We start from the raw sequence: 50001 nt of genomic DNA, 5'->3' as shown, positions 1-50001 counted from the left end.
CTCGCGCCGTGTCACCTTCTTCTTCATCGCATCGCGCAGGCCGGGAAAGGCGGGTTGTTTCAGCATCGGCAAGCCTCCTCGTGGGGATGCCCAAGCCTATCAGATCAGGCGGAAAGTGGCAGGTTTTTCAGACGTTCCTTACCTTTTCTGCGCTACTGTTCAAATCGTTTCGTGGCCCCCCCGCCCGGTGCCCCTTGCACCGGGCAGCGCCCGACCCGCCCCCACGGGGCGGGCGCTTCTCGCCCACCCCTCGGTTCGGGCGCTGCCCTCTGTCACCCACCGCACCAGCCGAAAGCGCCCTCCATCCCGGCCCTCGGCTCGCGCCTCGGGCGTTCGGCGCTGACGATCTTCCACTGGAAGATCGTCCGGGCGCGCTTCACCCCCACGGGGCGGGCGCTTCACCCCCACCCCTCGGTTCGGGCGCTGCCCTCTGTTCCGCACCACAGCCACCGAGCCGACTGCCCCACGCCTGCCAAATTGCCCCCGCCCGATTTGCCCCTCGCAAATCGGGCCGCGCCTGCCTGCCGGATGGCAGGCGCGTTACCGCGCCCGCCCAGGCAGGCGCGCCCCGATTAACCGGCTCCTGAGCTAACCGATAGCCCCTTGCCTTCCGGCTCACGCCTCCAGGCAATCGGGCCGGGCGAGGCTCCACAGGAGCATCGCTTGTCCGCCCCTCGGGCCTGGCTCGCCCCGGTCAGGTCTTCTCCAATACCTTGCCAAACCCTTAACGCCGCAGCGAAAACCGGACAAAATCAATCACATGCCAAGCATAACACGGGTGTTACGCCGCCTCCGCCGCCCCGCTTGACCCCCGCCACCCGGCCTGCGAAACTGCGGGCCACCCGAAGCCCGGAGGCCCCGATGATCCTTTCCGTTCCCGACATGTCCTGCGGCCATTGCAAGGCCAGCATCGAGGCCGCCCTCGCCGCCGTCGGGGGCCGCGCCGAGGTCGATCTTCCGGCCCGCAAGGTCACCGTTTCCGGCCTGCCCGCCGCCACCGTTCTGGCCGCCCTCAAGGGAGCCGGCTACCCCGCCGAGGTGGTCGGCTGAGGCCCGCGCTGCCGCTTCTCGCCGCGCTCGCCCTCGCCTCCCCGGCGCGGGCGGGGTCGGTGGGCGATGCCTGCCTTGCCCTCACTTCCGCCCAGCCCGGCATCGTCCTTTGCGGCTGCCTGCAGTTCATCGCCGATCAGGAGCTTGGCCGCGCCGATCAACGCCGCGTTGCCGGTTTCTTCGCCGACCCGAACAAGGCCGAGGCGGCGCGCCGCTCCACCCGCCCCGACGACCGCGAATTCTGGGCGCGCTACAGCGCCTTCATCGTCAACGCCGAGGCGCTCTGCCGGAATTGAGACGGGCGAGGCTTTCGCCCCGCCCGCCGCATCCGTCTCGCGTGGCTAGGCTATTTCACCACGCCCGCCAGCACCAGAAGCTGGGCGAACTGTTCCGCGCTCAGAACCTCGCGCCAATGATCGACGCAGTCCGAGCGGAACATCACCAGCCGCGTTTCGTTCGCACCGATCTTTTCGGCCAGCGCCGCCCGCGCCTCGCGCGGCGCACCCGAAACGATCGCTGCGCGCAGCTCGGCCCGCAAGGCCACGGTCTCCTCCTCGACAACCGCGCGGGCGTTCGGCTTTTCAAGCCAGGCCTTGAGGTCGGCCCGCTGCGCTTCATTCAGGTTCAAGGCCTCCGCATTGTCGCGCACGAAGGGGGTGAGCAGGATGACCGGAGCCGAAAGCCCGTTGCCCGCCGCCGGTGCCGCCATGCCCATGCCGCCCATCATCGCGCCGTGGTCCATCTGGCCCATCATCGCGCCGTGGCCCATGCCGCCCATCGGGGTGCCGCCCATCATCGCGCCATGATCCATGCCTGCCATCGGGGTGCCACCCATCATCGCGCCGTGGTCCATGCCCGCCATCGGGGTGCCACCCATCATCGCGCCGTGGTCCATGCCCGCCATCGGGGCCGCCGCGCCCATGCCACCGGCCATGGTGCCGTGGTCCATCGCCGGGGCGGCGGTGCCGCCCATGACCATGCTGCTTGCCGGCGCGCCGCGTTGCAGGTCAACCGGGATCGAAACCACCACATCGCCCGCCTTGGCGAATTTCAGCGTGACCTCCACGATGTCGCCCTGCAAAAGCGGCTGCTTCAGCCCAAGGAACATCACATGGTCAGCGCCGCGCATGAGCGCGTGCGTGCCACCTGCCGGAATGTCCCAGCCTTCGGGCACTTCGACCATCTGCATCACGCCGTTCGCATCGGCGATGTGGGTATGCAGCTCAGTCCTCTCGGCGATCATCGAACTGGCAGACAGCAGGTGATCCGCCTCGGTGCCCTTGTTCTCGATGATGAAGAAAGCGGCACCAGAGGTGGCACCCATCGAGGACGAGCGCGCATAGGCATCGTCAATGGTTATGGTCTGCGCTGCTGCGGGCAGCGCGAATGCGACGGCAAGCGCCGTCAGTAGCGGTTTGAAATAGCTCATGTCCGGGGGTTCCCTTGTTGTGGATATCTGTCTGAGAAGGTCAGACAGCCACCGGCGGACCCCTTGCACGCACCGTAACGAACGAACGCGCATGCAACAGACGGGGTTCGACGAGGATCAGATCGCTAACCCGCCCGGCGGGGCGTTCGACGACAGGCGGCGTGTGCGCCAAAGCGGCCATCAGGCCCAGCGCCATGTCCGGGCATATCTGGACTTCGGTCACCTCGTTGCCGAACTCGTCGACAGAGATGGTGGTCAGCCCGTAGCCCGAACAGATGACAATCTCGCCCGCGACGCGTGTCTGACCACGGGCAACTGCCATGGTCATGCTGGTGGCTGCAAGCAGCAACGCCAGACAGATCGCAAACAGGCTGCGGGGTGAGCGGATCATCATGCAACCCTTGTAGCGCAACCAGCGACACAGCGGGCAGCGACAATTTGGCGCAAAGGTGCCCGATCACGCGAATGCTACCAAAGGTGATTTCAGTGCAAATGAAATAGGCGGGGCACGCGGCCCCGCCCTTTCCGGTGCGCCGTATCGGTGTGCTGCTTACCTGGCGACGGCCTCGACAGTAATGTCACCGGCCGTGGCGAAAGTCAGTGTCACCATCACCTTGTCGCCCGGTTTCAGCGGGCTCTTGAGGTCGAGCAGCGCGACCTGATAGCCGCCCGGTGCCAGGTTGAAACCACCCGCCGCCATTACCTGTTTGCCTTGGGGTTGCGGCACCAGTTGCGGAACGCCCTTGTTGTTGGAGATCGTCGCCATAAGCGCGGCCGAGCCAGCAATATCGGAGCTGGCACCCGTCAGCACGTCAAGCGCCTTGCCGTTGTTCTTGATGACCATGTAGAGACCGGCGGCATTGTCAACGCCTGCGAGCGGAAGCAGATAGGCATCGCTGATAACCAGATCTTGCGCAAACGCGGGAAGCGCGAAGGACATCGCGCCGACGGCCACAAGGTACTTGAGGGGTTTCATTTGGGAGCTCCTTTCAGGGTAGCGTTCAAATGGCGGGCGCGCGGCTCCTGTGGCTGCAGTGGCGCGCGCGGCCCGGCAGCTTTCCGATGACAGCGCCGATCCCCCGTGCCCCATCCCGAAGGCATAGGCGTACAGCACCAGACAATGCGACAAAGCCGCACCCGGTAGCGCTGAACATCAGTGCCGGGAGATGTTGGGCAGAGCCAGAGAGTAGCCCATACATCGTGTAGCGAACATACACCTTTGGTGTCGCGCCCAGCATGCGACAAACTGTGCAATCGGCGCGCCTCACGAAAACGGGATCGGCTGTAACGAAAAGGGCGGGGCCATGGCCCCGCCCAATTCTTGCGGCATTGCGTTGCGTTACGGCTTGACCGGGGGCGTCATCGGCATGTTGCCCATCGGCATCGCGTCCATCGGCATGGCGTCGACCGCAGGGGCTACGCCATAGGGTATTTCCACCACAATATCCCCCGCCGTTTCGAACTTCAGCGTCAACGCAACCATGTCGCCAACTTTCAGCGGCGCTTTCATGCCCATGAACATGACATGATGCGAGCCGCGCGCCAGCGCCAGCGTCGCTCCGGCGGGGATCACCCAGCCTTCGGGCACATGCACCATCTGCATCATACCGGCCGCGTTGGCGATATGGGTGTGCAATTGGGTCATGTCGGAGATGGTCGAGCTGGCATCGGCAAGGCGGTCATCGCCGGGGCCGGTATTTTCTACCACGAAGAAGGCCGCGCCCGAACCGCCGGTCACCGGTGAGGCGATCATGTATGGGTTGACGATGCGGATTTCGGCTGAGGCGGGCAGGGCGAAAGCGGCGGCGCTGACGACCAGAAGGGCTTTGAGAGCGAACATTTGAGCTATCCTTGCAAGGGTTGATCCGGGTGGAATTCAAGCCGGGCTCTGCACAGGAGGGCCGCGCGCGCGCAGATTGACCAGCGCCAGCGACTCGGGCAGGCGGGGTTCGACAAGGATCAGATCGGAAGCCCGCCCCTCGGGCCGATAAAGCGTCTGCAGCGCGGCCTCGGGCGCGACAAACATTGCCAGCGCCATATCGGGGCAGATGAGCACGCTTTCGACCGGGCTTCCCGCCGCATCGAGGTGGATCGTGGTCAGCCCGTAGCCCGAGCAGATCACCACCTCGCCCGCGGCGCGGGTCTGTCCGCGCGCAATCGCCATCGTCACGCTGCTGGCACCAAGCACCAGCACCATGAGGATCGCGAAATATCTGTGGGCAGACTTTTCGCCGATGGTGCACATCATGCCCGGAAGCTGGGCTTTCCCGCGCCACCGCAAAAGTGACAGCGTGTCGCAGAAGCCGCACAATGCCGTGATCCAGAGATCAAAAAGCCCCGCCGTATCGGGCGGGGCCTTGGGGTCAGCGATTCGCGCGGATCAGGCGGCGGCTTGCGCCTTGCTGATCGCCTTCTTGATCTTCAGCGCGTTGATCGAAAGCTCGTCGTCCTTGGCCTTGGCAAGAAAGGCGTCAAGCCCGCCGCGGTGGTCAACCGAGCGCAGCCCGGCGGCCGAAATGCGCAGCCTGAATGACTGGCCAAGCACGTCCGACATCAGCGTGACCTCGTTGAGGTTGGGCAGAAACCGGCGGCGCGAGCGGTTATTGGCGTGGCTTACGGTGTTGCCCGACATCGGGCCTTTGCCGGTCAATTCGCAGACGCGCGACATGGCGTATTCCTTCGTTTCATCGGGCCGCTGGCGCGGCGTCATACCATACATGGGCACCGCCTCGGCAGCACCCGAATTCCGTTGCGGCTGGATACGGGGTCCGGCAGGCGGCGTCAAGCGATTCATCGCCCCCCGACCACCCGCCCGCAGGTGATGCTTGCGGCGGCGCGAATGTGGCGGCGGCAGATCACATCGCCGTGCACTTGATCTGGCGCAAGGACGTGATTTGCCCCCGGCAGCGATGCCGCTGATACTGTGGTGCCCCGATACCGCACAGCACCGGCTCTGGCCGGCGGGAGGAGGGCATCAGGCCGCAGGCAACAAGAGGATCACAGGAATGCTGAGAAAACTGACATTCTATGCGGCGCTGGCCCTCGCCGCGCTTTGGGCGGCCCTTGCCCCCGCGCTGGCCCAAGACCTGCCCGGCCCGCTCGCCTCGACCGAATGGCTGCGCGCCAACCTCGCGCGCGCCGATCTGGTGGTGATCGATATTCGCGGCAAGACTGCCGGTGATGACTTCGCCGCGGCCCATGTGCCCGGCGCGGTCTGGAGCGCCTACCCCGGCGCTTGGCGCGGGCAGGGTGCAATTGCCGGGGCGGTGCCCGAAACGGCGGATCTTGCGGCCACCATCGCAGCACTTGGGGTCAATTCCGACAGCCTCGTGGTGATCGTGCCCGCTGGCAGCAACTCGACCGAATTCGGCGGCGCGGCGCGGCTTTACTGGAGTTTCAAATACGCTGGCCACGACGGGGTGGCAATTCTTGATGGCGGCTGGCAGGCTTGGGTGGCCGACGCGGCAAACCCGCTGGTCACGGGCCTTGCCGCGCCCGCGCCGGGCAATTTCACCGCAGCAATCCGCCCCGAACTGCTCGCCACCACCGAAGCCGTCGAAGCAGCGCTGTCTGCGGGCGTGCCGCTTCTCGATGCCCGTTCGGCGGCGCAATATGCGGGCTCCGAAAAGGCCGGGGCGGCGAAGCGCGCCGGGCATATCCCCGGTGCCATCAACCTTGATAACGACGGCTTCTATGATGCCGCCTCGAACCGCATCAAACCACTTGATGAACTGCGTGCGCTGGTGCCTGCGGCACTCGCCGACCCCGATGTGCAGGCGATTACCTATTGCAACGCCGGGCATTGGTCGGCCACCGAATGGTTCGTTCTGCACGAGCTTCTGGGTTACGCGAACCTGTCGATCTATGTCGATTCGATGATCGGCTGGACCCAGGATGACGCGCGCCCGGTGGCAACCAACTGAAGCACTCCCGCGCCAGGCCCTCAGGGTTTGGCTTCGGGCGCGGGCCCTTCGGTGATCGGATCGGAGCCGAACATTTCGCCCAGGCCCACGTCGATCAGCGCATCGATCAGTTCTTGCTGATCGGTCAGCAGGTCATCGTAAATCACCACAACCCATTGCTCGTCAAAAAACACCTCGACCGACAGCACACCCGGCTGGCGTTTGAGCACGAATTCGAAAAGCTGCGGGTCCGAGACCGGGCAGGTGAAGTCGATCGGTATGGTGACCTGACGCGGCGCAGCGATGGCCGCGCCCGCAACACCCGTCAGCGCCAAAGCGGCAATGGCCATGCGCAGTGCCTTCATCATCACCTCCCGGCAGACCGCGGCGGCTTTCGCGCGGGCATTCCCGAGAGATAGCGGCTGCGTGGCGCGCTGCCAAGGTCGGCAGGCAATTCCAGCGCGGGCAATTCGCCGCGCCGACCCAACTGCGGCGCGGGCGCGGTTGCGGGTGCGCAAGGAATGTGGCAAGAGTCCGCCAGGCTCACTCCAGACGAAGAGTTTTCCGATGCATGACTTCGCGACCCGCCGCACCATCATGGTTGACAGCCAGATCCGCCCCAACGATGTGACGAAATTCCCGATCATCGAGGCAATGTTGGCAGTGCCGCGCGAAGAATTCGTGCCCGCCGCGCGCCGCGAAACCGCCTATGTCGGCGACGATATCGTGCTTGCTCCGGGCCGGGTGATGCTGGAGCCGCGGACATTGGCGAAAATGCTTGACGTGCTCGACGTGCAGCCGGGCGATCTGGTGCTCGATGTCGGCTGCGGCACCGGCTACGGTGCCGCGCTGATCGCGCGCATGGCCGAGGCGGTGGTGGCGCTCGACAGCGCAGAGTTTGCCGAAAAGGCGCAGGCCGCACTTGCAGCGGTGGGTGCCGACAACGCGGTGGTGGTGGCCGGGGTGCTGACCGAGGGCGCGGCCAAGCTCGGCCCCTATGATGCAATTCTGGTGGAAGGCGCGGTCGAAGTGCTGCCTGCGGCATTAACCGCGCAATTGAGCGAGGGCGGGCGGATTGTTTGTCTGTTCAGCGCAGGCGCGCTTGGTGTGGTGCGGATCGGGCGCAAGATTGATGGCGTGGTCGCCTGGCGGCACGCTTTCAATGCAACGGCTCCGGTGCTGCCGGGCTTTGTGGCAGAGCGCGATTTTGCTCTCTGACACCCGGCTGCGACGGAAACACCGCAAGCGGGCGTTGAACGGCAGCGCTGCCCGAAGTGGTCGATGACGGCCCGCAGCGGGCAGGCGGCGAGGCGAGGGGATGGCAAGCATGAAGCGCGGCGCATTTGCAACATTCATTTTGGCGGGCGCGGTTGCCGCCGCGGTTCTTGCGGCACCGATGGCTTCGGCGCAGTCGCTGGCCGATGCGCTGGTTGCCGCTTACCGCAACTCCAACCTGCTCGAGCAGAACCGCGCCACGCTCCGCGCCGCCGATGAGGATGTGGCGCTGGCCGTTGCGGCGCTGCGCCCGGTTCTGAGCTGGACCGCATCGACCTCGTACCGCGCTTCCAATTCGGTCGAGTCGACTACCATCGCGCTCGAACTTGCGGCGCAGGTCACGCTTTATGACTTCGGCCGCTCCAAGATCGGCATCGAGATTGCCAAGGAATCCGTTCTGGCCACCCGCGAGGCGCTGGTGTCGGTCGAGCAGGAGGTGCTGCTGGCCGCCGTGCGCGCCTATACCGGGGTAAAGAGTGCCTCCGAGAACGTTGGCATCAACCAGAACTCGGTGCGGGTGATCAGCGAGGCGCTGCGCGCCGCAAATGACCGCTTTGCGGTAGGCGAGGTGACGCGCACCGATGTAGCCCTTGCCGAGGCGCGGCTGGCCGCAGCGCGCGCCGGGCTTGCCGCATCGCAGGGCAAGCTTGCCGCCGCGCGCGAAAGTTACAAAGTTGCTACCGGCAGTTACCCCGGCGGCATCAACGGCCTGCCGCCAGCCCCGGCGCTGCCCGGGTCGCTGGCCGAAGCCACTGCCACCGCGCAACGCCTGCATCCCGCCATCCGGCAGGCGCAGCGGCTGGTGACGGTTGCCGAACTTGCGGTGCAGGCCGCTGCCGCCGAACGGCTGCCGACCTTGCGCGGCTCGGCCTCGGTAAGCGCCTCGGACAATTCGCTGACCGGCGACAGCCAGAGCCTTTCGCTTGGGCTGAGCATGACGCAGACGCTGTATTCCGGCGGCAGGCTGCCTGCCGCCCATCGCAAGGCGCTTGCCAGCCGCGACAGGGCAACCGCCGCGCTGCTCCAGACGACCCGCGTCATCGGCCAGAACGTGGCGGTTTCCTGGGCCAATATCGAGGTCGCCCGGGCCCAGATCCGCGCTATCGACCAGCAGATCGCCGCCGCCACGGTCGCCTATAACGGCGTGCGCGAAGAGGCGACGCTGGGCGCGCGCACCACGCTTGATGTGCTCAACGCCGAGCAGGAGCTCTTGAGCGCGCAGGCCGACAAGATCGACGCCGAGGCCAATTTTCAGGTAGCACTCTATTCACTTTTGTCGTCTATGGGTCTCTTGACGGTTGAACATCTGAACCTCGGGATCCCGACCTACGATCCCGCCGCCTATTACAACGCCGTGCAGAACGCGCCGCATACTTCCGTGCAGGGCGAAAGCCTTGACCGCGTGCTGCGCGCCATCGGCAAGAACTGAGCCGGGCAGGGTTTCGTTGTGTTGCCCGTTCCGCGCGGGTAGACTCGCGCAGGCAATTGGAATGTGGCGGAGGCCCGGATGTCTGAATCGCGCACCCATGTCGAAATCGAGGATGTCCTGTCGTCGATCCGGCGTCTGGTTTCGCAAGACGGGCAGTTGCCGCGCCGCACCGGCCTGTTTCGCGCCGCCGAATCCTCCTTGCCCACGGCAGACCCGGCCGCGCCGCAATCCCAGCCCGAATGTCTGGTGCTGACCCCGGCGCTGCGCGTGGTCGAGCCGGAACCGGAGTCACCAATTGCCGGGGCTGCCGAAGCGCCGCCGACATCGGCGCAAGGCTACGAAGACCCGCAGGGCGACCCCGCCCCGTCGCCGCCGGAAACCACGGCAGAAGATAGCTGGCCGTCCGACGCGCTGGCCGATTGGCAAGCGGCAGATGCAACGCTGTCGCTTGAGGTCGCCAAGGTCGGCCCGCAACCCACCACGACGGGGGAGGACGATCCCACCGATGCCGCCGTGGTGTTTGATCCCGGCTGGCGGATGCCGCCCCCCGCGCCCGATCTGCAAGACGAAATTTCCCGCCTTGAAAGCACGATCGCCGAGCTTGAGGCCGCTGTTGCGGCAAGCGATGAAGCGTTTGAGCCCGAACAGGGCGATGTCTTCGCCGATGCCGCCGCGGCACCCGCCCTCGCCGCGGCTTTCGTGCCTGCGGAGCCACGCGACACCGCGCCGCGGCCGGAAACTTCGGCTGCCACGGCACCCGCGCCTGAGCCTGCGCAGATACCCGAACCAGAGCCCGAGCCCGCGCACGAGTTTTCGGCAGCGGCCGGGCCAGAGCTGACCCCCGAGCCTGCGGCGATGCCCGAAACCCTCGCCGGGCCTGCGGCGGTGCCCGAGCCCGCGGCGGAGCCTGAAGCCCCCGCTGAATCCGTGCCCGATCTTGCGACATTGCCCTATGCTGCCGATGAGCCTGCGTCTGAACCGCTTGCCGCCGCAGTTGAATGGGTCGATCCGATCAATCCTTCGGAAGCCGAACTGACCGCCTCGGACTGGGCCGAAGAAATGACCGAGGCAGAGGCAAACATCGCAGCACTTGAAGCGGCCTCGCCCCGCCGCTTGCATCTGGCCGATGCAGCGCCCGAATCCAAGGCACCCGAAGCGCCGACCTCAAGCTATGCGCAAATGCAAAGCGAGGCCGAGGCAGACCTGATTGCCGCCGTGCATGACAGCCTGCTGCAAGACCCCGAAGATTCGCTGATCGACGAGGAAGCGCTGCGCGAACTGGTTTCCGAGATCATCCGGCAGGAATTGCAGGGCACCCTAGGCGAGCGCATCACCCGCAGTGTACGCAAACTGGTGCGCCGCGAGATTGCTCGGGCGCTTGCCGGGCGCGACCTCGAATAGGCCCTCGCGCTGCCTTTAGCCTGCCGCGAGCCGCGTCGGCGCGGTCAGGTCGGAGGGGCAATTGCGACCTCTCAGCCCCCCGAAACGCCAGTTGCCATGGGCAAAGCCGGTTCGGCATTTGCGCCCCCCGCGGCCTGCCGGCAGACCTGCAGCGCGGCGAAGGCGGTCGGGAGCTTGCGAACCCGCAGCCTTCCGTGTTGCCTGTTGCGTGCGGGTGAACCCGGTCGGGCACGCGCGCAGTCGGCGGCCTGCCGCCAGGCCAACGGTGCGGCTGCTCGCCCCATGCAGGGTGTCGCGCCCAGCGGATCAGGTGCCGCGTGCGCCCGCAAGCCCGGCCTCAAAAGAAAACCGCGCCCGGGGGGCGCGGCAAAAGCGGTTGCAGGAAATGCAGGGCTCAGGCGGCCTCTGCCTCTTCGGCGGCCATGCGCCGTTCGCTTTCCTCGCGCGACAGGGCAACGGAGGTGCGCACGCCCTTGCCGACAAACGCCATCAACCCCTTGACCACCCGCTCATTGGGGTCGATCCCGGCGCAGGAAAGCACCTCGCGGCCATCGCGCGACCGCGCCCAGCGGGCGATCTGCTCGGGGCCGTTGCCATATTTCTTGTCGTCCGAGATCGCATCATCCAACGCCGCCAGCACTACAGCGGCAAAAAGTTTGCGAGACCGCTGACCTTGTTCGTAGTTGAATGCGGAGCCATCAACAAAGTCGCGCATTATGCCGTCCTTTTTTATTGCTCTTGTGTTTCCCGGAGTACCGGCAATACGGCCTTTCAGCCGCGATTCGATATGGCCCACATAGCATGGCAGCCATGCACATGGCGCATACCGCGTTGAGCAGGGCCACAGCATCTGGTCGGGTTGCCAGCGGGCAGTGCGCCCTATATAGGTGCCCGGCAGCGGCAATCAACCTTTTCATGCGAGCGCAGTCATGGCCAAGATCAACGGCAACGAAATCCGCCCCGGCAACATTCTGGAGCACGACGGCGGGCTTTGGGCGGCCGTCAAGGTCAACCATGTCAAGCCCGGCAAGGGCGGTGCCTTCGCCCAGGTCGAACTGAAGAACCTGCGTGACGGGCGCAAGCTCAACGAACGCTTCCGTTCCGAAGACAAGGTCGATCAGGTCTCGCTCGATTTCAAGGACCAGCAGTTTCTCTATGAAACCGATGGCAAACTGGTGTTCATGGACAATGAGACCTATGAACAGATCGAGCTTGATGCCGACCTTCTGGGCGACCGCCGCCCGTTCTTGCAAGACGGCATGACCGCTTCGATCCAGTATTACGGCGACGAGGCGCTGACCGTTTCGCTGCCGCAAAAGGTCAAGTGCCGCGTGGTCGAGACCGAACCGGTGCAAAAAGGCCAGACCGCCGCAAACAGCTTCAAGCCCGCCATTCTCGACAACGGTGTGCGGATCATGATCCCGCCGTTCATCGGGCCGGACGAGGTCATCATCGTGCACACCGAGTTGATGGAATATTCCGAACGCGCCTGAGATATCGGGGGCGGCTGGGGGTGCGCCCGCAGGGGGGATGGACCCGCGCCAGGTTCGGCCTAGCCGTTCCAGCGCACCGTTGCCGCGCCCGCCTGCATCGCCGCACCTGCCCGGTCGAACCGCAGCCAGGCCAGCGCCCGGTTCCCGGATCGGGTGAGCAAGGTTCCGGCTTCCTTTCCGCCCGCCAGTATCGGCGTGCCGGGCACCGCCTCGCCCTCGACCCCAACTTGCGCCAAGCCCTTTTTCAGCTCGGTCTTGTGTTTCATCCGCGCCGTCACCTCCTGCCCGACATAGCAGCCCTTGCGGAAATCGACGCCGTGGAGCCGCTCGAACCCGGCCTCCAGAATATAGGTCTCGTTGGGGATCAGCTCGATGCCCGCCTCCGGGATCAGATGCGCAACCCGCAGCGCCGCCCAATCGGTGCCGTCATCGCCCGCGCGCGCGCCATAAAGCCGCCAGCCCATGCCGGGGTGGCGCGGGTCGGGCAGGGCAGCTGCGGGGGCGGGGCCGGTGCCGCAAAAGACCTGCAGCGGCGACTGGCCGATGCGCACATCGGCGCGCAGCCGATAGAGCGAAAGGCGGCGGGCAAGGTCATCGGCCTGAGATGCAGCGACATCAAGCAAGATCGCCTCGCCCGCCTCGATCAGAAAGAAATCGGCCAGATACTTGCCTTGCGGGGTCAATAACGCCGCATAAACCGGGCCCTTGCCGAGTCCGCGCAGGTCATTGCTGACCAGACCTTGCAGAAAATGCACCCGGTCGGCACCGGCGATTTCCAGAACCTGACGCGCGCCCATGCTGCCCCCCCGCTGCCTTGCCCGAGCATCGCACAACCCGCGCCCGCCGCCAATTGACCTATGTCGGGGCGCGGCTTACGCAAGGGGGCCGACCAACAGGAGACAAAGATGAGCTTAGCCCAGGGCCGCCCCTACCTCGCCATTCCCGGCCCCTCGACCATCCCCGACAGGGTGCTTGCAGCGATGCACCGCCCGGCACCGAATATCTATGCGGGCGACCTGGTCGACATGGTGGCAACGATCTGGCCCGACCTCAGGCGGCTGGCGCTCAGCTCTGGCCATGTGGCGCTTTACATCGCCAATGGCCACGGTGCCTGGGAAGCGGCGAACGCCAACCTGTTTTCGCGCGGCGACAAGGCGCTGGTGCTGGCAACCGGGCGGTTCGGGCTTGGTTGGGCCGAACACGCGCGCGCAATGGGGGTCGCAGTCGAGATGATCGACTTTGGCAAATCCGCCGCCGCCGATCCGGCGCGGCTGGAGGCGGCGTTGCGCGCCGACCGCGACCACCAGATCAAGGCGGTGCTGGTGACGCATGTCGATACCTCAAGTTCGGTCAGGAACGACATTCCGGCGATGCGCGCAGCGATTGATGCTGCCGGGCACCCGGCGCTGCTCGCGGTCGATTGCATTGCCTCGCTCGGCTGTGATGAGTTCCGCATGGATGATTGGGGCGTCGATGTGATGGTGGCAGCAAGCCAGAAAGGGGTGATGGTGCCGCCCGGCCTTGGGTTCGTGTTCTTCAACGACCGTGCCTTGCACGAAAGCCGGGCGAGCGATCTTGCCACGCCCTACTGGCGCTGGGAGTCGCGGGCACTTGGCACCGAATTCTACCAGCATTTTGCCGGCACGGCACCGACGCATCACCTGTTTGGCCTGCGCACATCGCTGACGATGATTCTTGAGGAGGAGGGGCTGGCGCATGTCTGGGCGCGCCATGCGACCCTGGCGCGCGCGGTCTGGTCGGCGTTCGATGCCTGGGGGCAGGGCGGCGACATCGCGCTCAACATTGCCGATGCGGCGCGGCGCGGCAATTCGGTGACCGCGGCGCGGATCGGCGGCGGCGGTGCCACGCGGCTCCGCGCCTGGTGCGAGCAGGAGGCGGGGGTGACGCTTGGCATCGGGCTTGGCATGGCCGCTCCCTCGGACGCCGATTATGGGGATTTTCTGCGGGTGGCGCACATGGGCCATGTGAACGCGCATATGACGCTGGGGGTGCTGGCAGTGATGGAAGCGGGTATGCAAGCCCTTGGGGTTGACCACGGGCGGGGCGCGCTGGCAGCGGCAACGGCGGTGGTGGCCGGGGCGTGAAAGGGGGGCGCTGCCCCCCTCGGCCCGTGCCGGGCCTCACCCCCCGGGGTATTTGGGCATTGAAGATGCTATTTCAGGCGCGGGCGGCGGCCAGCGCATGGGGAAGCGCCTCGGCAAAGGCCAGCATCTCTGCCTCGGGTCCGCAGCTGACACGGATGCAGCGGTCATGGGGGGCGACAAAGGGCATCCGCACGAAGATGCCTGCGTCAACCAGATGGCCAAGCACGCGGCGGGCAAAGGTGCCATCGGCACCGCAATCGATTGCCAGGAAATTGGTGGCCGATGGCAGCGGGGTGAGGCCATTGGTGCGGGCGATCCGGGCCAGCGTTTCGCGCGCGGCGGCGACTTCGGTCCGGATATGCGCGAGCCAGTTCTGATCGGCCAGCGCGGCCAGCGCGCCAGCCTGACTGATCCGGCTCATGCCGAAATGGTTGCGGATCTTGTTGAAAGCCGAAATCAGCTCAGGCGCGCCGATGGCGTAGCCGACGCGGCCCCCCGCCATGCCGTAGCCCTTGGAAAAGGTGCGCAGCCGGATAACCCGCGGGTCGGCGGGGTCGATCTGCGCGGCAGTGCCTGCCGGGGCGAGGTCGATATAGGCCTCGTCGAGCAGCATCAGGCAGCCGTCGGGCACCGCCTCGACCATTTGCGCGATGCGCGCGCCGCTCAGGTGGCTGCCCATCGGGTTGTCCGGGTTGGAGATGTAAAGCAGCTTCGCGCCGCAGCCCGCAGCCTGCACCACCAGCGCCCAGGGGTCTTCATGGTCGCCCGCGTAGGGCACCTTGTGCAGCACGCCGCCAAAACCCGCGACGTGGAAATTGAACGTAGGGTAGGCACCATCGGAGGTGACCACCGGATCACCGGGGCCGACGGTGAGCCGCACCAGATAGCCCAGAAGCCCGTCGATCCCCTCGCCCACCACGACGTTCTCGATGCCGCAGCCATGGTGCGCCGCGAGCGCGCTGCGCAGATCGTGGTTTTCCGGGTCGCCATACATCCAGGTCTCGGCGGCGGCGGCGCGCATTGCCTCGATCGCACGGGGTGAGGGGCCGAAGCCGTTTTCGTTGGCCCCGAGGCGGGCGGTGAAGGCGCGGCCGCGGGCACGTTCCTGGGTTTCGGGGCCGACGAAGGGCACCGAGGCGGGAAGGCTGGCAGCAAGTGGCGTATAGCGGGGTCCGGTCATGGCTCAAGGGGTAGCACAATTCGCCCGCCCCGCAAGGGGCTGGGGGTGCCATGGCGTCGCGGGGGCGCGGGCAGGCTGGTGCGCCCGCGCGGCCGGGGGCATACTTGACGCGAACTCGCAGGAGGTGCCGATGACCCGTGTAACGCTGACCATGCAGGGCAAGATCGCCCATGTGCAACTGAACCGCCCGGAAAAGCTGAACGCCGTCGATATGGAGATGATCGACGAGGTTGTGGCGGTAGGCGAGCTGCTTTCGGGCCAGTCCGATCTGCGCGCGGTGGTGCTTTCGGGGGCGGGCAAGGCGTTTTCGGCGGGGCTTGATGTGGCAAGCTTCGCGTCGCTTGCGGGGGGCGATGCGGGCAAGTTCATCTTGCCGCGCACCCATGGGGTGGCGAACCGGTTTCAGCAGTTCGCGCTGGTCTGGCAGCAGGTGCCGGTGCCGGTGATCGCGGCACTGCACGGGCCGGTCTTCGGTGCCGGGCTGCAACTGGCGCTGGGTGCCGACATTCGGCTGGCGCATCCGCACACGCGGCTGGCGGTGATGGAGATGAAATGGGGCCTGGTGCCCGACATGGGCGGCATGGTGCTGATGCCGAAGTTGATGCGCGCCGATGTGATGGCGCGGCTGATCTATAGCGCCGAGCCGGTGCTGGTGGAACAGGCGCTGGCCTGGGGGCTGGTGACCGAGGCGGCGGAAGAGCTGATGCCGCGCGCCTTCGCCCTGGCCGAGGCGATCGCGGCGCAAAGCCCGAGTGCGGTGCGCGCCGCCAAGCGGCTGATCGGCAAGGCGTTTGAAGCGCCCCCAGCCGAGGTTCTCGCGGCGGAATCGCGTGAACAGGTGGCGCTGATCGGCAAGCCCGATTTCCACGAGGCGGTGGCGGCGAACATTGCCGGCCGGGTGCCGAGGTTCGGCTGACGGTCACCCTAGCCGCGCAGAAATTTGCGCCGCGCCTCTTCGGCAATGGCGCGGCGCATCTCGATATTGGCGAGTTCCGCCATCGCGGCTTTGCGCGCTTCCGGGTCGGTCAACGTGGCAAGGCGGGCGCGCAAAACTTCGGCCTGCTTTTTCAGCAAGATCTCTTCGGGCAGTACGCCCGCCTCCGCCATGATGCGAAACCCCACCGCGTCGCCCGCAGAAATGAAGGCGTCGCCGGGGTGGTCGGGCAGGGGCTTGCCCTCGCCCGCAAGGCCGGTGAGCTTGCCCTCGGCGAGGGCCTTCAGCATCCGGCGTTCGGCCATGCGGTCGCTGCCCATCGCCTCATCCCAGATCGGCCAGCCGCGCCAATGCCGCGCGGATTTTTGCACCTTCTGCCTCGCCCGCCGCCAGCAGTTCGCGGTTTTCCCCGACCACCTCTTCGGGGGCGGATGCGACGAATTTGGGGTTGTTCAATCGCCCGCGCAGGCCGTTCATATCCTTTTCCAGCTTCTCAAAGGCCTTGGTCAGCCGCGCCTTTTCGCCTGCCACGTCAATAATACCCGCCAGCGGCAGCGCGAAGGCCGCCCCCGGCAACGCCAGCGAAATCGCGCCCTTGGGGGTGGTGCCGTCGGCGATGTGGTCAAGCCGCCCGAGCCGCAGGATCAGCGCCTCGTTGTGGGCAAGGGCGGCGCGGGCGGCATCATCGGCCTCGGTGGTCAGCATCTCGATTTTTGCCGCTACCGGCACGCCCATCTGGCTGCGGGCCGAGCGGATTTCCTCGATAAGCTGGATCACCCAGTTCATCTCGCGGTCGGCCTGCGCGTCGATCAGGTCGGCGCCGTATTCGGGCCAGTCGCCGTGCACCAGCATTTTTGCGCGCGCGCCGGTCATTGCCCAGAGGTCTTCGGTGATGAAGGGCATGAAGGGGTGCAGCAGCGTGAAGCACTGGTCAAGCACCCAGCGCACGGTCTGGCGCGTCTCGGCGGCGTGGTCGCCATCGAACAGCGGCTTGGCGAATTCCACATACCAATCACAGACCTTGCCCCAGACAAAGGCGTAAAGCGTGCCCGCGGCGTCGTTGAAGCGGAAGTTGGTCAGCGCGTCGTCCACCGCCTCGCGGGTGCGGGCGACCTCGCCGATGATCCAGCGGTTGACGGTATGGGCGGGGGCGGGGCGGCCAAGGGGGGCGTCGAACACCCCGTTCATTTCGGCAAAGCGGGTGGCGTTCCAGAGCTTGGTGCCAAAGTTGCGATAGCCCGCGATGCGCTGCGTATCAAGCTTCAGCACGCCGCCGAGGCTGGCCATCGCGGCATTGGTGAAGCGCAGGGCGTCGGCGCCGAATTCGTCGATCAGGTCGAGCGGGTCCACGACGTTGCCGAGCGACTTCGACATCTTCTTGCCCTTGGCGTCGCGCACCAGGCCGTGCAGGTAAACGGTGTGGAAGGGCACCTCGCCCACCACCGCAAGCTGCATCATCATCATCCGCGCGACCCAGAAAAACAGGATGTCTGACCCGGTGATGAGGACATCGGTGGGGAAGTATTTCTGCAGCTCCGGCGTGGGTTCCGGCCAGCCGAGGGTGCCAATGGGCCAGAGGCCGGAGGAAAACCAGGTGTCGAGCACGTCGGGGTCGCGACCTAGATGAACGCCTTCGCCAGGTTCGTAAACGAGTTCACCCGAAAGCCCCAATTCGCGGAAACCCCGGTATGAATCCTCATCCGCAAAATAGTAGAACTGCTCATCTCCGTAATAGGCCTTCAACTGTTCAGTCAGTTGGCTTTTGTCGGCCGCGCAGAAACCTTTGACCGTTAACCCAAAGGCTTCGATGGTGTCCGTATCCCCAGCCTTAACTGGCCCATACCAAACCGGAATCTGGTGCCCCCACCAAAGCTGGCGGCTGATGCACCAGGGCTCGATGTTTTCCAGCCAGTGGAAATAGGTCTTTTCACCGCTCGGCGGCATGATCTTGGTGCGGCCGTCGCGCACCGCGTCCAGCGCGGGTTGCACTATTCGTGCGGTATCGACGAACCACTGGTCGGTCAGCATCGGTTCGATGACAGTTTTCGAACGATCGCCGAAGGGCTGCATGATCGGCTTTGCCTCGACATAGGGCACCGGTTCGCCGTCCGCGCCCGGCAGCATCACCGCCAGCCCCTCGGCGGTGATCTGCGCCACCACGCGCTTCCTAGCCTCGAACCGGTCAAGCCCGCGCAGATCGTCGGGCACAAGGTTGATCGCGTCCACCTCGGCCTCGGAAAGTTCGCGCTCGCCGCGCGCCACGGCCAGCGCAATTTCGGCGGCCTCGGCGTAGGGCGCGCCATCGGTGCGCATCTGGGCGCGGGTGTCCATCAGCCGGTAGCAGGGGATGCCTCCGCGCTTGGCCACGGCGTAGTCGTTGAAATCATGCGCGCCGGTGATCTTCACCGCGCCCGAACCAAAATTCGGGTCGGGGTATTCGTCGGTGATGATCGGGATCAGGCGGCGGTGTTCCTTTGGCCCCACCGGAATTTCGCAAAGCTTGCCGACGATTGGGGCATAGCGCGCGTCTGACGGATGCACCGCCACCGCGCCATCGCCCAGCATCGTCTCGGGCCGCGTGGTGGCGATGGAAATGTAATCGCGCGTCTCGCGCAGGGTCACGCGGCCTTCGGCGTCTTTCTCAACATATTCATAGGTTTCGCTACCCGCTAGCGGGTATTTGAAGTGCCACATATGGCCCGCGACCTCGATGTTTTCCACCTCGAGATCGGAAATGGCGGTTTCAAAATGCGGGTCCCAGTTCACCAAGCGCTTGCCGCGATAGATCAGGCCCTTGTTGTAGAGATCGACGAAAACCTTGATGACCGCATCGTGAAAATTGCCCTCCTCGCCCTTGGGCGCGCCCGGTGCCCCCGACATGGTGAAGGCATTGCGCGACCAGTCGAGCGAGCAACCGAGGCGCTTCAATTGCCCGACAATGGTGCCGCCAGATTCCGCCTTCCATTCCCAGACTTTGGCGACAAAGGCCTCGCGCCCCATGTCGCGCCGCCCGGGCTGCTGGCTTTTTGCCAGGTCGCGTTCCACCACCATCTGCGTGGCGATCCCGGCATGGTCCTGCCCCGGCTGCCAAAGCACATCATGCCCGCGCATCCGGTGCCAGCGCACCAGAATGTCTTGCAGGGTGTTGTTGAAGGCGTGGCCCATGTGCAGGCTGCCGGTGACGTTTGGCGGCGGGATCATGATGCAGAAGGTTTCGGCACCCGGGCGCGCATTGGCCCCTGCGGCAAAGGCGTTTTCCGCCTCCCATCTGGCGGCGATACGGGCCTCGGCCTCGGCGGGCGAGAAGGTCTTTTCCATCGGCATCGGGGCAACTTTCCTTGGGTTGCCCCGATTTAGCGCCCCCATCCGCAAAGGCCAAGGGCCGATGTTTCGCCGCCTACTTCGGCCCGACCAGCGCGAACATGGCACCCTGCGGGTCGGTGGCCACCACGATGAAGGCACCGCCCGGCACGTCATGCGGGCCGTTCACCACCTTGCCGCCTGCCTTCGTGATCCGCGCCACCGCAGCATCAATCCCGTCTGCCCCGAAATAGGGCAGCCAGAAAGGCATTTGCGGCCCCGGCATGTTTGGCGAAAGCCGCATCATGCCGCCGATGTCGGTGCCGTTATGGCCGAACAGGTCGTAGCTGCCCATTTCGCCCATATCCATGCTGGTGCTGGCCTTCCAACCGAACTGCCTGCCATAGAACGCCATTGCGGCCTTAGGGTCGGTGGTCATCAACTCGTGCCAATTACCGTGGCCCTGCTGCTTTTGGTCGAAGGCGTTGCCCTTGGCGTCGAGCGGTTGCAGCAGGCCGAACACCGCGCCCTGCGGGTCTGTGACCACGGCAAAGCGCCCGGTACCGGGAATATCGGCGGGTTGCTTGTGCACCGTGCCCCCGGCCTTGGCGATCGCCTTGGCGGCGGCATCGCAGTCATTGGTCGTGAAATAGACCATCCAGAAGGTCGGCATGCCCGGCTGGTCTGGCACCCAGAGCCCCGCCACCATATCGCCACCCGCAGATGCAAGGCGGTAATCCATGCCGGGCAGCCGGCATCGGCAATGGTCCAGCCCAGAACGGCGGTATAGAAGGCCTGCGCGCCATCGGGGTTGGAGGTGGTGAGTTCATACCAGCAGGGGGTGCCGTTCGGGGCGGTGGTCATGGCATGTCCTCCGAATCGAATATGGGTGCGAAGCCGCCGTAGATCATCCGGCTCGCGTCAAACGGCATCTCGCCCCTTGCCGCCAAATCCGGGTCGGTCATCATCTTTTCCCAGGCGGTCTCGCGGGTCGCCTTGTCGGGCCAGATGATCCAGCTGAATGCGACAATTTCGCCTGCTTCGGCCGCCACCGCACGCCGGAAATCGGTTTTTTTGCCATCGGGGATGTTGTCGGAAAGCGTTTCCACCATCTGCAATGCGCCGAATTTCTGAAATGCATTCCAGCCCTTGCGCGCAGCTTCAAGGTAGGCGTCGCGATTTCCGGCAGGCACCGGCACGACGAATCCATCTATGTAAGGCATCTGTTTTCTCCCTGTCACAGACCAGACAGAGCAAGGCTGCGCGCGACTCGGCGTTCTGGCAACGATTTGCACCCCGCGACGGCTCACGAAACCGTGAGCTAGACCGCGCGTTCCATCTTGGTGGAAAGGTGGATGAGGCTTTCCGACGATTTCACCCCGGTCAATTCGCCGATCTGGTCAAGCACCGCGTCAAGCTGCGCAGTCGAGGCCGCGGCGAGTTGCAACAGCAGGTCCACCCGGCCCGATGTGGTGTGAATGCGCTCAACCTCGGGCAGCGCCTTGAGCCGGGTGAGAATCGCCGCCTGACCGCGCGGCTCGATGGTCAAAAGCACGGTGGCGCGGATGCGGCCCTGGCGCGCAGCTTCACCCAGTTTCAGCGTGTAACCGGCTATGATGCCTGTGGTTTCCAGCCGCTCGAGCCGCGCCTGAATGGTCGAGCGCGCAACCTTCAGTCGTCGCGCAAGCGTGGCCACCGACATACGTGCGTCGGCCCCAAGCAGCGCCAACAGTGAGCGGTCGAGATCATCCATGAGCCGCACCCGCAGTTTGACCGGAGATTTCGTTGTTATAACGACTTCACGCTACAAATCTAGTCTTTTGATCGGTGAAAATGTGCCCCAGATAGCGACACATAGTTTCAGGAAAAGGGCGGCTCATACGCACCTGGCCTGGTTGGATGAAACGCGCAAGCGTCTCCCGACCCGTGAAGCCGGGGCAAGAGGTGGCTGCGTTCTGTTGGCAAAGGAAACGCCGATGGGACTGTCGAAGACTATCTGGAACGAACCCGCCGAACTTCTGCGCAGCCAGCAGCCCGACAACCCGGCGATGTTTTTCGCGCCGCAGGTGCTGCAAGCTACCGCGCGCCGGTTTCTGAAAGGATTCCCGGGGCTTGTGACCTATGCGGTGAAATCGAACCCGGACGAGATGGTGATCCAGAACCTGCTCGCCGCCGGGATCAAGGGCTTTGATGTGGCCTCGCCCGCCGAGATCGACATGGTGCGCCGCCTCGCGCCGACTGCAATGCTGCACTACAACAACCCGGTGCGCTCGCGCTCGGAAGTGCAGCATGCGGTGCGGGCGGGGGTGAAAAGCTGGTCGGTTGACAGCCGCAGCGAATTGGCCAAGCTGATCGAGCTGGTGCCCGCCGAGGGCTGCGAAATCTCGGTGCGCTACAAGCTTCCTGTGTCAGGTGCCGCCTACAACTTCGGTGCCAAATTCGGTGCCACGGTGGAACTGGCGGCGGAACTGCTGGCAACGGTGGCGCAGGCGGGGTTCATACCCTCGCTCACCTTCCACCCCGGCACGCAATGCACCGACCCGATGGCCTGGGACAGCTACATTCGTGCCGGTGCTGAAATCTGCCGTCTGGCGGGGGTGAAGGCGGTGCGGCTGAATGTCGGCGGCGGCTTTCCAAGCCACCGCGTCACCGATGTGGTGCCCGAGCTTGAGGCGATCTTTGCGCTGATCGACCGGGTGGCGACTGAGGCTTTCGGGGCCGACCGCCCGGCGCTGGTGTGCGAGCCGGGCCGTGGCCTGGTTGCCGAGGCCTTCACCCTTGCCACCCGCATCAAGGCGATCCGCGACGGGCAGCATGTGTTCATCAACGACGGCGTCTATGGCGGGCTGACCGAGTTGCCGATGGTGGGCAACATCACCCGTGTCGAGGCGATCTCGTCGGAAGGCCTGCGCCGCAGCGGAGCACCGGTGCCGCGTGTGGTCTTTGGCCCCACCTGCGATTCGGTTGACCGGCTGCCGGGCGAGCTGGAACTGCCGGGCGACATCGAGGAGGGCGACTACCTCGTGTTTCATGGCATGGGTGCCTATTCGATGGCGACCAACACCCGTTTCAACGGTTTTGGCGAAATGACCGTTTCCACCACCATGTCGCTCGCGCTCTGAGGCGTTTTGGCGCTGGCCTGAGATGAACCCTGCCCTATAGTTGGGCAGGGTTTTTTCAGGGAGTCGATGGGTGCGGAGCGGGTTTTTCAGACGGATCGCAGCGCTGGTGCGCCGGAGCGAGCCTGCAGACCCGGTCAGCGCCCCAGCGCACCCGCAGCGTGGCCGGGTAGATCATGTGGTCTTGCTTGACGGCACACAGGGCAGGCTTGGCGGCGGCGACGAAACCTCGATCGGGCGCGTCTATGAGCTTCTGCGCGAGGGCGCGCCGCGCGTTTCGATCTGTTACGGCAAGGGGCTGGAGTGGAACGAATGGGGGCAGTTTTCTGATGCGGTGCTGGGCTGGGGGGGCGAGCGGCAGATCCGCCGCGCTTATGGCTGGCTGGCCACGCGCTACCGCCCCGGCGACCGGATATTTCTGATCGGGTATTCGCGCGGGGCCTTTGCCGTGCGTTCGCTTGCAGGCATCATCGACCGTATTGGCCTGTTGCGCGCTGATGCCGCGACCGAACGCAACGTGCAGCTTGCGTGGCGCTACTACGAGGTCGCCGGGCAGCGGACGGGTGCCGAGGCCTTCCGGCGGCATTTCTGCCATGCGGCTCTCGAAATCGAGATGGTCGGCGTGTTCGACACCGTTATGGCGCTGGGCATGCAACTGCCGCTGATGTGGATGGTCTCGGAACCACGCACCCGCTTTCACGATTACTCGCTCGGCCGCATCGTGCGCCACGGGTATCAGGCACTGGCGCTCAATGAAACGCGCTCGGTGTTCGAGCCGCTGATCTGGGACACGCGCGAAACCGGCGCGGAGCGGGTCGAGCAGGTCTGGTTTCGCGGCTGCCACGGCGATATCGGCGGCCAGATCGGCAGGCGCGAGGCATCGCGCCCGCTTGCCAACATACCGCTGGTGTGGATGTTGGAGCGGGTGGAGCGCTGCGGCCTTGCGCTGCCCGAAGGCTGGCGCGGGCGCTTTCCCTGCGATCCGCAAGCGCCCTCGGTCGGCAGCTGGCGCGGCTGGGGCAAGGCCTTCATTCTGCGCGCGCCGCGCGTGGTCGGGCGCGATGCGTCGGAAAGCATCCACGAAAGCGCTGTGGGTGCAAGGCTTGGCTGGCGCGCGCTGATCCGACCCGGCATCTGGCGGCGGCGCGTGGCCGCGCCACCCGAGCCTTCAGCCGGTGGGGCTGCCCATGATGAGGCAAGTGGTGGAACCGGTGGCGTATAGCTTGCCGTCGGCCAGCCCCCGTATCTCGCCCCGCGCGATGCCGGTGGAACGGCCTGCGTGCTGCACCTCACCCAAGGCTTCGATTTCCATCCCGACAGGCAGCGCGCGGGCAATGTTGATGCGGTATTCAAGCGTGGTGTAATACTGTCCCTTCGGCACCATGGTCATCACCGCGCAGGCCATGCAGCTATCCAGAAGCGCGCCATACCAGCCGCCATGCACCCCGCCCATCGGGTTGGTGTGCTCGAAACGCGGCGTGCCGCGAAAGGCCACCCGCCCGGGTTCGACCAGATGCAGCGTGTAATTCAGCACACCGGCAATCGGCGGCCCCGACAGTTCGCCCTTGGCGACCGCCTGCATGAACTCCAACCCGGATCGCGAAAGCAGATCGTTGCGGGTCGGCATTTCGGCGGGATTTCGGGCGATGAAGGGGTTGCGCATGGGCGGGCTCCTGTAACCGGCGCAACCTTTTCGCCAGTATCGCCCCGACGCAAGCCCTCAGGCGACTTTTTCCAGCGCCGGGGTCGGGGTCACGCCAAGCGCGTGGCACACGTCACGGGTCAGGCCCGGGCGGTTCAATGTATAAAAGTGCAGATCTTCGACCCCGCCTTGCAGAAGGTCATCGCAAAGCTCGGTGCAAAGCGCGGTGGCAAGAAGCTCCTCGCGCCCGTCGCGGGTAGCGGCGGCAAAGGCTTCTTCAATCCAGGCGGGCACCGAGGTGCCGCAGCGCTGGGCAAACCGCTTTGCCCCCGCCCAGGACTGGATCGGCAGAATACCGGGAATGATTTTCGCCTTCACGCCTGCCTTTTCTGCCGCATCGCGAAAGCGGAAAAACGTTTCCGCCTCGAAAAAGAACTGGGTGATGGCGCTCGTCGCCCCCGCCTCGCATTTGCGCTTGAGCCAGCGCACATCGGCACCCGCGTCCGCCGCATCTGGGTGCGGCTCGGGGTAGGCCCCGCAGCGGATGGTAAAACGACCATCGTCGGCAAGCGCCTCGATCAACTCGACCGAACTCGCAAACCCCTCCGGGTGCGGGGTGAACCGCGTCGCGCCTTTTGGCGCGTCGCCCCGCAGCGCCACGATCTCGCGCACGCCTGCCTCGGCATAGGCCTCGACAATCTCCATCGTCTCGGCGCGGGTGGCATCGACACAGGTCAGGTGCGCCGCAACGTTCAGCCCGTAATTGCGCCCGATCGTGGTGACCGCCTCATGGGTCAGCTTGCGGGTGGTGCCGCCCGCCCCGTAGGTCACCGAAACGAAGCTGGGCTTCAGCGGTGCCAGCACCTGCGCCGTCTCCCACAGCCGAAACGACGCATCGAGCGTTTGCGGCGGAAAGAACTCGAAACTGACGCGGGGTGTGGTCATCGGGCTATCCTTCGGTTGCGCTCTTGTCGCACAGACGGAGATGTGAGACAAACTCATAGTGTTCAAGAACAACATGAGGGTGACCACATAATGCACCTCGAACTGCGCCACCTGCGCACGATCCGCGCCATTCATGCCGAGGGCGGGCTGGCGCGTGCCGCCGAGGTGCTGCACATCACCCAGTCGGCACTCAGCCATCAGATCAAGGGGTTGGAGGATCAGGCCGGGGTCGAATTGTTCGTGCGCGCCGCGCGGCCCATGCGACTGTCAGCCGCGGGAATGCGGCTGTTGCGGCTGGCCGAGCGGGTGCTGCCCGAGGTGGAGGCGGTGGCCGAGGAATTTGGCGCGCTGCGCCAGGGCCGCGCCGGGCGGCTGCATATTGCCATCGAATGTCACGCCTGTTTTGACTGGCTGTTTGGGGTGCTCGAGCAGTTCCGCCGCGCCTGGCCCGAGGTGGATGTGGATATCCGCCCCGGCCTCGCTTTCGGCGCGATGCCCGCGCTCATTCGGCAAGAGGTCGATCTGGTGATCTCCTCCGACCCGGAAAAGCTTGAGGGCGTCAGCTTCAACCCGCTTTTTGACTATGCGCCAATGTTCGTCGCCGCCGCCTCCAGCCCGCTCGCCGCAAAGCCCTTCATCGAGGCCGAGGATTTTGCCGATCAGGTGCTGCTGACTTACCCGGTGGAGCGCGGGCGACTTGATATTTTCACCGAACTGCTTAGCGCCGCGCGGGTAGAACCGCGCGCCATCCGGCAGGTGGAACTGACCGCCGTCATCCTCATGCTTGTGGCCTCCGGGCGCGGGGTTGCGGTGCTGCCCGATTGGGTGCTGCGCGAGGTCAGATACCGACCCGACTACATCACCCGGCCAATCACCGCGAAAGGCCTGACCAAGCGCCTCTACGCCGCCACCCGGAGCGAGGATGCGACCGAACCTTTCATGGCGCATTTTCTGCGACTTGGGCGCAGCGAACCGGTCAAGTTGCAAAGGGTCTGAAATGGCGGTCGAACTGCCCGTGCTGGGGTTTGCCGATGCCGAAGGTTTTGCCGCCTGGATCGCGGCGCAGCCCGAGGCACCCGGGCTATGGCTGAAGCTGGCCAAGAAGGGTGCAGCGGTTGCAAGCCTCGCCAAGCAGGATGCAATCGATGTGGCCTTGTGCTGGGGCTGGATCGACGGCCAGTTGAAGCCCTTTGACCAGAGCCATTGGCTGATCCGGTTCACGCCGCGCCGCGCCGCCTCGAAATGGTCCGAGATCAACCGAACGCGCGCCGAGGCGCTGATCGCCGCGGGGCAGATACGCCCGCGCGGACAGGCCGAAATCGACCGCGCCCGTGCCGATGGCCGCTGGGCCGCCGCCTATGCGCCGCAAAGTCGCGCCGAGGTGCCCGATGACCTTGCCGCCGCGCTTGCCAATGTGCCCGACGCGGCGGCGGTCTTTGCCACACTCGACAGCGTCAATCGCTACGCCGTGCTCTACCGCATCCAGACAACGAAGACCCCGTTGGCCCGCGCCCGCAAGATCGCGCGGTTCATCGACGATCTGGCGGCGGGGGTGCTGCCCTATCCGAAAAAACCGTGACTCACGCTGCGTCTTCTGCGCCAAAATACCCTCGGGGGGCGCGGGGGGCAGAAGGCCCCCCGCCCTTGCCCAATCCCCTTGGCATCCGCGCGACACCCGCGTATAGCCAGCGCCTGACGAACAGGAGCCCCCGATGCATGGCAGCGCCAATCTCAACCTGATGATCAAGGCGGCCCGCAAGGCCGGTCGCGGCCTGGTCAAGGATTTTCGCGAGGTGGAGAACCTGCAGGTTTCTTCCAAGGGGCCGGGCGATTTCGTCAGCAAGGCCGACCGCGAGGCCGAACGGATCATCAAGGAAGAACTGCGCAGCGCGCGCCCCGCCTATGGCTGGCTGGGCGAGGAAACCGGCGAGGAAGCGGGCGAAGACCCGACAAGGCGCTGGATCGTCGATCCGCTGGACGGCACCACCAACTTTCTGCACGGCCTGCCGCATTGGGCGGTGTCAATTGCGCTTGAACACAAGGGCGAGATTGTTGCCGGGGTGGTATTCGATGCCGCCAAGGACGAGCTTTTCTATGCCGAAAAGGGCCTCGGAGCCTTCATGAACGAGACCCGGATGCGGGTTTCCGGGCGGCGCGTGATGATCGAGGCGATCTTCGCTACCGGTGTGCCCTTTGGCGGCCGCCCGACGCTGCCCGCAACCTTGCAAGACCTTGCCCGGCTGATGCCCACTTGCGCCGGCGTGCGGCGCTGGGGCTCGGCGGCGCTCGACCTCGCCTATGTTGCGGCGGGGCGCTACGACGGCTACTGGGAGCGCGGCATCAACGCCTGGGACATCGCGGCGGGCCTCATTCTGGTGAAAGAGGCAGGCGGCTTTGTCGGCCCGGTGCGCGAAGGCCGCGAGATGTTCGAAAGCGGCTCGGTGATCGCGGGCAACGCCGGGCTTTACGAGCAATTCAGCGGCCTGCTGCGCGAACCTGCCTGAGGCGGGTGACCGGGCGCGGCCGCGCAAGAGCGTGCCGCCCCCTTCGGGCCGTGCGGCCCCTCACCCCCCCCGCAGCATTTCAGCAAAAAAGAATCCCGCATTCAGAGCCGGTCTGCCGGGTGATGGACGCCATCGAACCATGGCACCGGGTCGAGGTCGCGCGGGTTCACGCCTTCAAGGCAGGCGGCGTTTACCCCATACTCATTCGGGTTCGATCGGCGCTGGTGATGGGTGTAGATGCCGCAGACCTTGCAGAACCAGTGCTTCGCGGTGCCGGTGCCGAACTGATATAGCGTCAGCATTTCGGCCCCCTTGACGATGCTGACCCCGCCAAGCGGGGCCGATACCGCAACTGCGCCGCGCCTGCGGCAGAACGAGCAATCGCAGCGCCGGGCGGTGGCCAGGCCTGCCGAAAGCGTCACCAGCATTTCGACAGCGCCGCAGTGGCAGGTCAGCCGGTGCGGGGAGCGGATTTCGGGCAACATCAGCGACGCCTGCGCGGGACCAGCGGAATGCGGGTCGGGTAGCGGTTGGCTGCATGCTCGGGGTGGCCGCCGCTGCGTGCCCAGAAGCCCGCTCCTCCGCGCCGCAGCCAGGCAGGAAGCGTGAGCGCAAGCCCGGTCGCAAAGCCGCCGGCATGCGCCCAATAGGCAACACCACCGCCCGCCACATCCGCTACGGCACCGCTCCACAATTGCAAGGCGAACCAGACCCCGAGAACCAGCCACGCCGGAATCGGAAGGACCTTGAAGAATACCACGAAGACAAACAGCACATCGACCCGCGCCCGGGGGAAAAGCAGAAGATACCCCCCCATGACCCCGGCAATGGCACCCGAGGCACCTACCATTGGCACAAGGCTCGATGGGTCAGCGGCGATCTGCGCGAAAGCGGCGGCAAGACCGGCCGCGAGGTAGAGCAGCGCAAAGCCGAAATGCCCCAGCGCCTCTTCCAGATTATCGCCGAAGATCCATAGGAAAAGCATGTTGCCGAGCAAATGCGCGACCCCCGCGTGCAAGAACATGTGGCTGACGAGGCCGCCGAGCAACTGCCCATGTGTCACCGCGCCGGGATAGAGCGCAAGCCGCTGCCATGCCGCGCCAAACTCGCCATCCCACGGATACGTCGCCGCGAACACCCCCAGATTGGCGGCGATCAACGCCCAGGTGACGAAGGCGGTGCGGTGCGATGGGTTGTGGTCGCGAAGCGGAAACATGGGCACGAGCCTTTCCGAAGCACTGGGTGGCGTCAAGATGTTGCGGAGCAAGGCACCGGCTGCGCCCGCGCGACCCTGGCCCGCAACGGAAGGGAGCCGTCACTCGTGAAGGAATCCAAACCGAGATGACGGCATAACCCCGATATTGCACTTTCGTTTATGCCGATTTTAGAGCGCCACGGCGCTTGGAATGCCGCGCCGCAGCAACGCGGAGGTTGGCGGTCGGGCGCGATATAAAGCCATTTGTTATCAAAGTATTACCAGTATTCGGCGCGCCAACGCCTCACTATCAAATACGTGAATTCGTGCGTAGGCAGCAACGGAGGGAGAAATACAAGTAGAGTAATTATCATTATAAAACAACATGTTCGCGATAAAATATGCATTTCGTTTAGCGTGTTTGGTCCCCTTGACAGCGGCGCGCGGTGTTCACGATCCTGTGACGGGAGCAATCCGGGCGGCAGGACCGCGCATGTAACTGAACGGGAGGGAAGAGTGATGAAACCAGGAATTGGGGTGGCGCTTGTGCTGGGCGCTGCGATGACGGGGCTTGTGGGTGGGTCGGCGCTGGCCCAGGGACAATCATTGTCGCAGCAGCTTTCGGCCGATATTGCCGCTGGCAAGATCAGCATCGAGGGCGATGACGCTGCGGTGAACGAGTTGATCCTGAAGCGGAACATACCGATTCCCTACAGCTACATCGACACGCTGATGCATGTGCCGAACGCCTTCGGGCCGGGTCCGGCCTGCGTTGTCTGCCATTCGAGCAATGACCCCGCGGAAAGCTATCGCGGGCTTGACCTTTCCACCTGCGAGGGGATTCGGCTCGGTTCCACCGAGGCACCGGCGCGACCGATCTTTGTTGTGGGCCAAGACCCGAAGCGCGAAATCCTCGGTCGGCGGTTGCGCAACAACCGGATGCCGCTGGGGGTGGAGTTCAACGTGCCGACCGACTCGCCCGCCATCCTCGCCGTCGAGGCGTGGATTCGCAGCGGTGCGCCGAACGACAAGAACTTCACCGATAACGTGCTGCCGCTGTTCACCACCGAAAGCGCGTTTGCGCCGGACACCCCGGCCTGCACCGACTGCCACATGTCGAACCAGGAACCCCCGAGCTTCCACGAGCTCGATATGAGCAGCTACGAGGGCATCATGCTTGGCGCGGACTCGATCGCCAAGGGCGTCGACAACGCCACCAAGGTTATCATCCCCGGCGAACCCGAGCGCAGCGGTGTCTGGCAACACCTGGCGGAAAACCGCATGCCTCCGGGGATCAGCCCGTTTGAGAACCGCGACCATGCGAACACCCAGATCATGTTTGCCTGGGTCAAGCAGGGGGCGCTATGCAACTGACGAACCGCCGCCAGCTTCTGGCGGGGATCGGGGCAACTTTCCTGGCTATGCCGGGGCGCGCGCGGGCCGAACGGCCCGCGCCGTTTTTGCCCGAACTCGCGCGCTGGCAAACCGGGAACGCCGTTCTCAGCCCGCCCACGTTTGACGCGGGCAGGCTTTTCTTTTGCGGCAGCGACACGGGCGGGCAGTTTGACCCTGCGGCGCAGGTGCCTGTCTGGCTGCGCCCGCATGGTCTGGGCGGCCCGGCGGCGTTTCGCCCGCGGCTTGCCGAGGGCGCAATGCTGATTGGCGGGCGGCAGGGTTACGTCTGTTTCGACCCCGATACCGGAACAGAACGCTGGCGCTACACCGCCCGTATCCAGACCGGGGTGCCGGTGCTGGCCGCAGGGCGCGCGGTCTTTGGCGACGGGCACGAGATCGTGGCGCTCGATCTGGCGACGGGGGCGGAGCTTTGGCGCTTTGCCGGGGTGCCCGATACCATCGCGGCCTATGCGCCCGCTGTTGCGGGGGACGCGGTTTTTGCCGGGCCCGGGGACGGGCGGCTTTATGCGCTGTCGCTGGCCGATGGCGCGCTGCGCTGGCAGATCGACGGGCGCGCCCGCTGGCAATACCTGCGCCAGATCCACTTTGGCGCGGGTGTGCTGGTGGCCGGAAGCTACAAGGAACAGCTTTTCGCGATCTCACCAGAGAATGGCACGATCCGCTGGGAATTCATTGCCGGCAATTTCATCAATTCGCATCATGTTGCGGGCGATCTGGCGTGCCTCTGGTCGCCAACCGGGCGGATCTTTGCCATCGACATCGGCAATGGCCTGCCGCGCTGGCAATACCAGACCACCGACTACCGCGCCGGAGGCGATGATTGGGCCTCGGTACTGGCGGAACTGACCAGCGCAGAGGGCCAGCTTTTCACCCTCGACATGCGCGATACGCTGCGCCTGCTCGATCTTGCCGATGGCAGCCTTGGGGTGGTCGGCAAGGTTCCGGGTGCCACGCGGCATGCGGTGCTGCCGCTCGGCGCGGGTCGGGTGGCATTTCCGATGATGGATGGCTCGCTCTTGATGACCGGGCTCGGCTGAACCCGGCGCTCAAGCAGTGGCGGCACCAGCCAGAAGCGCCGCATTGCCGCCCGATGCGGTGGTGTCGATGCAGATCACCCGCTCATGCGCAACATGGGCAAGGTCTGGCATCGCGCCGATAAGCGGCAGGATCGGGCCGGGGCGGGCTGCCAGCGCCCGCGCATAGGCGCGGCCGGTGACCGCATCGCCCCACCAGAGCGCGGCGGAAAACCCCGCGAGGGTGCTGAGCGCCTCGGGCGCAAGCGGCGCACCTGCCTCGATCGCCCGCCCGCCGAGCGCGCGCACAGCCTCTGCCTGCGCCGCCGCGGCAACCGCGCCGGGCCCGAGGCACAGGAGCGGCGCACGCGCATGCAGCGAAAGCCGGTTCGATTCGCCGGTAGGGCCGGGCAGATCGCGGTCTGGCAACGGGCGTGCGGGCGGGCAGGCGGCAAGCGCCGCCTCGATCGCCTCAAGGTTGGCGGGCGCGGGTTCGGCAACTGCCAGAACCGGGGGGTGCCGCGGTGCGGTGAAGCGGGGAAGGTAAAACGGCCCCCCCGCCTTTGGCCCGGTGCCCGAAAGCCCCTCACCGCCAAACGGCTGGCAGCCCACCACCGCGCCGATCTGGTTGCGGTTGACGTAGAAGTTGCCCACGGCGAGCGCATCGGTCACTTCCTGCACGCGGTTGTCGATGCGGCTGTGCAGGCCAAAGGTCAGCCCATAGCCGGTAGCGTTGATTTCGGCCAGAACGCGCGGCAGGTCTTCGGCCCTGAAGGTTGCCAGATGCAGCACCGGGCCGAATATCTCGCGGCCCATATCGGCAATGCCGCGAACCCGGATCACCGTCGGGGCAATGAAATGCCCGCCCTCGGGGCACGCCAGCTCCTTCAACAACCGCTCCTCGGCCTCGGCCTGGCTAATATGCGCGCCAATGCTCGCCTCGGCCTCGGCGTCGATCACCGGGCCGATGTCGGTTGCCAGATGCCAGGGGTCGCCGACCCGCAATTCGTCCATCGCGCCGAACAGCATTTCCGTAAGCGCCGGGGCGATGTCTTCCTGCACATAGACGCAGCGCAGCGCCGAGCAGCGCTGGCCTGCCGACTGGAAGGCCGAGGCGATGATGTCGCGCACCGCCTGTTCGGGCAGCGCGGTCGAATCCACGATCATCGCGTTGAGGCCGCCAGTTTCCGCAATGAACGGCGCATCGGGGGCCAGATTTGCTGCCATGGCGCGGCGGATTGCCTGCGCGGTTTCGGTGGAGCCGGTGAAGACCACACCCGAAACGCGGCGGTCAGAGGTCAGCGCGCGGCCCACCGTGGGGCCATCGCCGGGCACGAGCTGCAACGCGCTCGCCGGAACCCCGGCGCGGTGCAAAAGGCGCACCGCATGCGCGGCGATCAGCGGTGTTTGCTCGGCGGGTTTGGCAAGCACCGCATTGCCCGCAGCCAGCGCCGCCGCGATCTGCCCGATGAATATGGCCAGCGGAAAATTCCAGGGGGAGATACAGCTGAAAACCCCCAGCGCGGGGCGGTCGAGCGTTGCCGCTTCGCCCGCGTAATAGCGCAGAAAGTCGGCAGCTTCGCGGGTTTCGCTGACCGCATCGGGCAAGGTCTTGCCCGCCTCGCGCGCCAAGAGCGCAAAGATCGGTCCGAAATCGGCCTCGAAAAGATCGGCGGCACGGGCAAGCACCCTGGCGCGATCCGCCACCGGGGCGGCCCAGGGCCGGGCGGCGGCAAGCGCGCATTCCACGTCGGCGGGGGTGGCGTTTCGCACCTCGCCCACCTTCGCGCCGGAGGCCGGATTGGTGATTGCAAGCGGCGCGTCGCCTGCGACCGGACCGGCGAGAATCGGGCCAGCTAGGGCAGGCCCCACGGCCGCGCGCGCGGCCTCGATGGCAGCCAGCGTGGCGGGTTCGGTCAGATCGAAACCGCGACTGTTGGCGCGGTCGGAAAATAGCGCGGGCGCTTTCGGCAGGCGCGGGTTGACCGGGCTTTCCAGCGCTTCAAGCGCGGTCAGCGGGCAGGCGGCGACCACCTCGGGCGGCACTTCCTCATTGACGATCTGGTTGACGAAGCTTGAGTTTGCGCCGTTTTCCAGCAAGCGCCGCACAAGGTAGGCCAGAAGGTCGCGGTGCGCGCCCACCGGTGCATAGATCCGGCAGTGCGCGCCAAGGCCCTTCAGCACGATATCATGCAGCTTTTGCCCCATGCCGTGTAGGCGCTGAAACTCGAACGGGCGGCCTTCGGCCATTTCCAGCACCGCTGCCACGGTGTGCGCATTATGGGTGGCAAATTGCGGGTAAAGCCGGTCGGTCATGCCCAAAAGGCGGCGGGCGAGCGCGATGTAGCTTGCATCGGTGCCAAGCTTGCGGGTGAAAACCGGAAAATCGGGCAGGCCAAGAACCTGCGCGCGTTTTACCTCGGCATCCCAATAGGCACCCTTCACCAGGCGCACCATCAGGCGGCGGTCGAGCCGCTTGGCGGTGGCGTGGAGCCAATTGATCACATGGCCGGCGCGCCGCCCATACGCCTGCACCACCACGCCGAACCCGTCCCAGCCCTTCAGATCCGGGTCAGCCAGCACCGCCTCGATCACCAGCAGCGAAAGCGCCAGCCGGTCGGCCTCTTCCGCGTCGATGTTGAAGCCCATGCCAGCCTTCGCCGCCGCCCGCGCCAGACGGCGCACAACGGGCACCAGTTCCGCCATCACGCGGGCTTCCTGCGCCACTTCATAGCGGGGGTGGAGCGCCGAGAGTTTCACCGAAATGCCGGGGTTGGTGCGCACGTCGCGGCTCTTGCAGCCCTTGGCAATGGCGGCAATCGCGCGCGCGTAGCTTTCGGCGTAGCGCTGCGCATCGTGCCCGGTGCGGGCCGCCTCGCCCAGCATGTCGTAGCTGAAGCTGTACCCCTCGGCCTCGCGCGCCTCGGCCCGCTTCATCGCGGCCCGGATGGTTTCGCCAAGCACGAACTGGCGGCCCATCTCCTTCATCGCGCGGCCAACGGCAAGGCGAATGACCGGCTCGCCCAGGCGCCGCACCGCATTGCGAAGGTGGCCAACCACGCCCGGCTCCTTGTCTTCCAGCACCTTGCCGGTCAGCAAAAGACCCCAGGTCGAGGCGTTGACGAGGCTGGAGGAGGAACGGCCAAGGTGCTTGCCCCAGTCGGAAGGCGCGATCTTGTCTTCGATCAGCCGGTCCATGGTGTCGGCATCGGGCACCCGCAGCAGCGCCTCGGCAAGGCACATCAGCGCCACGCCCTCTTCGGTCGAAAGCCCGTATTCGGCCAGGAAAACCTCCATCAGCCCCGGTTTCACATCGGCGCGGATCTGGCGCACCAGTGCGGCCGCCTCCTCGACGATGCGCTGCCGGGCAGGCGCATCAAGTGCCGCCTCGGCCACCAGCGCCTTGAGCAAGGGGGCCTCTGGGGTGAGGCTGGCGTTTTCGATATGCGTCATCAGGGCGGAAAGGCGGGTCATCGGCGGCTCCCTTGCGTTTCAGCCATGATAGCGGCAATCTGCAAGCCATTCGGCCTGATCTTTGCTCAATTGCAGCCGAAACGACCAAAGAATGGGGCAAACATATGCCGAAAGGCCCGGCAGAACTTGACCGCTTCGACAGCGCAATCGTTGCGGCACTTGCCGCCGATGGCCGCATGACCGCAACCGAACTTGCGCGCCGCGTCGGGTTGACGAAATCGCCGGTGCAGGCGCGGGTGAAGCGGCTGGAGGCGGCTGGCGTGATCGCGGGCTACCGCGCCATTCTCAGCCCGATCCGCATGGGGCTGGCGCATGTGGCCTTTGTCGAGGTGCGGCTTTCCGATACCCGCGAGGCAGCACTTCAGGCGTTCAACCGGGCGGTGCGCGCCATGCCCGAGATCGAGGAATGCCACATGATCGCCGGGGGGTTCGACTATCTCTTGAAGGTACGCACCACCGATATCGCCGATTATCGCCGGGTGATGGCAGAGCGCATTTCCACGCTGCCAAGCGTTGCCGCCACTTCAACCTATGTGGCGATGGAGGCGGTGAAAGAGGCGGGGCCTATTCAGCCGCGGTAATCACCACCGCACCGGCCGAAAGAAACTCGATCCCGCCGCCGCCTGCCCGCACCGCATCGACCTTGCCCAGCAGGTCGTTGAAGGCGAACTCGTATTTGAAGAACTCGAAATCGCAGAGCATCTTGGTGGTGGTCAGACCGCCCACCACCAGCGCCTCGCCGACAGCACGGATCGGGCGTGAATACTGGTTGCAGATCACCTTGCCGCCGATCATGCCCGCGTCGGCGCGCACCAGCGTGATTTCGGCACCCGCAGGCAGCGCCTCGCCCGCAACGCCGGTAATGCGCCACTGGCTGCCCACCGGCAGCGCGGCGAAGGGGTCGGCGGCGGCGGGAATGGCCAAGGCAAACATGGCAAAAGCTGCGGCACAGGAACGACGCATGTCAAACTCCGGTTTGGTCCATGCCAGTATGCGCCCGCCGCGGGGCGCGGCCAAGCCCAAAACGCGACACTCTCAGACCCGGAGGGCCAGCCACGAAGGGCAGGTTACTGGCCGGCTGGGGTCGCAAAAGCGGTGCCACAGCGTCGACTGCGACCTATCGCAAGGCGCGAAAATCCCGCAATAAGACGATAATACCGAATCGGAGGAACGCCATGACCAGCCTGACCGACCGCAAGAACGCTGCCATCGCCAAGGGTGTCGGCATGACCACGCAAGTCTATGCCGACCGCGCCGAGAATGCCGAGATCTGGGACAAGGAGGGCAACCGCTACATCGACTTTGCGGCGGGGATTGCCGTGGTCAACACCGGGCACCGCCACCCGCGGGTGATTGCCGCGGTCAAGGCGCAGCTCGACCGCTTCACCCACACCTGCCATCAGGTGGTGCCATATGAAAACTATGTAGCGCTTGCCGAGCGGCTGAATGGCCTGCTGCCCGGCGACTTTGCCAAGAAGACGATCTTCGCCACCACCGGCGCCGAGGCGGTGGAAAACGCGGTCAAGATCGCCCGCCATTACACCGGGCGCGCGGCTGTCGTGGCATTTGCGGGCGGCTTTCATGGCCGCACCTTCATGGGCATGGCGCTGACCGGCAAGGTGCAGCCCTACAAGGCGGGTTTCGGGCCGATGATGGGCGACGTGTGGCACCTGCCGTTTCCGGTTGCGCTGCATGGCACCTCTACCGACGACGCGCTGGCAGCGCTTGATCGCCTGTTCAAGGCCGATCTGGAACCCGCGCGTGTTGCCGCGATCATCGTCGAGCCGGTGCAGGGCGAGGGCGGGTTCTACGAGGCCCCGGCGGGTTTCATGGCGGCGCTGCGCAGGGTCTGCGACCAGCACGGCATCGTGCTGATCGCCGACGAGGTGCAGACCGGATTTGCCCGCACCGGCAAGATGTTCGCGATGGAGCACCACGGGGTGGCAGCCGACATCACCTGCATGGCCAAGGGGCTGGGCGGCGGCTTGCCGATCTCGGCAGTTACCGGCCGCGCCGAGATCATGGACAGCCCCAACCCCGGCGGCCTTGGCGGCACCTACGCAGGCAACCCGCTGGGCGTGGCCGCAGCGCATGCGGTGCTTGACGTGATCGAGGATGAGCAGCTTTGCGAGCGCGCCACCCGGCTTGGGCAGCGGCTGAAACAGCGGCTGGCGGGGATGCGCGACGGGGTGCCGGAAATTGTCGATATCCGCGGCCCCGGCTTCATGAACGCGGTTGAATTCAACGTGGCGGGCAAGGCCGAGCCGAACCCGGCCTTCACCAACCGGGTGCGGGAAGAGGCGCTGAAGCGCGGCCTGATCCTGCTCACCTGCGGGGTCTATGGCAACGTGATCCGCTTCCTCGCGCCGCTGACCATTCCGGACGCGGTCTTTGACGAGGCGCTCGACATTCTCGAAGCCTCGATGCTGGCGGCGCGGGCCTAGCGATGGACGACACCGATCAACGCCTGATCGCGGCCTTGCGCCGCGACGGGCGGGCGTCGCTTTCCGACCTCGCGCTGGTGCTCGGCCTTTCCCGCGCGACGGTCAGGGCGCGGATGGAGCGGCTGGTGACGCGGGGGGAGATTTCCGGCTTTACCGTGCTGACGCGGGCCGATGTGACCGCATCGCCGGTGCGCGGGTTGATGATGCTGGGGATCGAAGGCCGCGGCACCGACAGGATCGTGGCGCGGCTGATGGGGCTGGCTTCGGTGCAGGCGGTGCATTCCACGAATGGAAAATGGGACCTGATCGCGGAACTCGGGGCCAGAACCCTAGCCGAGCTTGATGACACGCTGTCGCAGATCCGGCGCATCGAGGGTGTCACCACCTCGGAAACCAGCCTGATGCTGACCACGCGCCGCCCGGGTGCGAAACCCTGAGCGGCAGCGATAACACGCGTGTTATCGTGTGTAACTAACTGACAATATTATATACTTTAAAAAACCATAAGACTTTGGCAAGGTTTCAGCCCGGGTCCCCCGACCCCCCGCCTACCGCGCCCGCATCAGCATGCCGTAAAGATCGCGTGGCTCGTCGGGGTCGGCGATCATGTCGAGATCGTCATAAAGCCCGGTGCCCTTGATCCGCCGCAGCACATAGCGCAGCGCCGAGAAATCTTCGACCGCGAAGCCGACGCCGTCGAACAGCGTCACCTCGGCGCGATCCCGCCGCCCCGGTGCCTGCCCGGTAATGACCTGCCAGAGCTCGGTTACCGGAAAATCGGCGGGCATCTGCTGAATTTCGCCCTCGATCCGGGTCTGTTCGGGGTATTCGACGAATACCGAAGCGCGCAGCAGAATGCCGGGTGCCAGTTCGGTCTTGCCGGGGCAATCGCCGCCGATGGCATTGAGGTGCACGCCCGCACCCACCATGTTGTCGCTCAGGATCGTCGCAAAGTGCTTGTCGGCGGTGCAGGTGGTGATGATGTCGGCCCCCTCGATGGCGGCCTCGGCGCTCTGGCATGGCACCAGCTTCAGCCCGGTTCCGGCAAGGTTTGCCGCGCATTTCGCCGTCGCCGCCGGGTCGATATCGTAAAGCCGAAGCTCCTCGATGCCGCAGAGCGCCCGAAAGGCGAGCGCCTGAAACTCCGATTGCGCGCCGTTGCCAATCAGCGCCATCACCCGCGCGCCTTGCGGGGCGAGCCATTTTGCCGCCATTGCCGAGGTGGCGGCGGTGCGCAAGGCGGTGAGCAGGGTCATCTCGCTGAGCAGCAAGGGGTAGCCGGTGTTCACATCGGCCAGCAGGCCGAAGGCGGTCACCGTCTGCAACCCCTCGCGCATGTTCTTGGGGTGGCCGTTCACATATTTGAAGCCATAGGTTTCGCCGTCCGACGTGGGCATGAGCTCGATCACCCCGACCTCGGAATGGCTGGCCACGCGCGGCGTCTTGTCGAAGGCGGGCCAGCGGCGGAAATCTGCCTCGATCTCGCCGGCAAGCTCGACCAGCATGGGTTCCAGCCCGATGTGATGTACCAGCCGCATCATGTTGGCGACCGAAACGAAGGGCACCAGCGCAAGGCGCGATGGGCTGGTCATGCAAAGCCCCGGGTCGGGCGGTCGAACACCTTGCGGCCCATCAGCGAGCCGACAAGATCGACCATCAGCCGCGCGGTGCGACCCCGGTCATCAAGGAACGGGTTGAGCTCGACCAGATCGAGCGAGCTGACAAGGCCGCTTTCATGCAGCAGTTCCATCACCAGATGCGCTTCGCGAAAGGTGGTGCCGCCGGGCACGGTGGTGCCGACCGCAGGCGCGATCGCCGGGTCGAGAAAATCGACATCGAGCGACACATGCAGCAGCCCGTTCGCAGCGGCGACACGGGCCAGAAATTCGCGCAGGGGCGCGATGATGCCGCGCTCATCCAGCACCCGCATGTCATTGATCTCGATGTCGCGGGCAAGCAGCGCGTCATGCTCGGCGGGGTCAACCGAGCGGATGCCGAACATGCAGATGTTTTTGCCGGGCACCGGTGCCGGGAAGGGGGGGAAGGGGGCAAAGCCCTCGCGCCCGGCAATATAGGCCATCGGGGTGCCGTGCAGATTGCCGCTCTGGGTGGTTTCGACCGAATGAAAATCGGTATGCGCATCAAGCCAGAGCACGAAAAGCGGCCGCCCCAGCGCCGCTGCATGCCCCGCCACGCCCGAGACCGTGCCAAGCGACAGCGCGTGATCGCCGCCCAGAAAGATCGGGAGGCCCGCTGCCATGCCCGCCCGCGCCGCTGCCGCAAGCGCCGCGGTCCAGGCGACAATCTCGCCCAGATGGTGTACCGCCGGGTTGGCGCAGTGCAGCGCGGGCGCGGGCCCGGGCACCACATCGCCATGGTCGCTGACCTTATGGCCAAGCTCGGTCAGCGTTGCCGCCAGCCCGGCAACGCGGTAGGCCGCCGGCCCCATCAGACAGCCGGCATGGCGCTGCCCGCTATCGACTGGTGCCCCGATCAGAATGCAGTGTCTTTGCATGATGTTCCCCTTTGCCGCAGCATTGCCGCCGATGCTGGCAGAGAAAAGCCGTATTGAACAGAAAATCAGCGGTATTTCGCCCGAAGTGGCGGGGGCGGTTGGCATTCTGGCAAGGCTGGCGGCGGCGCGTGAATCTTGCTGCGACCGCAGAAACCATCTTGAGTTTTGCCCGCAGCGCGCCCATATCAGCGGCGCGATGTTATCTGATCGACACTGTTCCTTCATCGGCCAGTCTTTCGATTCTGCACTGACTGAGCCGGGCCGCCGCAATCTCGCGGGTGGCATATTGAAGGAGATATCACGATGGCCACTGGCTCCGTGAAATGGTTCAACACCACCAAAGGTTTCGGCTTCATTGCCCCCGATGGCGGCAAGAAAGACGTGTTCGTGCACATTTCGGCGGTTGAACGCGCCGGCATCCGCGCGCTGAACGATGGTCAGAAAGTGACCTTCGACATCGAAACCAGCCGCGACGGCCGCGAATCGGCCACCAACCTCGCGCTGGCCTGATTTCGGGCACCGGGTTTGAGGCGGGGCGGGCTGCGGCTCGCCCCGTTTTCATTTCGGCAATGGCCGTGGGCTTCTGCCCCCGCGCCGACGAAAACCCGCATGCAATGAAGACGCGCGAATGTCGAGTCTTCTACGCGCAAATACCCTGCGGGGGTCCGGGGGTGCAAAACCCCCGGCGCGCCGCCTCAGCCGGTGCGGCGGACCTTTTGCAAAAGCGGCATCAGCTCGGCCATCTCCGGCCCGTGCGCCTGCCCGGTCAGCGCCTTGCGCAGCGGCATGAACAGCTCCTTGCCCTTGCGCCCCGTCGCCGCTTTCACCGCAGCCGTCCAGCTGCCCCAGGTGCTCGCATCATAGGGCGGGGCGGGCAGCAGCCGCATCGCTGCGGCGATGAATTCGGCGTCTTCGGCATCGACCACCGGTTTGGCACCTTCCAGCACCAGCGCCGCCCAGGGTGCCAGATCATCCAGAACGGTGATGTTCTTGCTCGCCACCGCCCAGAACCGCTCGGCAATCGCCGCCGGAATACCCAGCCCGGCAACCCGCTCGGCCACCGCCGAAAATGGCAGCCGCTGGTTGCGTTCGCGGGTGAGCGGCATCAGGTCTTCCGGGTCGAGCTTGGTCGGTGCCGCGCCAAACTGCGACAGTTCGAACCCCTCGGCTATCTCCGCAAGGCTCATGCGCAATTCGACCGGCTGGCTGGAGCCGAGCCGCGCCATCAGGCTCAAGAGCGCCTCGGGGGCAACGCCGCGCGCGCGCAGATCGCGCAAGGAAAGCGTGCCGAGGCGCTTGGAAAGCTCTTCCCCCTGCGGCCCGGTCAGCAGGCTGTGGTGCGCAAAGCTCGGCACCTGCCCGCCAAGGGCGCGCATGATCTGGATCTGGGTGGCGGTGTTGGTCACATGGTCGGCACCGCGCACGATATGGGTGACCCCCATCTGGAGGTCATCGACCGAGGAGGCAAAGGTGTAAAGCACCTGTCCGTCGGCGCGGATCAGCACCGGGTCCGACAGGCTGCCCGCATCGATCGAGATCGGCCCCATGATGCCATCGATCCACTCGATCCGTTCCTGATCGAGCAGAAAGCGCCAGTAGCCCTCGCGCCCTTCCTCGCGCAGCCGATCCTTTTCAAAGTCGGTCAGGCCCAGCGCGCTGCGGTCATAGACCGGGGGCTTGTGCATGTTGAGCTGTTTCTTGCGTTTCAGATCGAGCTCAACCGGGCTTTCGAAGCATTCATAGAACCTGCCCATGCTGCGCAGGCTTTCCGCCGCCGCCTCGTAACGGTCAAACCGCTCCGACTGCCGTTCCAGCCGATCCCATGTAAGACCAAGCCATTCGAGGTCTTCCATGATCGCGTCGGCGTATTCGACCTTTGAACGTTCGCGGTCGGTATCGTCGAGGCGCAGAATGAACTGCCCTCCCGACTTGCGCGCAATCAGATAGGCCATCAGTGCCGTGCGCAGGTTACCGACATGGATATAACCGGTGGGCGAAGGGGCAAAGCGGGTGACGGTGGACATTTCGGGCACTCCTCGTTGGCCTCGCTCTTTCATACGGCGCGGCTTTTGTCCATATCGGGGGGGGAATGGGGGCGGACATGGGCGAATGGACAAGGCGCTGCGCGCCGGGGCTGGACGAGATCGAGGCTATGGCCGAGGCGGCGCGCGCCGCCCTGCCCGTGGCATTTGCCGCGCAGGCAGCGGGCATTGTGCTGCGGGTCGAGGATTTCGCCTCCGACGAAATGCTTGACGAGATGCAGATCGAGGACGGGTTCGAGTTGACCGGGCTATATGACGGCATCCCGCTGACCCAGAAATCGGTGATGGATCAGCTGATCGGCCCGGATGTGATCTGGCTGTTCCGTCGCCCGATCCTTGATGAATGGGCGGCGCGCGGCGACATCGCGCTTGGGGCGCTGGTGGCGCATGTGATGGTGCATGAAATGGCGCATCACTTCGGCTGGTCGGATGATGACATTGCGGCAATCGACCGCTGGTGGGAATAGCGCCGCCCCGGCCCGCGGCGAAAGCGCCGCAGGTGCGGAATTGTTAGCGCCACCACTTGGAACCGCCGCATATTGGTGGCACTGTCACTGCAAAATTTGCTCGGGGGCAGGCGATGAATCCGATCCTGACTGTGACACTCAACCCGACGGTCGATTTCGCGACCACGACTGATGTGGTTGACCCTGACCGCAAGCTGCGCTGCGCGCGCCCCGATACCGACCCCGGTGGCGGCGGCATCAACGTGAGCCGCACGATCACCATTCTGGGCGGCCATTCCACCGCCTTTGTCGCTGTGGGCGGGCCGATGGGCGACAAGCTGGTGCATCTTCTGGCCGAGGCCGGTATCGGCCTGGCACCCTTTCCTTCGCCGGGTGAGACGCGGCAAAGTTTTTCGGTTCTCGAGAATTCCAGCGGCAAGCAATACCGCTTTGTGATGCCTGGCCCGACCTGGCCGGCAAAATCGGTGACCGCGGCACTTTCGAGAATCGCGCGGGCAGCCCCTCGGGGTGGCTATGTGGTGCTTTCGGGCAGCCAGCCGCCGGGGGTGCCGGATGATTTTCCAGCCCATCTTGCGGCGCGGATCAAACGCGCCGGGGCGCGGCTCATCCTGGATACCTCTGGCAAGGCGTTGCACCATCTGCTGGCTGCGCACTCGGCCCCCGCGCATGTGTTGCGGATGGATGGCGAAGAGGCGGAAGAGCTGGCCGGGCACGCCCTGCCGGGCCGCGCGGACAGCGCCGATTTCGCGCAGTCTCTGGTGATGCGCCGGGTCGCCGACATCGTGATTGTGGCGCGCGGTGCCGATGGCTCGGTGCTGGCCAGTGCCGAAGGGCGCTGGCACGCGGCGGCGGCAAAGGTGCCGGTGCTATCAAAGGTCGGCGCGGGCGACAGTCTGGTGGGGGCTTTCACGCTGGCGCTCAGCCGTGGCGACCGGCCCGAACGGGCGCTGCAGATCGGCGCGGCAGCGGCAAGCTCTGCGGTAGCGACTGCGGCGACGCAGCTTTGCCGCGCCGCCGATGTTCGCCGCCTGACGCCGCTCTGCACTTTGAGCCGCGTCTAGGCGCAGTTCAGCCCCTGGCTGCGCGGCGGAAAACCAGCGCGGCAGAGACGCCGAACAGCAGTTTTGATGCAAGGCTTGCGCCATAGGGAACGATGGTGACAAAGGCCGGGTTGATGGCCGGCAGAATCACGAAAAAGTTCATCCCCCAGACGGATGCCAGTATTGCCACGATCAGCGCCACCTCGGCCCAACTACCCGCCAGACGCGGAAACACGCGGGCCACGAAATAGGCCGCGGCGATGCCAAGGCCAAGCGCCAGCACCATGTGAATTACCAGACCGAGCGCCACCGAATAGGGCGCGGCGGCAAGGCTCGGGAACACCGTTTCGGTGATGCCGCGCGCCACATCGGCAGAGCCTGCGCCCTGCAACTGCCGGTAAATCGCAATCCAGAGCACTTCTGCCGTGCCTCCTGCAAGCCCTGCCCATAACCCTGCGCCAATCAAATTGCGGCGTGAGGGAAGCGCCATGGCGCGCGTCAAATTGCCTTGCATGCTGCGTAACTCCTTCGTTTGTGTCACCCGCCCAAACGGACGCGGTGTTGGTGCGGCAGAGGCGGGGCGAAAGCTTGCTCCACTTCTGCATGTGCGATGCCGCGTATGCACGATAAAGCAAAAAAAAGCACTGATTCAGGTCAAGTCAATGCGCTGTGGCCGCTTTTCAGCGGCCCGCTCAGCCCTCGTCGCGCCAGCGGTTGACAATCGGGTAGCGGCGGTCGAGCCAGAAGGCGCGGGTCGAAAGCCGCGGGCCGGGGGCCGCCTGAAAGCGCTTCCATTCCGAGATATAAAGCAGATGCTCCACCCGCTTCACCGTGGCCCGGTCAAACCCCGCCGCCACCACCTCTGCCACCGACTGGTCGGCCTCGACCAGCCGCTCCAGAATCGCGTCAAGCACCTCGTAGGGGGGCAGGCTGTCCTGATCCCTCTGACCGGCACGAAGTTCGGCGGTTGGCGGCTTGTCGATCACCCGCGGCGGTATCACCTCGCCCGCAGGTGCCGCCATCCAGGCCCGGTGGTTGGCGTTGCGCCAGCGGCAGGTTTCAAAGACGCGGGTCTTGTAGAGGTCTTTCAGCGGGTTGTAGCCGCCCGCCATGTCGCCGTAGATGGTACAGTAACCCACTGCCACCTCGGATTTGTTGCCGGTGGTCAGCAGCATTTCGCCGAACTTGTTGGCGATTGCCATCAGCATCAACCCGCGCAGCCGCGACTGGATGTTCTCCTCGGTCACGTCGGGCGTGGTGCCCGCCATAACCGCCGCCAGCGCCGTCGCCACCGCGCCGCGCGCGCCCTCGATCGGCACCGTGTCAAGCCGACAGCCAAGCCGGCGCGCGACCTCGGCGGCATCTTCAAGCGAATCCCGCGCGGTGAATTCCGAAGGCAGCATGACGCAGCGCACGTTCTGCGGCCCGAGCGTGTCGGCGGCGATCACCGCCACCAGCGCCGAATCGACCCCCCCCGAAAGCCCGAGCAGCACCTTCGAGAAGCCCGATTTGCCAAGGTAGTCCTTCAGCCCAAGCAGCATCGCGCGGTAATCCTGTTCCCATGCGTCGGGCTGCGCTGCCATCTGCCCCGGCACCACGCGCCACCCCTGCGGCGTGCGCGCCAGATCGACATGCTCGATCACCTCCTCGAACGGCGGCAGTTGCAGCGCCAGCGCGCCGCCGGGGTTCAGCGCAAAACTCGCGCCATCAAAAACCTGGTCGTCCTGGCCGCCGACGGCGTTGAGGTAGATCAGCGGCAGCCCGGTTTCGACCACCCGCGCCACGGTCACGTTCAGCCGCAGATCAAGCTTGCCGCGCCGATAGGGCGAGCCGTTCGGAACCAGCAACACCTCGGCCCCGGTCTCGGCCAGCGTCTCGGCCACATCCTCATACCAGGCATCTTCGCATACCGGGGTGCCGATGCGCAGCGGGCCAATCCGGTAGGGGCCGGAAATCGGGCCTTCGTCAAAAAGCCGCACCTCGTCGAACACGTCATCGTTCGGGCGATGGTGCTTCAGCATCCGCGCCACCACCCGCCCGCCTTGCAGCACCCACCACGCATTGTAGAGGCCGCTTTCGTCGGCAAAGGGTGCACCAATGCCGATTGCCGGGCCATCGGCGCAGGCTGCGGCAAGCGCTTCCATCCGCGCCATCGCATCGGCCACAAAGGCCGGTTTGAGCACCAGATCCTGGGTCTGGTAGCCGGTCAGGAACATTTCCGGCAGCGCCACCATATCCGCGCCCGCCGCGCGCGCCTGTTCCCACGCGGCACGGGCCTTGGCGGCATTCGCAGCCAGTGCGCCAAGTGTCGGGTTCAGTTGCGCGAGGGTCAGGCGAAAACGGTCGGTCAAGGCTGGCGCTCCGAAAGCTGCTTGCCTCGGGTTTAGCAGAACGACGCCCGAGCGGAAGCCCGCGCGTGCGCGCCCAAGTGGCCGGGGCGCATGGCCCGCGGCTTGTCACCCGCCGCCGCGGGGCTTAGGTTTGCACGAAAGCGGTGCCGCCGGGCAACCGCAGCACCTCGGGCGGGAGAAACCAGATGAAGCGCGCGCAATGGGCAGGTTTCGGGCTGGTGCTGGCGCTGGGGCTGGCGGCAGGCGCTGCGGCGGCACAGGAAGTGGTGACCAAGCAATACGAGGATGGCGGCTTTTACGAAGGCACCTTCAAGAACGGCGTTCAGCACGGCTTTGGCAGCTACCGGCTGACCAACGGCTATGAATATGTCGGCGAATGGGTCGAGGGCGTCATCGAGGGCCGGGGCCGGGCGCGCTTTCCCAACGGTTCGGTTTACGAGGGTGCCTTTGTCGCGGGCAAACCCGAGGGCAAGGGCCGCATCGTCTTTGCCGATGGTGCCAGCTACGAGGGCGACTGGGTGGCGGGCGAGATCACCGGCGAGGGTGTCGCGGTTTACGCCAATGGCACCAGCTACGCGGGCGGTTTCGTGAACGCGGTGCACAATGGCCGGGGCGAGATGCGCGGTGCCGATGGCTATGTCTATTCCGGCGACTGGGTGATGGGCGTCAAGGAGGGTGCAGGCACCATCACCTACGCCGACGGCTCGGTCTATGAGGGCCAGATGCGCGGCGGCCAGCGCGAAGGCGCGGGCAAACTGACCACCATCGAGGGCCTGATCTATGATGGCGGCTGGCTCGCCGGGCAGATGAATGGTCCGGGGCGGCTGCGCCAACCCGGCGGCGATCTGTTCGAAGGCACCATGCGCGACGGTCAGCGGCAAGGCCCCGGCAGGGTTACCTACGCCAATGGCGACACCTACGAGGGCGGCTTCGAGGCCGACCGCCGCCACGGCAACGGCGTGTTTCGCGGCACCGATGGCTATATCTATGACGGCGCATGGGTCGAGGGCCGGATCGAGGGCGAGGGCCGGGTGGTTTACCCCGATGGCACGATCTACGAGGGCAGCTTTGTGGCAGATCAGCCCGACGGGCTTGGCCGCATCACCTATCCCGACGGGTCAAGCTACGAAGGCGGCTGGGCCGGTGGCGTGATCGAGGGGCGTGGCGTGGCGATCTATGCCAATGGCATGACCTATGAGGGCGACTTTCTGGCCGGTCGCACCCATGGCCAGGGCCGGATGAGCTATCCTGACGGTTACACCTATGAGGGCGGCTGGCAAGATGGCCAGCGCCATGGGCTGGGCCGCGCCGTCTATGCCGATGGCTCGATTTACGAAGGCGGCTTTGTGGCCGGGCTGCGCGAAGGCAAGGGCACGCTGACCACGCCCGCAGGCTACCGCTACTCGGGCGACTGGGTGGCGGGCGAGGCCGAGGGACAGGGCATTGCCAGCTATCCCTCGGGCGATGTCTATGAGGGCGGTTTTGTTGCGGGCAAACGCCAGGGCAGCGGCGTGATGCGCTATCGTTCGGGCAGCGTGATCGATGGCGAGTGGCGCGAAGATGCGCCGATCGCTGCCGCGCCACCACTACCCGAGGCGGTCCCCGCCGAGGCCGCGGCCGAGGCCGCAGAAACTCCCGTAGCCCCCGCAAACTGACGCGCGCATCCAACCCGCGCCCGGCGCACGCGCTGCTTTCGGACCCGCCTCCGCCCGTGGCGCGAAAGCCATACCTGCCCTGAAGGGCGGCGGCACCGAAATCGGCTGCCTTCCCCGCCCCGCCGCCAGCCCGGCCCGCCCCCCCCCGCCTTTCCCGCTGCGCTGCCTTCCCCGCCCCACCTGCCTTCCCCGCCGCACTGGCACCGCTAGCCGCAGAAGCGCTATCCGTTGCCTTGCCGATGTGGCCGGGCGCTTTCGCGGCACCGATGGCCGCTGCCACGATCCGGCGGTCGGAAACAAACCGCTGCCGGTTTCACCGCTTGCAACTAACTGACCAGTCAGTTATTAATCTGACATGACAGATGCCAGCCCCACCCCCGATTCGCCTTCCAGCCCCGGCACCCCAAAGTTCCGCCGTCGTGCCGAGGCGCGCCCCGACGAGGTGCTTGATGCCGCCCTCTCGCTGTTTTCGGCGCAGGGCTATGGCCACACCACGGTCGATCAGATCGCCCACCGCGCCGGGCTTTCAAAGGGTGCGGTCTATCTCTACTTCCCCTCCAAGCGGGCGCTGCTCGAAGAGCTGGTGCGCCGCGCCATCGGCCCGGTCGCGGGCTTTGCCGAGGGGCTTGGCGACAGCTTCAAGGGCGATCCGCGACCGCTGATAGCCCGCTTCCTGCACATTGTCGCCGCAGCACTGACCAATCCGCACACCCTTGCCGTGCCCAAACTGGTGATCCGCGAGGCAATGGCCGCGCCGGAAATTGCCCAGCTTTACCGCGACGAAGTGCTGGCCCGCGCCCTGCCTGCGCTGCAGGCCTTGCTGGCGCAGGGCGTGGCGGGCGGCTTTATCCGCCGGGTCGATCCGGAAATGGCGGCGCGCTGCGTGATGGGGCCGATCATAGCGCATCTGATGCTGTCAGAGGTGTTCGGCGTCGCCCCTGAAGGCGGGCTTAACCTCGACCGGCTGATCGAAACCCATCTGGCAATTCTGAACGCCGGGCTGGAACCGGTTGCGGAGGAACGGGCATGAGCACATTGCCGGGGTGGATCATCGGGCTGGTTGCGGCAGTGTTTCCGGGGTTCGGCGCGGCACCCGAGACCGGATACAACGGCTATATCGAAGCCGATTACATCTATGTCGCGGCCACCAGCGCCGGGCGGCTGAGCGAGATCGCGGTGCGCGAAGGCGACAAGGTTGCACCGGGCCAGCCGCTGTTCCGGCTTGACGAGGGTGCCTATGCCGCAGCACTGGCAGCGGCGACGGCGCAGGTTGCGGCAGCGGCGGCAAATCTCGACAACCTGCAAACCGGGGCGCGCCCCGAGGAAATCGCGGTGCTGCGCGCCGCCCTTGCCAGCGCCGAGGCGCAGCGGCAGCTCGCAGCAAGCACGCTGGAGCGTTCCGAGCGGCTGATCGCCAGCGGCAGCGCCACGGTGGCGCAGCTTGATGCGCAGCGCGCCGCGCTGGCGGCGGCAAAGGCACAGGTGGCGCAGGCCGTGGCGCAGCTTGCGGTGGCCGAACTGCCTGCCCGCCCTGCCCAGCGCGCCGCCGCCGAAGCTGCGCTGCGGGCCGCCGAAGCCGAAGCCGAGCGTGCCCGCACCGCCCTGGCCGAAAGGGTGGTGGCCGCCCCCGCCGCCGGCCGGGTGGAAAAGCTCTACTTCGATCCGGGCGAGGTGGCGGGGATCGGCGCGCCGGTGCTCTCGATCCTGCCCGAGGGGCCGCTGACGGTACTCTTTTTCGTGCCCGAAAGCGACCGCCCGAAACTGGCACCCGGGGCCACCTTTCTGCTCAGCTGCGACACCTGCCCGCCGGGGCTGACCGCCACGCTCACCCGCCTGGCTGCCAGTCCGCAATACACCCCGCCGGTGATCTACAGCCGCGATGAGCGCACCAGGCTCGTCTATCGTGCCGAGGCGGCGCTGGCGGCGGGATCGGGCCTGATGCCCGGCCAACCGGTCACGCTTCGGCCCTGGCCATGAGCGACGACCTTGCCATTTCGGTGCGCGGCATCACCAAGCGCTTTGGCGCGCGCACCGTGGTCGACAGTTTCGACATGGATGTGCCGAGGGGGGCGATCTACGGCTTTCTCGGCCCCAACGGTTCGGGCAAGACCACCACCATCCGCATCATGTGCGGCCTCTTGACCGCCGATGCGGGCGACGGCACCTGCCTTGGCTTCGACATCCGCACCGAGCCGCAGCGGATCAAGGAAAACGTCGGCTACATGACCCAGCGGTTTTCGCTCTACGAAGACCTCACGATCCGCGAAAACCTCGATTTCGTCGGCCGCATGTACCGGATGAAGGGCCGCCGCGCGGCGGTGAACAAGGCACTCGCCGACCTCGGGCTCGCCGACCGCGCCGGGCAACTGGCGGGCACGCTTTCGGGCGGCTGGAAACAGCGGCTGGCACTTGCCGCCTGCATGCTGCACAACCCCGCGCTCTTGTTGCTTGACGAACCCACCGCAGGCGTGGACCCCAAGGCGCGGCGCGATTTCTGGGACGAGATCCGGCGGCTTTCGGCGGCCGGGGTGACCGTGCTCGTCTCCACCCATTACATGGATGAAGCGGTGCAATGCGATTACATCGCCTATATCGCCTACGGCAAAAAACTCATCTCTGGCCCGTCGCAAGACATTCCGGCGATGATCGGGCTGCACACCTGGCGCGTGCAGGGGCCCGAA

The 50001-nt window shown here is 65.8% G+C and carries 53 protein-coding genes (1 of these 53 cut by a window edge); 27 read left to right on the top strand and 26 right to left on the bottom strand.

Features of this window, described 5'->3' with window-relative positions; genetic code table 11:
* Positions 1-861 precede the first annotated feature (861 nt).
* Together Q8J98_RS00870 and Q8J98_RS00865 are read left to right on the top strand one after the other, a co-directional pair.
* Complete coding sequence (locus Q8J98_RS00870) at positions 862-1050, top strand: heavy-metal-associated domain-containing protein (protein ID WP_305292630.1); 189 nt, start codon at positions 862-864, stop codon at positions 1048-1050.
* A 59-nt stretch (positions 1051-1109) separates the two neighbouring features.
* On the top strand, positions 1110-1346 hold the full coding sequence (locus Q8J98_RS00865) for a hypothetical protein (protein ID WP_305292629.1): 237 nt from the start codon (positions 1110-1112) through the stop codon (positions 1344-1346).
* Between the two features lie 50 nt (positions 1347-1396).
* On the opposite strand, the gene Q8J98_RS14765 is transcribed toward Q8J98_RS00865, so the two are convergent.
* The 6 genes from Q8J98_RS14765 to rpmB all read right to left on the bottom strand — a co-directional run bounded on the left by Q8J98_RS14765 (position 1397) and on the right by rpmB (position 5147).
* A complete protein-coding gene (locus Q8J98_RS14765; protein ID WP_370868038.1) occupies positions 1397-2479 on the bottom strand; it encodes a copper chaperone PCu(A)C in 1083 nt (360 codons plus the stop codon).
* 40 nt (positions 2480-2519) lie between these two features.
* Positions 2520-2873, bottom strand: coding sequence for a hypothetical protein (locus tag Q8J98_RS00855; protein WP_305292628.1), 354 nt, complete (start codon positions 2871-2873; stop codon positions 2520-2522).
* A gap of 156 nt (positions 2874-3029) precedes the next feature.
* Positions 3030-3455 (bottom strand): copper chaperone PCu(A)C, encoded by a 426-nt coding sequence (locus Q8J98_RS00850; RefSeq protein ID WP_305292627.1) that lies wholly within the window; start codon positions 3453-3455, stop codon positions 3030-3032.
* 363 nt (positions 3456-3818) lie between these two features.
* Entirely contained in the window at positions 3819-4319 is a 501-nt protein-coding gene (locus Q8J98_RS00845) for a copper chaperone PCu(A)C (RefSeq protein WP_305292626.1), read from the bottom strand.
* 36 nt (positions 4320-4355) lie between these two features.
* A complete protein-coding gene (locus Q8J98_RS00840) occupies positions 4356-4727 on the bottom strand; it encodes a hypothetical protein (RefSeq protein WP_305292625.1) in 372 nt (123 codons plus the stop codon).
* Between the two features lie 132 nt (positions 4728-4859).
* Positions 4860-5147 carry a 50S ribosomal protein L28 gene (gene rpmB / locus Q8J98_RS00835; protein WP_305183470.1) on the bottom strand — a complete coding sequence of 96 codons (288 nt, stop codon included), beginning with the start codon at positions 5145-5147 and terminating at the stop codon, positions 4860-4862.
* Positions 5148-5484: 337 nt separating this feature from the next.
* Between rpmB and Q8J98_RS00830 the strand changes: the two genes are divergently transcribed.
* Positions 5485-6402 (top strand): sulfurtransferase, encoded by a 918-nt coding sequence (locus tag Q8J98_RS00830; protein ID WP_305292623.1) that lies wholly within the window; start codon positions 5485-5487, stop codon positions 6400-6402.
* A gap of 20 nt (positions 6403-6422) precedes the next feature.
* On the opposite strand, the gene Q8J98_RS00825 is transcribed toward Q8J98_RS00830, so the two are convergent.
* Entirely contained in the window at positions 6423-6746 is a 324-nt protein-coding gene (locus Q8J98_RS00825; RefSeq protein ID WP_305292621.1) for a hypothetical protein, read from the bottom strand.
* 202 nt (positions 6747-6948) lie between these two features.
* Here Q8J98_RS00825 and Q8J98_RS00820 point away from each other — a divergent pair, with 202 nt between their 5' ends.
* The 3 genes from Q8J98_RS00820 (at position 6949) to Q8J98_RS00810 (ending at position 10486) form a co-directional block, all read left to right on the top strand.
* On the top strand, positions 6949-7599 hold the full coding sequence (locus Q8J98_RS00820; RefSeq protein ID WP_305292619.1) for a protein-L-isoaspartate O-methyltransferase: 651 nt from the start codon (positions 6949-6951) through the stop codon (positions 7597-7599).
* A gap of 109 nt (positions 7600-7708) precedes the next feature.
* Complete coding sequence (locus tag Q8J98_RS00815) at positions 7709-9085, top strand: TolC family outer membrane protein (RefSeq protein WP_305292617.1); 1377 nt, start codon at positions 7709-7711, stop codon at positions 9083-9085.
* A gap of 78 nt (positions 9086-9163) precedes the next feature.
* Positions 9164-10486, top strand: a complete 1323-nt coding sequence (locus Q8J98_RS00810) for a hypothetical protein (RefSeq protein ID WP_305292615.1) — start codon at positions 9164-9166, stop codon at positions 10484-10486.
* A 394-nt stretch (positions 10487-10880) separates the two neighbouring features.
* On the opposite strand, the gene Q8J98_RS00805 is transcribed toward Q8J98_RS00810, so the two are convergent.
* Positions 10881-11201 carry a DUF6280 family protein gene (locus tag Q8J98_RS00805; RefSeq protein ID WP_305183464.1) on the bottom strand — a complete coding sequence of 107 codons (321 nt, stop codon included), beginning with the start codon at positions 11199-11201 and terminating at the stop codon, positions 10881-10883.
* Between the two features lie 214 nt (positions 11202-11415).
* Here Q8J98_RS00805 and efp point away from each other — a divergent pair, with 214 nt between their 5' ends.
* Positions 11416-11979: an elongation factor P gene (gene efp, locus Q8J98_RS00800; RefSeq protein ID WP_305183463.1), complete on the top strand. Its 564-nt coding sequence runs from the start codon at positions 11416-11418 to the stop codon at positions 11977-11979.
* A gap of 59 nt (positions 11980-12038) precedes the next feature.
* Here efp and Q8J98_RS00795 read toward each other — a convergent pair whose 3' ends face one another.
* Positions 12039-12776: a folate-binding protein YgfZ gene (locus Q8J98_RS00795; protein ID WP_305292613.1), complete on the bottom strand. Its 738-nt coding sequence runs from the start codon at positions 12774-12776 to the stop codon at positions 12039-12041.
* A gap of 108 nt (positions 12777-12884) precedes the next feature.
* On the opposite strand from Q8J98_RS00795, the gene Q8J98_RS00790 reads away from it, so the two are divergent.
* Positions 12885-14084, top strand: coding sequence for an alanine--glyoxylate aminotransferase family protein (locus Q8J98_RS00790; RefSeq protein ID WP_305292611.1), 1200 nt, complete (start codon positions 12885-12887; stop codon positions 14082-14084).
* A 73-nt stretch (positions 14085-14157) separates the two neighbouring features.
* Here Q8J98_RS00790 and Q8J98_RS00785 read toward each other — a convergent pair whose 3' ends face one another.
* The gene (locus tag Q8J98_RS00785; RefSeq protein ID WP_305292609.1) at positions 14158-15264 is read right to left on the bottom strand and encodes a pyridoxal phosphate-dependent aminotransferase; all 1107 of its coding nucleotides are present in this window, start codon (positions 15262-15264) and stop codon (positions 14158-14160) included.
* Positions 15265-15394: 130 nt separating this feature from the next.
* Here Q8J98_RS00785 and Q8J98_RS00780 point away from each other — a divergent pair, with 130 nt between their 5' ends.
* Positions 15395-16180: a crotonase/enoyl-CoA hydratase family protein gene (locus Q8J98_RS00780; RefSeq protein ID WP_305183459.1), complete on the top strand. Its 786-nt coding sequence runs from the start codon at positions 15395-15397 to the stop codon at positions 16178-16180.
* 8 nt (positions 16181-16188) lie between these two features.
* Here the strand turns inward: Q8J98_RS00780 and Q8J98_RS00775 are convergent, their stop codons facing one another.
* The 5 genes from Q8J98_RS00775 to Q8J98_RS00755 all read right to left on the bottom strand — a co-directional run bounded on the left by Q8J98_RS00775 (position 16189) and on the right by Q8J98_RS00755 (position 21251).
* Positions 16189-16518: a DUF1992 domain-containing protein gene (locus tag Q8J98_RS00775; protein WP_305292608.1), complete on the bottom strand. Its 330-nt coding sequence runs from the start codon at positions 16516-16518 to the stop codon at positions 16189-16191.
* A 4-nt stretch (positions 16519-16522) separates the two neighbouring features.
* Positions 16523-19522 (bottom strand): valine--tRNA ligase, encoded by a 3000-nt coding sequence (locus tag Q8J98_RS00770; protein WP_305292606.1) that lies wholly within the window; start codon positions 19520-19522, stop codon positions 16523-16525.
* Between the two features lie 73 nt (positions 19523-19595).
* Complete coding sequence (locus tag Q8J98_RS00765; protein WP_305292604.1) at positions 19596-20240, bottom strand: VOC family protein; 645 nt, start codon at positions 20238-20240, stop codon at positions 19596-19598.
* A 118-nt stretch (positions 20241-20358) separates the two neighbouring features.
* The gene (locus tag Q8J98_RS00760) at positions 20359-20721 is read right to left on the bottom strand and encodes a DUF1428 domain-containing protein (protein WP_305292602.1); all 363 of its coding nucleotides are present in this window, start codon (positions 20719-20721) and stop codon (positions 20359-20361) included.
* A gap of 98 nt (positions 20722-20819) precedes the next feature.
* The gene (locus Q8J98_RS00755) at positions 20820-21251 is read right to left on the bottom strand and encodes an Lrp/AsnC family transcriptional regulator (RefSeq protein WP_305292601.1); all 432 of its coding nucleotides are present in this window, start codon (positions 21249-21251) and stop codon (positions 20820-20822) included.
* Between the two features lie 223 nt (positions 21252-21474).
* Here Q8J98_RS00755 and Q8J98_RS00750 point away from each other — a divergent pair, with 223 nt between their 5' ends.
* The gene (locus Q8J98_RS00750) at positions 21475-22620 is read left to right on the top strand and encodes a type III PLP-dependent enzyme (protein WP_305292600.1); all 1146 of its coding nucleotides are present in this window, start codon (positions 21475-21477) and stop codon (positions 22618-22620) included.
* A 70-nt stretch (positions 22621-22690) separates the two neighbouring features.
* Positions 22691-23839: a DUF2235 domain-containing protein gene (locus Q8J98_RS00745; protein WP_305292599.1), complete on the top strand. Its 1149-nt coding sequence runs from the start codon at positions 22691-22693 to the stop codon at positions 23837-23839.
* Here the strand turns inward: Q8J98_RS00745 and Q8J98_RS00740 are convergent.
* Together Q8J98_RS00740 and metF are read right to left on the bottom strand one after the other, a co-directional pair.
* On the bottom strand, positions 23786-24280 hold the full coding sequence (locus Q8J98_RS00740) for a PaaI family thioesterase (protein ID WP_305292598.1): 495 nt from the start codon (positions 24278-24280) through the stop codon (positions 23786-23788). The two genes, Q8J98_RS00745 and Q8J98_RS00740, sit on opposite strands and share 54 nt — an antisense overlap.
* Before the next feature lie 57 nt (positions 24281-24337).
* Positions 24338-25204 carry a methylenetetrahydrofolate reductase [NAD(P)H] gene (gene metF / locus Q8J98_RS00735; RefSeq protein ID WP_305292596.1) on the bottom strand — a complete coding sequence of 289 codons (867 nt, stop codon included), beginning with the start codon at positions 25202-25204 and terminating at the stop codon, positions 24338-24340.
* 90 nt (positions 25205-25294) lie between these two features.
* Here metF and Q8J98_RS00730 point away from each other — a divergent pair, with 90 nt between their 5' ends.
* From Q8J98_RS00730 to Q8J98_RS00720, 3 genes are all read left to right on the top strand, one after another.
* Positions 25295-26200, top strand: coding sequence for a LysR family transcriptional regulator (locus tag Q8J98_RS00730; RefSeq protein ID WP_305292594.1), 906 nt, complete (start codon positions 25295-25297; stop codon positions 26198-26200).
* 1 nt (position 26201) lies between these two features.
* Positions 26202-26783 carry a YdeI family protein gene (locus Q8J98_RS00725; RefSeq protein WP_305292592.1) on the top strand — a complete coding sequence of 194 codons (582 nt, stop codon included), beginning with the start codon at positions 26202-26204 and terminating at the stop codon, positions 26781-26783.
* Between the two features lie 133 nt (positions 26784-26916).
* On the top strand, positions 26917-27708 hold the full coding sequence (locus Q8J98_RS00720) for an inositol monophosphatase family protein (protein WP_305183446.1): 792 nt from the start codon (positions 26917-26919) through the stop codon (positions 27706-27708).
* A gap of 101 nt (positions 27709-27809) precedes the next feature.
* On the opposite strand, the gene Q8J98_RS00715 is transcribed toward Q8J98_RS00720, so the two are convergent.
* Positions 27810-28193, bottom strand: a complete 384-nt coding sequence (locus Q8J98_RS00715; protein WP_305292590.1) for a GFA family protein — start codon at positions 28191-28193, stop codon at positions 27810-27812.
* The gene (locus Q8J98_RS00710; protein WP_305292637.1) at positions 28193-28924 is read right to left on the bottom strand and encodes a rhomboid family intramembrane serine protease; all 732 of its coding nucleotides are present in this window, start codon (positions 28922-28924) and stop codon (positions 28193-28195) included. Before Q8J98_RS00710 ends, Q8J98_RS00715 begins: the two co-directional genes overlap by 1 nt.
* Before the next feature lie 498 nt (positions 28925-29422).
* Between Q8J98_RS00710 and Q8J98_RS00705 the strand changes: the two genes are divergently transcribed.
* Together Q8J98_RS00705 and Q8J98_RS00700 are read left to right on the top strand one after the other, a co-directional pair.
* Entirely contained in the window at positions 29423-30277 is an 855-nt protein-coding gene (locus Q8J98_RS00705; RefSeq protein WP_305292588.1) for a hypothetical protein, read from the top strand.
* Positions 30268-31356, top strand: coding sequence for a PQQ-binding-like beta-propeller repeat protein (locus Q8J98_RS00700; protein WP_305292587.1), 1089 nt, complete (start codon positions 30268-30270; stop codon positions 31354-31356). Before Q8J98_RS00705 ends, Q8J98_RS00700 begins: the two co-directional genes overlap by 10 nt.
* A 9-nt stretch (positions 31357-31365) precedes the next feature.
* Here Q8J98_RS00700 and putA read toward each other — a convergent pair whose 3' ends face one another.
* Complete coding sequence (gene putA / locus Q8J98_RS00695) at positions 31366-34806, bottom strand: bifunctional proline dehydrogenase/L-glutamate gamma-semialdehyde dehydrogenase PutA (RefSeq protein WP_305292586.1); 3441 nt, start codon at positions 34804-34806, stop codon at positions 31366-31368.
* A 104-nt stretch (positions 34807-34910) separates the two neighbouring features.
* On the opposite strand from putA, the gene Q8J98_RS00690 reads away from it, so the two are divergent.
* The gene (locus tag Q8J98_RS00690; RefSeq protein WP_305292584.1) at positions 34911-35387 is read left to right on the top strand and encodes an Lrp/AsnC family transcriptional regulator; all 477 of its coding nucleotides are present in this window, start codon (positions 34911-34913) and stop codon (positions 35385-35387) included.
* On the opposite strand, the gene Q8J98_RS00685 is transcribed toward Q8J98_RS00690, so the two are convergent.
* Positions 35371-35769, bottom strand: coding sequence for an META domain-containing protein (locus Q8J98_RS00685; RefSeq protein WP_305292582.1), 399 nt, complete (start codon positions 35767-35769; stop codon positions 35371-35373). The two genes, Q8J98_RS00690 and Q8J98_RS00685, sit on opposite strands and share 17 nt — an antisense overlap.
* Positions 35770-35981: 212 nt before the next feature.
* Here Q8J98_RS00685 and Q8J98_RS00680 point away from each other — a divergent pair, with 212 nt between their 5' ends.
* On the top strand, positions 35982-37250 hold the full coding sequence (locus tag Q8J98_RS00680; protein WP_305292580.1) for a 4-aminobutyrate--2-oxoglutarate transaminase: 1269 nt from the start codon (positions 35982-35984) through the stop codon (positions 37248-37250).
* A 2-nt stretch (positions 37251-37252) separates the two neighbouring features.
* Positions 37253-37687: an Lrp/AsnC family transcriptional regulator gene (locus Q8J98_RS00675; RefSeq protein ID WP_305292578.1), complete on the top strand. Its 435-nt coding sequence runs from the start codon at positions 37253-37255 to the stop codon at positions 37685-37687.
* A 111-nt stretch (positions 37688-37798) separates the two neighbouring features.
* Here Q8J98_RS00675 and Q8J98_RS00670 read toward each other — a convergent pair whose 3' ends face one another.
* Positions 37799-38842 (bottom strand): ornithine cyclodeaminase, encoded by a 1044-nt coding sequence (locus Q8J98_RS00670; protein WP_305292576.1) that lies wholly within the window; start codon positions 38840-38842, stop codon positions 37799-37801.
* Positions 38839-39765, bottom strand: coding sequence for an arginase (rocF, locus tag Q8J98_RS00665; protein ID WP_305292574.1), 927 nt, complete (start codon positions 39763-39765; stop codon positions 38839-38841). The genes Q8J98_RS00670 and rocF overlap by 4 nt, the downstream gene beginning before the upstream one ends.
* A 1-nt stretch (position 39766) precedes the next feature.
* Between rocF and Q8J98_RS00660 the strand changes: the two genes are divergently transcribed.
* Together Q8J98_RS00660 and Q8J98_RS00655 are read left to right on the top strand one after the other, a co-directional pair.
* Positions 39767-40087 (top strand): hypothetical protein, encoded by a 321-nt coding sequence (locus tag Q8J98_RS00660; protein ID WP_305292573.1) that lies wholly within the window; start codon positions 39767-39769, stop codon positions 40085-40087.
* The gene (locus tag Q8J98_RS00655) at positions 40069-40275 is read left to right on the top strand and encodes a cold-shock protein (protein WP_305183434.1); all 207 of its coding nucleotides are present in this window, start codon (positions 40069-40071) and stop codon (positions 40273-40275) included. The genes Q8J98_RS00660 and Q8J98_RS00655 overlap by 19 nt, the downstream gene beginning before the upstream one ends.
* 185 nt (positions 40276-40460) lie before the next feature.
* Here the strand turns inward: Q8J98_RS00655 and gltX are convergent, their stop codons facing one another.
* Positions 40461-41789, bottom strand: a complete 1329-nt coding sequence (gene gltX, locus Q8J98_RS00650) for a glutamate--tRNA ligase (protein WP_305292571.1) — start codon at positions 41787-41789, stop codon at positions 40461-40463.
* Between the two features lie 77 nt (positions 41790-41866).
* Here gltX and Q8J98_RS00645 point away from each other — a divergent pair, with 77 nt between their 5' ends.
* Together Q8J98_RS00645 and Q8J98_RS00640 are read left to right on the top strand one after the other, a co-directional pair.
* Positions 41867-42274 (top strand): metallopeptidase family protein, encoded by a 408-nt coding sequence (locus Q8J98_RS00645; RefSeq protein ID WP_370868037.1) that lies wholly within the window; start codon positions 41867-41869, stop codon positions 42272-42274.
* Between the two features lie 113 nt (positions 42275-42387).
* Complete coding sequence (locus Q8J98_RS00640) at positions 42388-43335, top strand: 1-phosphofructokinase family hexose kinase (protein ID WP_305292568.1); 948 nt, start codon at positions 42388-42390, stop codon at positions 43333-43335.
* 7 nt (positions 43336-43342) lie between these two features.
* On the opposite strand, the gene Q8J98_RS00635 is transcribed toward Q8J98_RS00640, so the two are convergent.
* Together Q8J98_RS00635 and Q8J98_RS00630 are read right to left on the bottom strand one after the other, a co-directional pair.
* Positions 43343-43732: a hypothetical protein gene (locus Q8J98_RS00635; protein WP_305292566.1), complete on the bottom strand. Its 390-nt coding sequence runs from the start codon at positions 43730-43732 to the stop codon at positions 43343-43345.
* Between the two features lie 274 nt (positions 43733-44006).
* A complete protein-coding gene (locus tag Q8J98_RS00630) occupies positions 44007-45665 on the bottom strand; it encodes an NAD+ synthase (RefSeq protein WP_305292564.1) in 1659 nt (552 codons plus the stop codon).
* A gap of 185 nt (positions 45666-45850) precedes the next feature.
* Between Q8J98_RS00630 and Q8J98_RS00625 the strand changes: the two genes are divergently transcribed.
* The 4 genes from Q8J98_RS00625 to Q8J98_RS00610 form a co-directional block, all read left to right on the top strand.
* Complete coding sequence (locus Q8J98_RS00625) at positions 45851-47320, top strand: 2-isopropylmalate synthase (RefSeq protein ID WP_305292562.1); 1470 nt, start codon at positions 45851-45853, stop codon at positions 47318-47320.
* A gap of 355 nt (positions 47321-47675) precedes the next feature.
* Positions 47676-48350, top strand: coding sequence for a TetR/AcrR family transcriptional regulator (locus Q8J98_RS00620; protein ID WP_305292560.1), 675 nt, complete (start codon positions 47676-47678; stop codon positions 48348-48350).
* A complete protein-coding gene (locus Q8J98_RS00615; RefSeq protein ID WP_305292558.1) occupies positions 48347-49297 on the top strand; it encodes an HlyD family secretion protein in 951 nt (316 codons plus the stop codon). The genes Q8J98_RS00620 and Q8J98_RS00615 overlap by 4 nt, the downstream gene beginning before the upstream one ends.
* Positions 49294-50001, top strand: the 5' portion of a protein-coding gene (locus tag Q8J98_RS00610) for an ABC transporter ATP-binding protein (RefSeq protein WP_305292556.1). 231 nt of this gene lie beyond the right edge of the window; 708 of the gene's 939 nt are visible here — the first part of the coding sequence; the start codon lies at positions 49294-49296; the stop codon falls past the right edge of the window. Before Q8J98_RS00615 ends, Q8J98_RS00610 begins: the two co-directional genes overlap by 4 nt.

The organism is Phaeovulum sp., assembly GCF_030684035.1.
In the GTDB taxonomy this organism is placed as follows: Bacteria; Pseudomonadota; Alphaproteobacteria; order Rhodobacterales; family Rhodobacteraceae; genus UBA6213.
The sequence above is the reverse complement of the archived record's forward strand: the minus strand, read 5'-3'. Positions and strand labels throughout refer to the sequence as shown.

What these genes read in the sequence shown, in the direction of transcription:
- Q8J98_RS00845 (WP_305292626.1), bottom strand. Translation starts at nt 4,319, where the DNA reads ATGTTCGCTCTCAAAGCCCTTCTGGTCGTCAGCGCCGCCGCTTTCGCC.
- Q8J98_RS00655 (WP_305183434.1), top strand. Translation starts at nt 40,069, where the DNA reads ATGGCCACTGGCTCCGTGAAATGGTTCAACACCACCAAAGGTTTCGGC.
- Q8J98_RS14765 (WP_370868038.1), bottom strand. Translation starts at nt 2,479, where the DNA reads ATGAGCTATTTCAAACCGCTACTGACGGCGCTTGCCGTCGCATTCGCG.
- Q8J98_RS00625 (WP_305292562.1), top strand. Translation starts at nt 45,851, where the DNA reads ATGAAGCGCGCGCAATGGGCAGGTTTCGGGCTGGTGCTGGCGCTGGGG.
- Q8J98_RS00815 (WP_305292617.1), top strand. Translation starts at nt 7,709, where the DNA reads ATGAAGCGCGGCGCATTTGCAACATTCATTTTGGCGGGCGCGGTTGCC.
- Q8J98_RS00725 (WP_305292592.1), top strand. Translation starts at nt 26,202, where the DNA reads ATGGCGGTCGAACTGCCCGTGCTGGGGTTTGCCGATGCCGAAGGTTTT.
- Q8J98_RS00705 (WP_305292588.1), top strand. Translation starts at nt 29,423, where the DNA reads ATGAAACCAGGAATTGGGGTGGCGCTTGTGCTGGGCGCTGCGATGACG.
- Q8J98_RS00690 (WP_305292584.1), top strand. Translation starts at nt 34,911, where the DNA reads ATGCCGAAAGGCCCGGCAGAACTTGACCGCTTCGACAGCGCAATCGTT.
- Q8J98_RS00820 (WP_305292619.1), top strand. Translation starts at nt 6,949, where the DNA reads ATGCATGACTTCGCGACCCGCCGCACCATCATGGTTGACAGCCAGATC.
- Q8J98_RS00795 (WP_305292613.1), bottom strand. Translation starts at nt 12,776, where the DNA reads ATGGGCGCGCGTCAGGTTCTGGAAATCGCCGGTGCCGACCGGGTGCAT.
- Q8J98_RS00740 (WP_305292598.1), bottom strand. Translation starts at nt 24,280, where the DNA reads ATGCGCAACCCCTTCATCGCCCGAAATCCCGCCGAAATGCCGACCCGC.
- Q8J98_RS00685 (WP_305292582.1), bottom strand. Translation starts at nt 35,769, where the DNA reads ATGCGTCGTTCCTGTGCCGCAGCTTTTGCCATGTTTGCCTTGGCCATT.
- Q8J98_RS00750 (WP_305292600.1), top strand. Translation starts at nt 21,475, where the DNA reads ATGGGACTGTCGAAGACTATCTGGAACGAACCCGCCGAACTTCTGCGC.
- gltX (WP_305292571.1), bottom strand. Translation starts at nt 41,789, where the DNA reads ATGTCCACCGTCACCCGCTTTGCCCCTTCGCCCACCGGTTATATCCAT.
- rocF (WP_305292574.1), bottom strand. Translation starts at nt 39,765, where the DNA reads ATGCAAAGACACTGCATTCTGATCGGGGCACCAGTCGATAGCGGGCAG.
- Q8J98_RS00830 (WP_305292623.1), top strand. Translation starts at nt 5,485, where the DNA reads ATGCTGAGAAAACTGACATTCTATGCGGCGCTGGCCCTCGCCGCGCTT.
- Q8J98_RS00790 (WP_305292611.1), top strand. Translation starts at nt 12,885, where the DNA reads ATGAGCTTAGCCCAGGGCCGCCCCTACCTCGCCATTCCCGGCCCCTCG.
- putA (WP_305292586.1), bottom strand. Translation starts at nt 34,806, where the DNA reads ATGACCCGCCTTTCCGCCCTGATGACGCATATCGAAAACGCCAGCCTC.
- Q8J98_RS00765 (WP_305292604.1), bottom strand. Translation starts at nt 20,240, where the DNA reads ATGGATTACCGCCTTGCATCTGCGGGTGGCGATATGGTGGCGGGGCTC.
- Q8J98_RS00615 (WP_305292558.1), top strand. Translation starts at nt 48,347, where the DNA reads ATGAGCACATTGCCGGGGTGGATCATCGGGCTGGTTGCGGCAGTGTTT.
- Q8J98_RS00755 (WP_305292601.1), bottom strand. Translation starts at nt 21,251, where the DNA reads ATGGATGATCTCGACCGCTCACTGTTGGCGCTGCTTGGGGCCGACGCA.
- Q8J98_RS00680 (WP_305292580.1), top strand. Translation starts at nt 35,982, where the DNA reads ATGACCAGCCTGACCGACCGCAAGAACGCTGCCATCGCCAAGGGTGTC.
- Q8J98_RS00840 (WP_305292625.1), bottom strand. Translation starts at nt 4,727, where the DNA reads ATGATGTGCACCATCGGCGAAAAGTCTGCCCACAGATATTTCGCGATC.
- Q8J98_RS00825 (WP_305292621.1), bottom strand. Translation starts at nt 6,746, where the DNA reads ATGAAGGCACTGCGCATGGCCATTGCCGCTTTGGCGCTGACGGGTGTT.
- Q8J98_RS00780 (WP_305183459.1), top strand. Translation starts at nt 15,395, where the DNA reads ATGACCCGTGTAACGCTGACCATGCAGGGCAAGATCGCCCATGTGCAA.
- Q8J98_RS00720 (WP_305183446.1), top strand. Translation starts at nt 26,917, where the DNA reads ATGCATGGCAGCGCCAATCTCAACCTGATGATCAAGGCGGCCCGCAAG.
- Q8J98_RS00675 (WP_305292578.1), top strand. Translation starts at nt 37,253, where the DNA reads ATGGACGACACCGATCAACGCCTGATCGCGGCCTTGCGCCGCGACGGG.
- Q8J98_RS00670 (WP_305292576.1), bottom strand. Translation starts at nt 38,842, where the DNA reads ATGACCAGCCCATCGCGCCTTGCGCTGGTGCCCTTCGTTTCGGTCGCC.
- Q8J98_RS00850 (WP_305292627.1), bottom strand. Translation starts at nt 3,455, where the DNA reads ATGAAACCCCTCAAGTACCTTGTGGCCGTCGGCGCGATGTCCTTCGCG.
- Q8J98_RS00620 (WP_305292560.1), top strand. Translation starts at nt 47,676, where the DNA reads ATGACAGATGCCAGCCCCACCCCCGATTCGCCTTCCAGCCCCGGCACC.
- Q8J98_RS00810 (WP_305292615.1), top strand. Translation starts at nt 9,164, where the DNA reads ATGTCTGAATCGCGCACCCATGTCGAAATCGAGGATGTCCTGTCGTCG.
- Q8J98_RS00660 (WP_305292573.1), top strand. Translation starts at nt 39,767, where the DNA reads ATGTTCCCCTTTGCCGCAGCATTGCCGCCGATGCTGGCAGAGAAAAGC.
- Q8J98_RS00775 (WP_305292608.1), bottom strand. Translation starts at nt 16,518, where the DNA reads ATGGGCAGCGACCGCATGGCCGAACGCCGGATGCTGAAGGCCCTCGCC.
- rpmB (WP_305183470.1), bottom strand. Translation starts at nt 5,147, where the DNA reads ATGTCGCGCGTCTGCGAATTGACCGGCAAAGGCCCGATGTCGGGCAAC.
- Q8J98_RS00870 (WP_305292630.1), top strand. Translation starts at nt 862, where the DNA reads ATGATCCTTTCCGTTCCCGACATGTCCTGCGGCCATTGCAAGGCCAGC.
- Q8J98_RS00645 (WP_370868037.1), top strand. Translation starts at nt 41,867, where the DNA reads ATGGGCGAATGGACAAGGCGCTGCGCGCCGGGGCTGGACGAGATCGAG.
- Q8J98_RS00770 (WP_305292606.1), bottom strand. Translation starts at nt 19,522, where the DNA reads ATGCCGATGGAAAAGACCTTCTCGCCCGCCGAGGCCGAGGCCCGTATC.
- Q8J98_RS00710 (WP_305292637.1), bottom strand. Translation starts at nt 28,924, where the DNA reads ATGTTTCCGCTTCGCGACCACAACCCATCGCACCGCACCGCCTTCGTC.
- efp (WP_305183463.1), top strand. Translation starts at nt 11,416, where the DNA reads ATGGCCAAGATCAACGGCAACGAAATCCGCCCCGGCAACATTCTGGAG.
- Q8J98_RS00715 (WP_305292590.1), bottom strand. Translation starts at nt 28,193, where the DNA reads ATGTTGCCCGAAATCCGCTCCCCGCACCGGCTGACCTGCCACTGCGGC.
- Q8J98_RS00855 (WP_305292628.1), bottom strand. Translation starts at nt 2,873, where the DNA reads ATGATGATCCGCTCACCCCGCAGCCTGTTTGCGATCTGTCTGGCGTTG.
- Q8J98_RS00785 (WP_305292609.1), bottom strand. Translation starts at nt 15,264, where the DNA reads ATGACCGGACCCCGCTATACGCCACTTGCTGCCAGCCTTCCCGCCTCG.
- Q8J98_RS00730 (WP_305292594.1), top strand. Translation starts at nt 25,295, where the DNA reads ATGCACCTCGAACTGCGCCACCTGCGCACGATCCGCGCCATTCATGCC.
- metF (WP_305292596.1), bottom strand. Translation starts at nt 25,204, where the DNA reads ATGACCACACCCCGCGTCAGTTTCGAGTTCTTTCCGCCGCAAACGCTC.
- Q8J98_RS00760 (WP_305292602.1), bottom strand. Translation starts at nt 20,721, where the DNA reads ATGCCTTACATAGATGGATTCGTCGTGCCGGTGCCTGCCGGAAATCGC.
- Q8J98_RS00805 (WP_305183464.1), bottom strand. Translation starts at nt 11,201, where the DNA reads ATGCGCGACTTTGTTGATGGCTCCGCATTCAACTACGAACAAGGTCAG.
- Q8J98_RS00700 (WP_305292587.1), top strand. Translation starts at nt 30,268, where the DNA reads ATGCAACTGACGAACCGCCGCCAGCTTCTGGCGGGGATCGGGGCAACT.
- Q8J98_RS00640 (WP_305292568.1), top strand. Translation starts at nt 42,388, where the DNA reads ATGAATCCGATCCTGACTGTGACACTCAACCCGACGGTCGATTTCGCG.